Raw genomic sequence first — 43,141 nt, forward strand, 5'->3', positions numbered from 1 at the left:
GCACCACGTTCACCGGCCACGAGATCTGCTCCGGCAGTTCCTGGCTGCACAGCCTCAACCTGCTGAGCATCACCGAGTCGTACCACCCGACGGCGGCCGGCCAGTCCGGCGGCTACCTCCCGGTGTTCACCAGCGCTGCCTGACGGCTCACCCGTCAGAAGGTGACGCCGAGTCCGACGCGGAGGCCCCGCCCGACGGGGTCTCCGTCAGGCAGGTCACCGAGAACGGCACCGAGTTGGACGTCGTCCTCACCGGCGTGCGGACCTCGACACTGATCTCGTTCCTGAACGTCCCGCTGTTCGAGTACGTCGTCAGGAACACCCGGTCCTGCTTGGTCTTCCCGCCGCCAGACGGGAACGAGAGCGTCTTCCAGCCGGGGTCCGAGACCGAACCGTTCTTCAGCACCCACCGGTAGGACACCTCCGCGGGCAGCTTCCCCACCGTGAAACTCGCCGTGAAGGTCGGCGCGTTCGTGTTCGACGGCGGACAGCTCCCGGAATAGTCGGTGTTGGCGCCCGCCACGGACACCTGCACCGACTGCGGCGCCGACGATGACTTGCTCGCACTCGGGCTCGGTGTCTGACTGGCGGCCGTGGTCTCGCTGCTCGCGCTGGGCGAAGTCCCGTCCGAGGGCTGGCTCTTGGGGGTGCTGGTGCCCTTGCCCGCGTTGGTGTCGTCCCCGCTGCCCCGGTTCAGCAGCGCGTACGTCAGTCCACCGATCGCCAGGGCCAGCGCGATCACACCCGCGACGATCACGACGGCCGCCCGCCGGTTGCCGTGCGGTTCGTCCGCGGCCGTCGGCGTCGAGTAGGAGGTGGGCGGCGGCCCGAAGCCCTGCGGGGGCGTCCGTGAGTCCTGCTGCCCGTAGGCGTCCTGCGGGGAGCCCGCCATCGTCGGTGTGTACGGCCTCGTCGGCGCCGTGGCCGCGCGCGGCGCACCGCCCGCCGCGACCAGCCGCAGGTCCTGCTCCGCCTTCGCGGCGGAGATGCGCTGGGCCGGATCCTTGCGCAGCAGCCCCTCGATCACCGGGGCGAGCGGCCCGGCCAGCCGCGGTGTCGGCAACTCCTCGTCGACGATCGCGCGCAGCGTGCTCAGCGGGGTGTTCTGGCGGAACGGCGAACTGCCCTCGACCGCCGCGTACAACAGCACACCCAGCGCCCACAGATCGGACTCGGGCCCGGGTGTACGGCCCAACGCCCGCTCCGGGGCGAGGAATTCGGGCGAACCGATGACCTCGCCGGTCATGGTGAGCGCCGAACTGCCCTCGACCATCGCGATACCGAAGTCCGTCAGCACCACCCGGCCGTCGTTCGACATCAGCACATTGGCCGGCTTCACATCGCGGTGCAGCACCCCGGCGTCGTGCGCGGCCCGCAGCGCGGCGAGCACCTCGGCACCGATGTGCGCGGTCCGCTGCGGCGTCAACGGGCCCTCGGCGTCCAGGAGATCGGCCAGGGACACGCCCCGCACCAGCTCCATGACGATCCAGGGGCGGCCGTCCTCCATCGCCACGTCGTACACCGTCACCACATTGCGGTTGGCGACCCGCGCCGCCGCCCACGCCTCGCGCTCCAGCCGGGCGTACATCCGCTCCACGTCACCGGAGGCCAGCCCGGCCGGCGCGCGCACCTCCTTGACGGCTACCTCGCGTTGCAACACCTCGTCGCGGGCCCGCCACACCGTTCCCATACCGCCCTCGCCGAGGGGGGACAGGAGCCGGTAGCGGCCCGCGATCAGACGTTCAGTGCCCGGTTCTTCGGGCATGGGCGCTCCCCATTCGCATCCGGGCCAATCCTCCACAAACGTAGCTCAGCCGAGTGCGGATGCCGCCCCCTTGAGCACCAAACCCACCCCAAGAGCCACAACGACGAACGCCGAAGCCAATGGCAGGGTCCGGCGGACCAGGACCGCCATGGGGCTGGTGGTCCAGCGGGGGCGCCGGTCCAGCACTCGGTTCATCCCTGTACCCAGCTTGACGACGGCGAATCCGGCGGCCGTGAGGGTGAGGGCGAGTCCGACGCCGTAGGCGACGACCAGCAGCAGCCCGAACCAGGCCTGGCCGAGCGCGGCGGCCCCCACGAGGACGACCACGGCGGACGGGCTCGGCACCAGCCCGCCGGCGAAGCCGAGCAGGATTGTGCCGCGCACGGTGGGAGCGGTGGAGTGGGTGTGCGTGAAGCCGCCGTGCGTGTGTTCCAGGGCGTGGTCGTGGTCGTGAGTGTGGCCATGGTCGTGATCGTGGTCGTGCTCATGGGGGTGGGGGTGCTCATGGCCGTGACCGTGGGCATGGTCGTCGTCGTGGCTGTGGGGGTGCGGGTGGGCCTCGGTGAGCGTGTGCGTGGCACCGGCCTCGGTGTGCGCGGACGCGAGGACCAGCGAGCGCTGGGGGGACTTGGCGGGCGCGTGACTGTGATCGTGGGGGTGGGGACGGGGGTGCGAAGTGGCTTGTGGGCGTGGGCGGTTGCGCCATGCGCGGCGGAGGAGGTTGCCGCCCGCGAAGAGGACGAGGACGCCGCTCGCGATGCCCAGCCAGGCGATCACCGACGGCGTCGCGGCGGACCCGGCCGTCACCAGCAGGCCCAGGGCGATCACGCCGAGGGTGTGGGTGACCGTGACCGAGGCGGCGAGGGGGAGCACGTCCTTGAGGCGGGCGCGACCACCCCGGGCCGCCGCCGTGGCCGCCATCAGCGTCTTGCCGTGGCCGGGGGCGAGCGCGTGCATCGCGCCCAGGGCGATCGCGATGAGCAGGGACAGGGCCGCGAAGCCGACACTGAGGTGGTGGCGGGCGACCATGTTGGTCAAGGCCTCCGTCCAACGGTCCACGCCGCGCGGCAGGATGTTGGACGCGGTCGAGTCCGCCTGCGACTGGTCGTCGTCGGTGAGGGCCGGGCCGCCGGGACGCGCGCGCAGCGACGCCTTCGTGATGTCGGCCGGCGAGGAGAGCAAGTCCTTGGGATAGCTGGTCAGTTCGTGCGACACCGACTTCTTCGGTACGTCCGTCCCGGTGAGCGTCATCCGGTCGGCGCGCGCGGTGATCTCCCGCCAGCCGGGCCCGGTGGTCAGGCCCGCGCTGTGGAAACCGAGGGCGACCGTGCTGCCCTTGGGGAGCGGTGCCGTCGAACTGCATTCCAGCCGCAGGGTGTTGAGCCCCGCCTGTCCGGGCCGCAGCCGCGCGGTGCTGGTGCCGGGCGTGAGCGCGACCGTACGGCCGTCGACGGTGACCTTGCTGCCCTCGGCGGCCTTGTCGCACCGCTGTCGGGCCCACTCGGTCATGCCCAGCTTCTTGATGTCCGGCTTGGCCTGGGTCGCCGGGATCTCCGCGAGGTCCTCGATGTGCGTGACGCGCAGGACGCCGGGGGCGACGACGAGACCGTCGTACCGATTGACGGTGAAGTTGCCCAGCGGGTGCGCGCTCGCGGCTGCGGTGGGGACGAGCAGGAGCGCGCCGGTGGCCGTGAGGACGGCCGCGGCGGACGCCAACAGGCGTCGGACGGGCCTCACTTGGTCGCCTCCAGAGCCTTGCGGGCCTTGCTCGCGCCCAGCGGCGAGAAGCCCGGGTTCAGCTTCAGGGCCTTGGTCAGGTGGGCGCGGCCGTCCGCCTTGTGGCCGGTGGCGAGCTCGATCATGCCGAGGTGGTAGATGAACGAGGCGTTGTGGTAGCCGGTGGCCGTGGCCTGGCGCGCGTAGGGCAGGGCCTCCTGGTCGCGGCCGTTGACGTGCAGGGCCCAGGCCAGGGCGTCCGCCGTGTGCACGGTGTGCCGGCGGGCCCACTCGGCGCGGGCGGCCTTCAGGGCCGACTTGATGTCCCCGTGGTCGGCGGCGGCGAGCGCGGTGTCGAGGTCGGCGTTGACGCCGTTGGCACGGGCCAGGGCGATCCAGGCGTCGACGAGGGCGTACTGGTCGTCGGCCTTCGCCTTGTCGCCCGCTGCGCCCCGGCTTTCGTACAACTCGCCGAGTTCCACGAGGGGTTGGGGCAGCGGGTAGCGGGAGACGACCAGCTCCAGGCCCTTGATGGCGTCGGCGCGGTCGCCCAGGGCGGCCTGGGCGCGGGCGCGGCCCTCCAGGGCGGGGAGGTAGTTCTCGTCGGCGGCGAGCGCGCGGCCGTAGTAGTCCAGGGCGGTCTTGTAGTCGCCCTGGTTCCAGGCGAGTTGGCCCAGCGTGCCGGCCACGTACGAGATGTCGCCGGGGGAGGTGGCGGCGGTGAGCGCCTGCTCCAGCACGGTGCGGGCCGTCTTGACGTCGCCGCGCAGCTCGTGGACGTAGGCGTAGCGGGTGAACACCGGGACGCCGGGCTTGCGGGCGTCGGCCAGGTCGGCGGCCTTCGACGCCTCGTCGTAGCGGCCGAGTTCGACTAGCGCGTCGATACGGGAGCAGAGGGCGCGCTCGCTGTACGGGTTCTCCTTGAGGACCTTGTCCGCGTAGGTGAGGGCCTCCGCGAACTCGTGCCGGGCGGCGGCGAGCGCGGCCCGTCCCTCAAGAGCGTTCTCGTTGTCCGGCGAGATCTTCAGCGACCGGGTGAAGGCGGCCTGCGCCTGCGGGTACCGGGAGGGGTCGCCCTTGGTCCTGGCCTGCTCGACATAGGCCAGTCCGAGCGTCGCCCACCCGTCGAAGTCCTTCGGCTGGCCCCGGAGATGGGCCTGCAGCGCGGCGATGCTCGCGTCCAGGCTCCCGCTGGCCAGCAGGTCGGGCGATACGGCACTGGAGACGTTCGTGACGCCGGTGGCACCGCTGTCCTTCGCCGCGCCGATCGCGATCGCCCCGGCGGTCATCGCCACGGCCAACAGGGCGGCACAACCGGCGAGTTGGACGACCCGCCAGCGACGGCCCGCGGCGCCCAACCGGCGTACGGCGGCGATGCGTTCATCGGCGACCGCGTCTTCCGGCGTGCTGGAGTGCGGGGCGTGATCACCGTGGTCGTGGTCGTGGTCGTGGTCGTGGTCGTGCGCGTGGGGGTGGTCGTGATCGTGGGAGTGAGGGTGGGGGTGTGCGTGGGGGTGGTCGTGCCCAGGCGATGGGGCTGCGGCTTCGGTCGGTCCTGCTTCGGCTTCGGGCACGGTCTCGGCCTCGGGCTCGATCTGGGCCTCGGGCTCGATCTGGGCCTTGGGTTCGATCTCGGCCTGGGGCTCGATCTCGGGGTCGGCCTCGATCTGGGCCTCGGGTTCGATCTCGGCCTCGGGCTCGATCTCGGGGTCGGCCTCGGCTTCGGGGTCGGTCGCGGCCTCGGAGTCGGCCTCGACTTCGGAGTCGACCTCGGCCTCGGGAGTGACCTTGGCTTCGGAACTGACCGTGGCTTCCTCGGAGTCGGTCTTGGCTTCGGAACTGACCTCGGCTGCCTGGGAGTCGGCCTCCCGCTCAGGACCGGTCCCGGCCTCGGCGTCGGTCTCGTCCTGCGCCCACACGCGTTCCCACTCGCGTTCCCGCTCCGCCGCCACCGGCGTCTCGCCGGGCTCGCCCTCCGTCGGCTTGTTGTCGTGCTCGCGCGGGGCCATGCCGTTCCTCCATCGCCTGGGGTGGTTCAACTGCCGTGTTGCCGAGAGGTGTTGTCACGCAGGGGTGGCGCGGCCCGCACCGTGGGGGAAGTAGCTGTGCGGGCCGCGCCAGTCGGTGGGGTCTAGTACGGGCGGTGGCTCATCCGGCGGCGCCACCACGCGACGCCCGCGCCGATCAGCAGCACGCCGGCCACACCCGAGGCCGCCGACGCGGTGATCAGCATCATGTTGTCGCTGGAGGACGAGCCGGCCGGCTGGAGCGCGTCGCCCAGCTGGTTCTTGACGTCACTGCCGCTGCTCGTGCCCTTGGCGAGCGGACCGCGCGAACCCGAGGTCGGCTCGGCGACGTAGGGGAAGTACTTCTCGAAGCCCTTGTCGTTCTTGTCGACCGCGTCGCCCAAGTCGTTCTTGGAACCGACGAGTTCACCCTCCATGACCTGGAGCGCCTCGTCGATCACGTCGTCGGTGAGCCGACGCCCGTTCGGGAAGCCGGCGTTGTCGCCGTCCAGGACACCGAGGCGCTTGGGGTGCGCGGTCGGCGGGATGGACGTGTTGAGCCGCAGCATCTCCGACGGCTTCGTGTACGGCTGCAGGGTGTTGAGGTCCTTGACGCCCGTGAGGAACACGCTGACGAGGTCGTTGCGCGGCTCCTTCGGCGCCTTGATCTTGTAGATCGACTCGATCAGCTTCGGCAGTTCCGGGTTGGTCACGTTCTTCAGGAACTGCGCGTCGTCCTTGGGCTCGGACGCGTTGAACTTGTCCTTGTCCTTCTGCGGGTTGACGACCTCGTTGACCAGCGGGTTACCGAGACGCGAGACCTGCGTGTAGTAGCCCCTGGCGTTCTTGCGCTGGGTCGTCGAGTAGATGCCGACGGTCGGGTGGTTCTTCGACTGGCGGATCAGGTCGTTCGGCACCTGGAGGGCGATCGTGTTGACGTTGTAGCCCTTGAGCGTGTCGTTGCCGACCTCGCTGAGGTTGCCGCCGTAGAGCAGGTCGAAGACGCGCAGGTCGGCGAAGAACGGGTCGTCGGCCTGGCCCGCGAAGGTCGCGCCGCCGTTCGCCGTCTTGTAGATCGCCTGCGAACGCAGCTTGGCGTAGTCGGGCATCGACGCCTTGCCGACGTCGGAAGGCGCCGCCGGGATGTCGTCGGCGATCCTGGTCTTGTAGACCGCCCTGCCCCTCTTGAGCTTGATCAGCTCGATGTCGTACGACTGCGTGACGTTCAGGTCGGGGTCGGTGAGGCTGGTGACCGCGCCCGTGTTGTACAGGAACGTCTTCTTGTTCTTGATCTGGGTTTTGAAGGTGTAGCGGAAGATGAAGTCGTCCAGCGCGTCACCGTTGTTGTCGACGTGGATGTCGTACTGGGCGTCGTCGGCGAACTGGTAGAAGTTCGGGCCGCCGGCGGGCTCCTCGAACGGGATCCAGTTCGCCACGATGGTGGTGGTGTCCGGCTTGTCCGGGCTCACGAACGCGTAGAGGTCCGTGTTGTCGTACTGGGGGGTTCCCGAGATCAGGGGCGCCTCCCGGTGGGAGGAGGCCGAGGCCACTCCCGGTTCCAGCGCGGCCGTGCCGGCGGCTGCGAGCCCTCCGGCGGCGAGCGCGCCACATATGAGGGCCGCGAGCTTCCTGCGTCCCGCACCGCTCCTGGAGATAGGTGTCATGCCGTCCGTCCTCAGTGCCAACTTGCCTGACGCTCGGGGATTCGGAGCTGGTGCCGGGCCGGATTGGTCGAACCTGAAAAGTTTTTTTGGCGGACTCCAATCCGGCCGCCCGCGACCCGCGTTTCAACTCCGCTGATCCGTAACCCATCCTTAGAGGCATCCGCTGCGAATGCCTCGTGTGACGGGATGCGAAGTGACTGACCGCGTGCGGTCGAAGAGGAGGGGCCGCGTGCGGTCGACGAGAGGGGGACGGGTGGGGGCTGACGAACTCCTGGTGCAGGTCGCCGGAGGAGACCACCAGGCCTTCGAAGAGCTCTACGGACTGGTGTCCGGGCCCGTGTTCGGACTGGTGCGCCGCGTGGTGCGCGACCCCGCGCAGTCCGAGGAGGTGTCCCAGGAGGTGCTGCTCGAACTGTGGCGGTCCGCCGCCCGCTTCGATCCCGGCCGCGGCAGCGCCCTGTCCTGGGTCCTCACCCTCGCCCACCGCAGGGCCGTCGACCGGGTGCGCAGCGCCCGCGCCGCCGTCGACCGCGAGCAGCGCGAGGCCCGCCGCTCCCACAACCCGGCCTTCGACCAGGTGACCGAGGAGGTCGAGGCAGGCCTGGAGCGCCAGTTGGTACGCCGCTGCCTGGACCGGCTCACCACCCTGCAGCGGCAGTCCGTGACCCTCGCCTATTACGACGGCTATACGTACCGTGAAGTGGCCGAGCGGCTCTCGCTGCCGCTGGGCACGGTCAAGACCCGTATGCGTGACGGACTCACCCGGCTGCGCGACTGCCTGGGAGGTGCCGCATGAGCGTCCTCGCCCGACTCTTCCGCCGGGGCGACATCCATTCGCTCGCCGCCCCCTACGCCCTCGACGCCCTCGAACCCGGCGAGCGCGCCCAGTTCGAGAAGCACCTCAAGAAGTGCGAGCGCTGCGCCTTCGAGGTGCGCGCCCTGGCCGAGGACGCGGTCCGCCTCGCGTGGTCCGAGTCCGCCCAGCCGCCGCCCGCGATGCGCGACCGGGTGCTGTTGGCGATACGCAACACCCCGCAGGAGCCTGGGCCGCTGCGGGAGCGCGGGCGGGAGACGCGGGAGTACACGCCCCGGCTGCCGGCCCATGTGTGGGGCGCGGAGCCCCAGGCGTCACGCGCCCGCGTGCCCCAACGGCGGCCGTTCTTCGTGCCGTTCGCCACCGCGACGGCCGCCGCGGCCCTCGTCGTGGCCTCGCTCTTCGCCGTGCAGGCGAACAAGACACAGGACAAGCTGGACGCCGCACAGGCGCAGTCGCGTGAGATCGCACACGTTCTCGCGGCTCCCGACGCCCGTGCGACCACCGGCGCGGACTCCTCGGGCCGGAGCATCGGCGTGATCGCCTCCGCGTCGGAGGGGCGCGCGGTCGTCACCCTGAGCGGATACGGCGCACCGCCGAGCGGGCGCGTGCGTCAACTGTGGCTGATGCGCCCCAATGTGCAACCGCGCTCCCTCGGGCTCTTCAAGGACGACACGCCCTTGGTCACCACCGGACTCGACAAATCAGCAACATCACTCGCAGTGACCGTCGAGCCCGACGGGGGCTCACCACAGCCCACAACGCAGCCAGTTGTCCAACTCGCCCTGAAATCGGTTGGATTCGGAGAGTAATCAAGGAGGGGTCGTCAACACCCTTACGGGGAAGGTGAATCCTGAGACCTCGATACACGAGTGCCCGGTTGGGGCGATAGGGTTACCCTGCCCGGGCCGGGTGGACTCGTACGGGTGGGGAGTGACATGGAACAGATAGTGCGCAGCAGGGCAAGGGTCCCTGCGATCACGTGCGGGAGCAGTGCGACGAGTTCGCGCCTCGACCGCCATCTCTCGGTGCTGGGCGGCCCTGTCGTCCCGCAGCGCGAGACGGCAGAGGCGACCTCGCTGATGCGTGAGCTCACCTCGCGCGACACCACGCAGGAACGCAGCGCCAGGGGCGCGCGAGTGAGCAGGGTCTCGCTCTTCGCACCGCTGCGCAGGCTGCGCCGTTCGCTGTTCGGCGGGCGCTGAGCAAGCCCTCGGCGTCCCCGGGGAGTTCCCGGGGGCCCGCGCTCAGGACGCCACACCGTCCCGGCGCAGTGCTGCGATCTCTACGTCCGCCATCCCCACGGCACGCAGCAGCGCCTCGGTGTGCTCCCCGAGCGCGGGCACGTCACCCATCCGCGCCTCGCTTCCGCCCGGCAAGGTGATCGGCGGCAGCAGCGCCCGCAACGGCCCGACCGGCGAACCCACTTCCCGCCACCGCTCCCGGGCCGCCAACTGCGGGTGCTCCGCCACCTCTTGTACGTTCCTGAGGCGCGCGCACGCCACGCCCGCGCGCTCCAGCCGTGCCACGGCCTCGTCGGTGGCCAGCCCACCCAGCACCGCACCGACGAGGGCGTCCGTGCGCTCCCGGTTCACCACCCGCTCCGCGTTGGTCGCGAAGTCCGGGTCGGTCCCCAACTCCGGCCGCTCCAGCACCTGTTCGGCCAGCCGCCGCCACTCCCGGTCGTTCTGCACCGACAGCAGCACCCACCCGCCGTCCGACGTCGGATAGGCGTCGTACGGCGCGATGACGGCGTGCGCAAGTCCCGTGCGCGCCGGGGGAGTTCCGCCGTGCATCGTGTGATGCAGCGGATGCCCCATCCACTCCGCGACCGCGTCCAGCATCGAGACCTCGACGGGCCCGCCCCGCCCGGTGGTGCCGCGCCGCACGAGCGCCGCGAGCACACCTGAGAACGCGTACATCCCGGCCGCGATGTCGGCCACCGGGATCCCCGCCTTCACCGGCCGCTCCGGCGTCCCGGTCACCGACACCAGCCCCGCCTCGCACTGCACGAGCATGTCGTAGGCCCGCTTGTCGGCGTACGGGCCGGTCGGGCCGTACCCGGAGATGTCCACGGCGACCAGCCGCGGGTGGGCGGCGCACAGCGTCGCCGCGTCGAGCCCGAGCCGGGCGGCGGCCCCGTGCGCGAGGTTCTGCACGAACACGTCCGCGTCCGCGACCAGCCGCCTTACGACGTCCAGCCCGCGCGGATCCTTCAGGTTGAGCGCGATCGACTCCTTGCCCCGGTTGCACCACACGAAGTGCGACGCCAGACCGCCGGCCGCGGTGTCGTAGCCGCGCGCGAAGTCACCGCCGTCGATCCGCTCGACCTTGATCACCCGGGCGCCCAGATCGGCGAGTTGCCGGGTGGCGAAGGGGGCGGCGACGGCCTGTTCGACGGCGACGACGGTGACGCCCTCAAGGGGCAGCGGCATGGGCTCCATGCGGGGGATCATGTCCCGCAACCGACGCCTTTGTCATGCGGGGAGCTCAGCGCTCGCCGCGTGCGTACCGACGTACGGCGAGCGGCGCGCACACGGTGATCAGCGCCGCGCACCACGCCAGCGACCCGGCGATCGGATGGGCCACCGGCCAGGCCGCTCCCTCGGGCACGGGCGAGTTGCCGAACAGATATCGCAGGGCCGTGGTGACCGCGCTGATCGGGTTCCACTCGGCCAGGGTGCGCAGCCAGCCCGGCAGCCGGTCGGTCGGGATGTACGCGTTGGACAGCAGCGGCAGCATGAAGGTCGCGCTGCCGAGCTGACCGGCCGCCTCCTCGCTGCGCGAGGCCAGCCCGAGCAGGATGCCGACCCAGGCGCAGGCGAACCGGAACAGCAGCAACAGGCCCACAGCGGCGGCGGCTCGGGCCACCGAACCCTCGACCCGCCACCCCACCGCGAGACCGACCAGCAGGAACGGCACGGTCCCGGCCGCCGTGACGACCAGATCGGCGGTCGCCTGTCCGAGCGGTACGGCGGCCCTGCTCATCGGCAGGGTACGGAAGCGGTCCGTCACACCCCGGTGCGAGTCCTGTGCGGCCTGGAACATGCCGGTCATGATGCCGTTGGCGGCGGTCGCGACCAGCAACCCCGGTACCAGGTAGGCGCGGTAGGCGTCACCCGGCATCGCCAGCGCGCTGCCGAAGACGTACCCGAAGAACAGCAGCATGGTGATCGGCATGGTCTGGGTGAGGATCGCCAGCGCCGGACTGTTCCGCACCCGTCGCAGCTGCCGGCCGAGCATCGCGGTGCCGTCGTACGCCAACGCGCTCATGCCGCTTCCTCCTTACGGTCCGTCAGCCGGAGGAACACGTCGTCGAGCGTCGGTGGCCGCATGCTCGCGTCGAGCAACGGCACGCCCGCCGCGTCGAGTTCGCGGACCAGGCGGGGGAGAGTGAGGGTGGGGTCGCCGGCGACCGCGCCCACGGCGTTCCGTGCGTGGTCGAACGACGGCTCGGCGCCCGTGAGTTGGTCGAGGACACCGGCCGCCTTGGCCAGCGCGTCCGGGTGCGCGACGACCACCTCGGCGTACGTGCCGATCAGCGCCTTGAGTTGGGACGGCGATCCGCTGTGCGCGACCCGCCCCCGGTCCACCAGGGCGATGTCGTCGGCCAGTTGGTCGGCCTCCTCCAGGTACTGCGTGGTCAGCAGCACGGTCGTACCCTCCCTCTTCAACTCCCGTACGGCGTCCCAGATTTGGTTCCGGCTGGCCGGGTCGAGGCCGGTCGTCGGTTCGTCCAGGAACAGCACGTCGGGGCGGCGTACGAGACTCGCCGCCAGGTCGAGGCGGCGGCGCATCCCGCCGGAGTAGGTGGACGCGGGCCGGTCGGCGGCCTCGGTCAGACCGAAGCGGTCCAGCAGCTCACCGGCCCGCTCGGCCGGCCCACGCACCCGGTGCAGTCGCGCGAACAGCCGCAGGTTCTGCCGGCCGGTGAGGTCGCCGTCGACCGACGCGTACTGCCCGGTGACGCCGATCCGGCGCCGTACGGCCGCGGCCTCCCGGACCAGGTCGTGCCCGGCGATCCGTGCGGAGCCCGCGTCGGGGCGCAGCAGGGTGGTGAGCAGCCGGACGGCCGTGGTCTTGCCCGCCCCGTTGGGCCCGAGGACCCCGCAGACCGTGCCCCGTGCCACCGCCAGGTCCAGCCCGCGCACGGCGTGCACGGCGCCGAAGCGCTTCTCCAGACCTTCACTAAGTACAGCGTACGTAGTAGCCATGGGTCGACCATAGCGCACTACGTACGCTGTACGTAACTAGGATGGTGGCCGAGGTGATGATCAATGGCGGACCGAGCGGCCGTACCCGAAGTGATCTGGGCGCGCGCCGAGAGGGCGGGGCGCGGGCCCAAGCCCGCGTACAGCCGCGCGGACATCGCGGCGGCGGCCGTGCGGATCGCCGACGGCGGGGGCCTGGACGCCGTGTCCATGCGGCATGTCGCGGCCGAGCTGGGGTGCGGCACCATGTCGCTGTACAACTACGTCCCCCGCAAGGAGGACCTGTACGAGCTGATGGTCGACGCGGTCGGCGGGGAGCACGAGGAGTGGGAGCCGTCGGGGGACTGGCGGGCCGACATGATCCGGGTCGCCCATCAGACGCGGACGCTGATGCATCGGCATCCCTGGCTGCCGCGACTGATGTCACCGGTCTACGGGTTCAGTCCGAACGCCCTGAAGTATCTGGAGCACTGCCTTGCCTGTCTCGATCCGGTCGAGGCGACGTACGGCACGAAGATGCAACTCGTGGGGCTGCTCAACGGGGTGGTGACCATGTACGTGAGCAATGAGTTGGCGACTGCTGAGCGGTCGCGGTCGTTGCCGTGGTCCGAGGAGCAGGAACACGCTGTACGGATCGCGTACTTGGGGAGTCAGATCGCGGGTGGGGCGTATCCGCGGATGGCTGCGGCGTTCATGGAGGATCCGGGGCCCATTGATCTGGACGCGATCTTTGATGTGGCGGTGGGGAAGGTCCTGGATGCGTTTGCGCCGTAGGGGGACGTTTCGTGGGCGGATGCGGGTTCGCCGTGGCTGGTCGCGCGGTTCCCCGCGCCCCTGGGGAGTTGCAGGTGGCCTAGATCAGAGCGAACTGTCCCTCTGGGCCTTCCTCGTGGTGGTCCAGGACCGAGGCCGGGTGGCGCGACCACTCCGGCGCCGGGAGCACGCCCGCCTTGCGCAGCTCCGCCGCCGTGATCCGGTCCCGTACCTCCAACTCCTCCTGCCGCGGCCTCAGTTCCGCGAGGAGTGCCAACACCGTGATCAGCTCCAGCAGTTCCGACGTCCACGTCTGTTGCCATGCCGGCGGGCGGATCGCGGCCAGGGTGCCCGGTTCGGCGGACTCCGTCGTCCGGGACGTGAACCACTCCTCCAGGACGCGTGCGCCGCTCACCTCGAAGTCCCAGGACTCGGGCGGGACCGGGGAGATGCGGCCCTCGTCGAGGTGGAGGGTCTCCTCGTCGCGGTCGTAGTGGAGGGTGAGGGGGAGGGACGGCAGCGGGGCGCGGACGTAGGGGCGTCGGCCGCCGGGGAGTTTGGGGCGGTCGCCGTTGCGGCGCGTCAGCCAGAGGATGCGGCGGCCCAACTCGACACCGTGGGACCAGAGTTCGGCATCCGCCGTCAGGGGGACGGTCGGTCCGGGGCGGGCCGTGGCCACCGTCCAGGCGAGGACGTCCGCGGGGGCAGGGGAGTGGCCGAGGCGGTCGGTGAGGTGTTCCAGCAGGCCCGGTGCCAGGTTCGGTTCCCCGCCGCCCGGGCGGCGGTACAGGGGGCGGACGCGGCCGGGGCGTAGGACCGGCAGGAGTGATGACGTGACGACGGGTGGCCCGGCGGTGTTCGGGGACGTCTCCACCACGAAGACCTGGTGTTCGTCCGCCACCCGCCACAACTCCGGGCGGGCCACGTCGATCAGGCGGTGGTCGGGGATCAGCCACTGCTCGTCGAAAGGGGCGTGCAGGACGCGGACCGGATCGGGGCAGGGGCCGGTGGCGCGGACCAGTTTCTCCGTGCCGCTGGACTGGCCGGGGAGTTGGGTCACCGCGGAGTGGAGGGTACGGGAGCGGGTCGGCTCGAACAGGGTTTCCCGGTCCGGGACTTCGGCCTTCATCAGGGCGTCCCAGCGGGCCTTCAGGGTTGCCGCGTCAGGAGCCGTCGGCCACCCCCGGCCGAGCCGGATCGGTGCGACGGACCACGGCATGAGGTCCGCGAGCAACGGAGCGTCGTCGTGCGTCACGCTGGGCATCGTACGACGACGTCAGTTCGCGACGTCGAGCGTGACCGAGAAGGAGAAACGGTCCCCCCGGTAGTGGATGACGGCCACGTCCAGGACCCTGCCCCGGGTGTCGTAGGCGATGCCCGTGTAGTGCAGGATCGGGCTGAGGAGCGGGACCTGGAGGAGACGGGCGGTCTCCGGGTCGGCGAGGCGGGCCTCCACGGTGTCCGTGATGCGGCTGATGTCAGCGCCGACGACGTCCCGCAGCACCTTGGTCATCGGCCAGCGGATCAGGTCGTCGGGGTCGAGACGGGCGGCCAGTTCGGGGCGGATGTGGTTGCGGGCGTGGTTCGTGGGTTCGCCGGTCTTCTCGTCGCCGCGGAGGCGGTGATACGCCGCCACCTCCGTCAAGTCCGGGAAGTGCTCGGCCAGTTCGGGTGGTACGGGCACTTTGCCGTGGGCCAGGAGCTCGGTCGTCATGCCGGACTGCTGGGCCACGATCGCGTCGACCGAGCCCAGCAGCCGTACCGGAGTGGCCCGTCGGACGTCCGGCTCGATGAACGTGCCCCGGCGGCGGTGGCGCGTGATCAGGCCCTCGTCCTCCAGCTCCTTCAGCGCCTGCCGCATGGTGAGCACGCTGACGCCGTAGTGCCCCGCGAGCTGTTCCTCCGTGGGCAGCCGCAGCGGGTCCTGGGGTGAGCGGCCGAGTATCGAGGCGCGCAGGGACTGCGACACCTGGTACCAGAGCGGCAGCTTGCGGTTCAGGACGATCGAATCCGGGGCGAAGGAGGTCACGGGGCCATCCGTACCGGTAGAGAGGGATCAGTGCAAGGGCCGTAGGACGATGGGGAGTTGTCAGTGCGTGGGGCGGAAGTGGCGCTGGAGGCCCCGCCAGACGTCGTCGTAGCCCTGCTGGAGGTGGTCGGCGTGTGCCGCCTGGGCCGTCGCCGTCACCGGCCAGCGGGTCTCGAACATGAACGCCAGGCCGTCGTCGATCTTCTGCGGGCGCAGCTCGGCGGCGCTCGCGCGGTCGAAGGTCTCCCGGTCCGGGCCGTGCGCCGACATCATGTTGTGCAGCGAGCCGCCCCCGGGCACGAAACCCTCGGCCTTCGCGTCGTAGGCGCCCTCGATCAGGCCCATGTACTCGCTCATCACGTTCCGGTGGAAGTACGGCGGCCGGAAGGTGTCCTCGCCCACCAGCCAGCGCGGGGCGAAGACCACGAAGTCCACGCCGGCCAGGCCCGGGGTGTCCGACGGCGACGTCAGCACCGTGAAGATCGACGGGTCGGGATGGTCGTAGGAGATGGAGCCGAGCACATTGAAGCGGCGCAGGTCGTAGGCGTACGGCACATGGTTGCCGTGCCAGGCGACGACATCGAGCGGGGAGTGGTCGTAGGTCGCGGTCCAGAGGTTGCCGCAGAACTTGTTCACCACCTCGACCGGGCCCTCGACGTCCTCGTACGCGGCGACCGGCGCCCTGAAGTCCCGGGCGTTGGCGAGCCCGTTGGCGCCGATCGGGCCGAGGTCGGGGAGCTGGAAGGGCGCCCCATAGTTCTCGCACACATATCCGCGGGCTGAGGCATCCAGCAGCTCCACACGGAAGCGCACCCCACGGGGGATCAACGCCACATGTCCCGGCTCCACATGGAGGAGCCCGAACTCCGTGCGCAGCAACAGCCCGCCGCGCTCCGGGACGATCAGCAGTTCGCCGTCCGCGTCGCTGAAGACCCGGTCCATGGAGGAGTCGGCGTGGTACAGGTGCACGGCCATGCCGGTGCGCTGGGTCGCGTCGCCGTTGCCGCCCAGGGTCCACAGGCCGGCCAGGAAGTCGGTGCCGGGCGCGGGCGCGGGCAGCGGGTTCCAGCGCAGCCGGTTCGGGTCGGGCACCGACTCCGTGAAAGGTGCCGTTCGGATCGCGCCGTTGTCGGCCCGGGTGAAGGGCGGGTGCGCGGCCGAGGGGCGGACGCGGTAGAGCCACGAGCGGCGGTTGTGCGCCCTCGGCTCGGTGAAGGCCGTACCGCTGAGCTGCTCGGCGTAGAGGCCGAGCGGTGCGCGCTGCGGGGCGTTGCGGCCCTCGGGCAGGGCGCCCGGCACCGCCTCCGAGCTGTGTTCGTTTCCGAAACCGGTGAGGTGGGCCAGCCCCTCGGCGGTCTTGCGCCCGTCCCCGCTCATCTCTGCTCCTCGCCCTCTGCGCCGGCTGATTCCTATGCATCACCGTAGGATTGCGATTTCACGGGCGCAAGGGGACGACGGGAGGCGGCCGAAAATCCGACCTCCGGAGGCGAAGAACCAGCCTCAAGGGGGATCCGGCTGTCAGACCGGTGTTCTAGTCTCCCCGGCATGTCGTGGTCGCGCGCACTTCTCACCGCGCTCGCGGTCTGTGCCCTGCTGCTGGCCGGATCGGCGGGCTGCGGGTCCGGCCATGCCCGGGCGCAGAAAGGCGACAAGGTGTCGCCGTCCCCGGTGGGCAAGGTGCTCGACGACACGGACGAACAGGGCCGGCACTACCGCGAGGTGAGCAAGAAGGGCGCGCCGGAGGTCGGTATCGAGGTGGAGCCCGACGCCTCCGACGACAGCTGGGACGTCCGGCTGACCGTCCACGACTTCCGCTTCTCGCCCGCCGGAGTGAAGCCGGTCGCGGTCGCGGGCCGCGGCACCGTCCGCCTCATGGTGGACGGCCGCACCGTCGCCCGCCTCCGCGTCCCCGAGTACCGGCTCGCGGCCGATCTCGTCCCGCACGGCACCCATCACGTCACCGCGCGCCTGTACGCCGACGACGGCACCGTGTGGGCCGTGCACGGCAAACCGGTGGAGAGTACGGCGGACATCACGGAGTCGGCGGCGCAGGCCTCGCCCGACGGCAGCAAGACCCCCGGTTCCGCATCCACGCGGGGGCCGGAATGAGTGCTATGGGCACCCAGTTCCGTACTGAGGTGCGAGCTTCTCCTGACCGCGGCGGAAAGGCATCATGAAGCCCGTGCCCCACACGACATCGCTCCGTCGTGCGCCCGTGCAGCGGCGCAGCGCCGAACGGCTGACCAGGATTCTCGACGCCTGCGCCGACCTCCTCGACGAGGTCGGCTACGACGCGCTGAGCACCCGGGCCGTGGCCGTGCGCGCAGGCGTCCCCATCGGCTCGGTCTACCGCTTCTTCGGGAACAAGCGCGCGATGGCCGACGCCCTCGCCCAGCGGAACCTGGAGCGCTACACGGAGCGCGTCACCGAGCGCCTGAAGGAGGCCGGCGGCACGGAAGGCTGGCGGGCGGCGATGGACGCCGTCCTGGACGAGTACATCGCCATGAAGCGCACCGCGCCCGGCTTCTCCCTCGTCGACTTCGGCAACCAGATCCCGGTCGGCTCGGGCCACGCGGAACCCAACCACCGCGTCGCCGACCGCCTCACCGACCTGCTCTCCGGCTATATCGCGCGCGAACCCGACGAGGACCTCCGCCGCACGTTCCTGATCGCGGTGGAGACCGCGGACTCCCTCGTCCATCTAGCCTTCCGGGTCGCTCCGGAGGGCGACGAGAAGGTCATCGAGGAGACACGGGCGCTGCTGCGGGCGTATCTGGCGCGGGTGCTGGACTGACCCACCCGCCGAACGGCCACGCGCGGCGGGTTTCCGACCTCGCCCCGGTACCCCTCGCCACCGTCCGTACCGGTCGGTATGCTCACCGCCAAGAGGCAACGTCGCCCTTGGGAGGCCCCGTGTCCCGCACCGCCCTGCGTATCTGCCCCCTGTGCGAAGCCACCTGCGGGCTGACCCTCACCATCGAGGGCACCCGGGTGACCGGCGCCCGAGGCGACCGCGAGGACGTGTTCAGCCGGGGGTTCATCTGCCCCAAGGGCGCCTCCTTCGGCGCCGTCGACGGCGACCCCGACCGGCTGCGCACCCCCCTCGTCCGCCGCGACGGCGAACTGCGCGAGGCCACCTGGCAGGAGGCGTTCGACGCGATCGCGGCGGGCCTGCGCCCGGTCGTCGAGCGCCACGGCCCGCACGCCGTCGGTGTCGTCCTCGGCAACCCCAACGTGCACACCATGGCCGGCGCCCTCTACCCGCAGGTCCTGCTCGGCGCCCTCGGCACCCGCAGCGTCTTCACCGCCTCCACGGTCGACCAGATGCCCAAACACGTCTCCTGCGGCCTGCTCTACGGCGACGCCAACGCGATCCCGGTGCCCGACCTCGACCGCACCGACCATCTGCTCCTCATTGGCGCCAACCCCCTTGAGTCCAACGGGAGTCTGTGCACCGCCGCCGACTTCCCCGGCAAGCTCAAGGCGCTCAGGGCGCGCGGCGGCACCCTCACCGTCATCGACCCGCGCCGCACCCGCACCGCCAAGCTCGCCGACCGGCACATCGCGGTCCGCCCCGGCACCGACGCCCTGCTGCTCGCGGCGATGACGTACGCGCTCTTCGACGAACACCTCGTGGACCTGGGGGAGTTGGCCCCGCATGTGCAGGGCGTCGATGAAGTCCGCTCCGCCGTACGGGACTTCACCCCCGAAGCGGTCGCCGGCGCCTGCGACGTGACCGCCGACGAGATCCGCGCCCTCGCCCGCGAACTGGCGGCTGCCCCAACTGCCGCCGTCTACGGCCGTATCGGCAGCTGCACCGTCCCGCACGGCACCCTCGCAAGCTGGCTCGTCGACGTCCTCAACATCCTTACCGGCAACCTCGACCGGCCCGGCGGCGCCCTCTTCCCGCAGGCCGCCACCGACCGGACACCCCGGCCCGCCGGACCGGGACGCGGCTTCGCGCTCGGGCGCTGGCACTCCAGGGTGAGCCAATACCCGGAAGCCAAGGGCGAGTTGCCGCTGTCCGCGCTCGCCGAGGAGATCGACACCGCGACCGTCGAGGGCGAACCTATCCGCGCGCTCATCGCCGTAGCCGCCAACCCCGTGCTCTCCGCACCGGACGGCGCCCGCCTCGACAAGGCCCTCGACTCGCTCGACTTCATGGTGAGCGTCGACCCGTACCTCAACGAGACCGCACGCCACGCCGACGTCGTCCTTCCGCCGCCCCCGCCCTCCCAGAGCCCGCACCACGACTTCGCGTTCAACACCCTCGCCGTCCGCAACCAGGTCCGCTACTCCCGCCCCGCGATCCCGCTGGAGCCCGGCCGGATGGCCGAGACCGAGATCCTGGCCCGGCTGATCCTCGCCGCGACCGGCATGCACGGCGCCGACCCCGCCGCCGTCGACACGATGGTCGTCGAGCAGACCCTCGCCAAGGCCGTCAAGGACCCCAACTCGCCCGTCCACGGCCGTGATCCGCGCGAGATCGCCGACCGGCTCACCGGTGACACCGGACCCGAGCGCCGGCTCGACATGATGCTGCGCCTGGGCCCCTACGGTGACGGCTTCGGCGTACGGCCGGACGGGCTGTCGTTGGAGAAACTCCTCGCGCACCCGCACGGCATCGACCTGGGGCCGCTCGCGTCCCGCCTGCCGCAGCCGTTGAAGACCCGGAGCGGCAAGGTCGAACTGCTGCCGCAGCCGATCGCCGACGACCTGCCCCGGCTCCGGCAGGCCATGAGCGAGCGCGCCGACGGTCTCGTCCTCGTCGGCCGCCGTCACCTCCGCTCCAACAACAGCTGGATGCACAACGTGCCCGCCCTCACCGGCGGCACCAACCGCTGCACCCTGCACATCCACCCCGAGGACGCGGAACGCCTCGGCGTGACCGACGGCGCCCAGGTCCGGGTGAAGGGCGCCGGGGGAGAGGTGACCGCCCCCGCCGAGATCACGGACGGTCTGAAGCGCGGTGTGGTGAGCCTCCCGCACGGCTGGGGACACGACCGTCCCGGCACCCGGCTCAGCCATGCGTCCGCCGACCCGGGCGTCAACGTGAACCAGCTGCTCGACGGCAGTCTCCTCGACCCGCTGTCGGGCAACGCGGTGCTCAACGGAGTGCCCGTCGAGGTCGCCGCACTCAGCGCACCGCTGTGACCTGGAGTTTTGCGCTTATTGCTCGCACGTCAACATCTTGTTAACGCAGCTTTGCGCGACCTAACGTCATCGCACTGCCGCTCCTGGTGGGAGTTCAAAGGCGAACGTTAGGTGTTCCACTCATGCTGACCATCCTCGGCTTCACCATGATCGCGACCTTCCTGGTCCTGATCATGCTGAAGAAGATGTCGCCGATCGCGGCGCTCGTCCTGATACCCGCGCTGTTCTGCGTCTTCGTCGGAAAGGGCGGCAAGCTCGGCGACTACGTGATCGACGGCGTCACCAGCCTCGCGCCCACCGCGGCGATGCTCATGTTCGCGATCGTCTACTTCGGTGTGATGATCGACGTGGGTCTCTTCGACCCGATCGTGCGAGGCATCCTCAAGTTCTGCAAGGCCGACCCCCTGCGCATCGTGGTCGGCACCGCGGTCCTCGCCGCGATCGTCTCCCTGGACGGCGACGGCTCGACCACCTTCATGATCACCGTCTCGGCGATGTACCCGCTGTACAAGCGCCTGAAGATGAGCCTGGTCGTGATGACCGGTGTCGCCGCCATGGCCAACGGCGTGATGAACACGCTCCCTTGGGGCGGCCCGACCGCCCGTGCCGCGACGGCCCTGAAGCTCAACGCCGGCGACATCTTCGTCCCGATGATCCCGGCCCTCGCCGTGGGCCTGCTGGGCGTGTTCGTCCTCGCGTACGTCCTCGGCCGCCGCGAACGCAAGCGGCTCGGCGTGCTGACGCTGGACGAGGTGCTCGTCGAGGAGCCCGCCGAGTCGGAGACGGTGCTCGTGGGAGCCGGCGGCGGGGAGGGCAGCAAGCGGGCGCGGACCGGTGGTTCGGGCTCCGGCACGGACGCCGACGCCGAACTGCCCGACGAGGACGACGGTTTCCGCGGCCTCGACCCCAACCGCCCGACCCTGCGCCCCAAGCTCTACTGGTTCAACGCGCTGCTCACGGTCACCCTGCTCACCGCCATGATCATGGAGTGGCTGCCGATCCCGGTGCTGTTCCTGCTCGGCGCCGCGCTCGCCCTGACCGTCAACTTCCCCCACATGCCCGACCAGAAGGCCCGCCTCGGCGCCCACGCGGAGAACGTCCTCAACGTCTCCGGCATGGTCTTCGCCGCCGCCGTCTTCACCGGCGTCCTCCAGGGCACCGGCATGGTCGACCACATGGCGACCTGGCTGGTCGACAACATCCCCGACGGCATGGGCCCGCACATGGCCTTCGTCACCGGCGTGCTCAGCATCCCGCTCACGTACTTCATGTCGAACGACGGCTTCTACTTCGGCATCCTCCCCGTGCTCGCCGAGGCGGGCCAGGCGCACGGCGTCTCCTCCCTGGAGATCGCCCGCGCCTCCCTCGTCGGCCAGCCCCTGCACATGTCGAGCCCGCTGGTGCCCGCCGTGTACGTCCTGGTCGGCATGGCCAAGGTGGAGTTCGGCGACCACACACGGTTCGTGGTCAAGTGGGCGGCCCTGACATCGCTCGTCGTCCTCGGGGCAGGCATCCTGTTCGGCATCATCTGACCGACACGACAAAGGACTTGACCATGGCGCCCGGCAGGAACCGCGGTTGGCTGCTCCGCCTCGTCATCGCCTTCAGCTTCACGCAGGGGGCGGTGTCGATGGCCCGTCCCGCCGTCTCCTACCGGGCCCTCGCCCTCGGCGCGGACGAGCGGGCGGTCGGCGTCGTCGCCGGCGTGTACGCGCTGCTCCCGCTGTTCGCCGCCGTACCGCTCGGCCGCCGTACCGACTACGGCCGCTGCGCACCCCTGCTGCCCGTCGGCGTGGTCCTGATCTCCGGCGGCTGCGCACTGAGCGGACTGGCCAACTCCCTCTGGGCGATGGCGATGTGGAGCGGGGTGATGGGCCTGGGCCACCTCTGCTTCGTGATCGGCGCCCAGTCGCTCGTCGCCCGCCAGTCCGCCCCGCACGAACAGGACCGCAACTTCGGCCACTTCACCATCGGTGTCTCCCTCGGCCAGCTCGTCGGCCCCATCGCCGCGGGTGCCCTGATCGGCGGCTCCGACATGGCCGGCACCAGCGCCCTCGCCCTGCTCGTCGCGGGCGCGGGCGCCGCCGTGTCGTTCACGTCCCTGTGGCGCATCGAGGACCGTACGGCCGTCAAGTCCCGTACCCGGCAAGGCGATCGCGTGCCCATGCGGAGCATCCTCGGCGCGAGGGGTGTGCCCGCGGGCATTTTCGTCAGCCTCTCCGTGCTGTCCGCGACCGACATCCTCACCGCCTACCTCCCGGTGGTCGGCGAACACCGGGGCATCGCGCCCTCGGTGATCGGCGTCCTGCTCAGCATCCGCGCGGCGGCCACCATCGCATGCCGCCTGGTCCTCACCCCGCTCCTCCAACTGCTCGGCAGGGCTGCCCTGTTGACCGCGACCTGCCTCCTCGCGGGCGTCCTGTGCGCGGGCATCGCGCTGCCGGTACCGGTGTGGGCGATCGGTCTGATGCTCGCCGTGCTCGGCTTCTGCCTCGGCGTCGGCCAGCCGCTCTCCATGACGACGGTCGTGCAGGCCGCTCCCGACGGCGCCCGTTCCACCGCGCTCGCGCTGCGTCTCACCGGCAACCGGCTCGGCCAGGTCGCCGCGCCCGCCGGCGCGGGTCTCGTCGCCGGGGTCGCGGGAGTGGCGGCGCCGTTCGTGATGCTCGGCGCGCTGCTGGTGCTCTCGGCGGGGGCCGCGCTGCGCTCGCCGGGCGGTGCCGCCAGGGAGCGGACGGCTCCCGGCGGTGCCCGGCGCGGGCGGCCGTCCTTGAGCCGGAAGGGCGATATCTAGCGCTGTCTGACGGCGCGTACGGCGCTGCGCACACATTCGGCGGGCCGGATGTGAAAGGGAATCAGGTTAAAGAGCGATTCGTACGATAATCACCTGATTCGGAGGGCTGTTCATGCCGACCTCATTCCTGCCCCGTCGAGCCGCCGCCTGGACGGTTCTCGCCGCCGCGGCAACCGTCGTCGCCGGCGCGCCCGGCGCGGTCGCCGCCCCCGGTGACAACGGAGACGTCAAGATTCACGAGGTGGGCACGCCCTTCACCGACCAGCGCAACGAGCCGAAGGTCTGCGACTTCTACCTCGACGCGTTCAACTTCGACACGATCCAGCAGGTCACCTGGTCCATCGAGACCCAGCCGCCGGTCCTGGGCGGCGCGACCCGTACCGGCTCCATCACGCTCACCAGTGGCACCGGCCACACCATGCCCATCGCGACGCTCCCGAACGGCATGTACAAGCTGACCTGGAACTTCGTCGGCGAGCACGGCGCGGGCAAGCACAAGGTCTTCAAGGTCGACTGCCCGACGCCGCCGCCCGGCGGCGGTCCCGGCGGTGGCACCGGCGGTCCCGGCGGCGGATCGGGCGGTCCCAACGGCGGTCCGCCCGCCGGTGGCGGCGGGCTGGCCCGGGAAGCGGCCCTGACCCCGCTCGCCGGTGCCGCCGCGGTGGGCCTGACCGCGGTCGGCGGGGTGGTCTGGTTCCGGCTGCGCCGCCGTCCCCACGGTGCGTCCTGAGCGGATGCGATGAACTCCAGCGCCGCCCCGCGCCCCACCCGGGCGCGGGGCGCTGACACCGTCCGCCTGCGCCCGGGCTCGCGCCCGGCCGACCATGCGACATCGAGCCGCACCGCCCCGCGCGGGACTTCGGGCCGCACTAATACCAGCGGGTCATCGGGCGGCAGCGCCTCGCGGGGGTCATCGGGCCGCACTAATACCAGCGGGTCATCGGGCGGCACCGCCTCCCGTGGGTCACCCAGCCGCACCGCCCCGCGCGGGACATCGGGCCGCACCGCCAACTGCGGGACACCGGGCCGTTCCGCAACCCGTGTGGTGCGGCGTCGCCGGCCCTGGTACCGGAGGCGGGCCTACCGGCTCGCCCGGACCGTCGTGCTGGCCGTCGTCCTGATGGTGGGCGGCGCCCGGTGTGCCGGGGGCGCGGGCCCCATCGGCCCGGCGGCCCGGGCGACTCAGTCGGCCACGGACGCCTCCGGCCCGCCAGGGGCGGCTCCGCCGGCCACAGGCACCTCCGGCCCGAACGGAGCGACTCCGCCTGCCGCGGACGCCCGCACGGACGCGCGCGGCGGCCAACACCAGCCCCCGGCGCACCCCGTGACCCGTTCCGGCCGCCCGGCACCCCCGCCGCTCCCGCTCCCGCGCTCCCGCGCGACCGGTCTCGTCATCCCCTATCTCAGCGTCGACGCCCCGGTCGTCCCGCTCCGGCTCGGCCGGGGACGGCAGATGTCCGCGCCACCGGACGACGACCCCAAACGGGTGGGCTGGTACGCGGACGGGCCCACCCCGGGCGAGCAGGGCACCGCCGTCGCCGTCGGCCACCTCGACACCATGACCGGCCCCGCCGTCTTCGCGGGCCTCGGCGCACTCAAGCCCGGCCGCCTGATCGAGGCCCGCCGCGCCGACGGCCGGACCGCCGTCTACACGGTCGACGCGGTGAGGACGTACGAGAAGGCGCACTTCCCCGACCGGGAGGTCTACGGCGCCCGCGGCCGGCCCGAACTCCGCCTGATCACCTGCGGTGGCAGCTTCGACCACCGGACCGGCTACTCGGGCAACACCGTCGTGTTCGCCCACCTCACCGCGACCCGCGAACGCGGCCGCACGCGCTGAACGCGATCGTCCGTTTTCTCACCAACCGGACCGACCCGCCCGATCCCGTCCGGTCTCTTCCCCCGGGCGCGCACATTCCGTTAACTTCCGTGACTCACAAGCCTCGTACGACCCGTACGGGGCGATCCGATCGCGGAGCCCCCGGGGGCACTCGTCATGACACGCGCCATCTCCCTGCACGACGTGAGCAAGGCCTACGCGCGCGGCGCCCGCGTGGTGGACAGGCTGTCGCTGGACATCGCGCCGGGGGAGTTCCTCGTCCTGCTCGGGCCGTCCGGGTGCGGCAAGTCGACCGTGCTGCGCATGATCGCGGGCCTGGAGGAGATAACGGAGGGCGAGTTAAGACTCGACGGCGAGTACGCCAACGAACTCGCGCCCTCCGAACGGGACATGGCGATGGTCTTCCAGAACTTCGCCCTCTACCCGAGCATGACCAGTCGCGACAACATCGGCTTCCCGCTGCGCATCGAGGCCCCCGGCGCCGACCCCCGCCCGCGCGTGGACGCCACCGCCCGCATGCTCGGCATCGAGGATCTCCTCGACCGCTACCCCAGCCAGCTCTCCGGCGGCGAACGCCAGCGCGTCGCCATGGGCCGGGCCATCGCCCGCCATCCCTCCGCGTTCCTGATGGACGAACCGCTCTCCAACCTCGACGCCAAACTCCGCAACCACCTGCGCGCCGAAATCTCCTCCCTCACCCGCGAGTTGGGCGTTACCACGGTCTACGTCACCCACGACCAGGCGGAGGCCATGTCGCTGGGCGACCGGGTCGCCGTCCTGCGCGGCGGAGTCCTCCAGCAACTCGGCACTCCCCGTTCGGTTTACGCGCTGCCCCGCAACGTCTTTGTCGCCGCTTTCATCGGCACCCCGCGCATCAACCTCCTGCGCGGCCTGGTCCGGGCCCCGTTGGACGGCGCGATGACCATCAGCCTCGGCAAGCAGTACCTCAGACTGCCCGAACCCCTGTGCCTGGACCACCAGTTGCTCCGCGTCCAGCAGGGCCGCGAGGTCATCGTCGGGCTGCGCTCCGAGGCCATCCGCATCGCCAAGCCCGCCGCCGCCCGCCCCGGCGAGGTGGCGATCAGCGGCCTGGTCGAGCACGTGGAGTTCCAGGGCCACGAGGTCCTCGTCCACTTCAACACCGGCTCCCGGCCCGCCGTGGTACCGGAGTTGGAGGCCCCGCGCCCCACCCGCCCGGTCAGGCGCCGCCGACGCGAGGGCGGTGTCCTGGGCCGGCTGCGGGAGCGTACGGGCGTGCTGCGCGCCGGCCCGGTCGTCGTACTCGACCACCCGGCCGACCCGGAACCCGACCTCGTACCGCCCGAGGGCCGCCTCCCCGGCGACCTCGTCGTCCGCACCACCCCTGACATCCAGCTCCGCCACGGCATGCAGGTCCCGCTCCTCGTGGACATCGCCCACCTGTTCGTCTTCGACCAGCACGGAGAACGGATCTCGCCCGCCCCGGCCCGGCTGCCCGACCTGGACGAGTGAGGACCGGTACGGATAGGCGCATGAACGTGCGCCTCACCCGAAACCGGGCAGCCCTCGCGACCGCCGGCCTCCTCCTGGCCGCGGCGGCCCCGACCGCCTACGCGAGCCTCGACACGGAGACCGCGCCCGCGCCGACGCGCGGAACGCCGTACGTCGAGACGCAGTTGTTCTTCGGCACCGAGCGGCCGGACGGCGGACCGGCGGTCACCGACCGGCAGTTCATGGCCTTCGTCGACAAGGAGGTCACGCCGGACTTCCCGGACGGGCTCACCGTGCAGAGCGGGCGCGGGCAGTGGCGGGACGCGAACGGGAGGATCGAGAAGGAGCGGTCGTACGAGCTGATCCTGCTGTATCCGGTGACGGCGGCGGGTGCGGGCGACCGGAAGATCGAGGAGATCCGGCGGGCGTACGAGAAGGCCTTCGCGCAGGAGTCGGTGGGGAGGGTGGACGACCGGACCCGGGCCGATTTCTGACCCGGCCGCGCACCGGTGACCGGGGGTCTCTGGCGCCGGAAAACTAACATCGCTAGTTTGTGAGGCGGACGACGTAGTCACGCCCGGGAGGCAGCACGATGAAGGCACACGACGGCATGTACATCGACGGCACCTGGTGCCCCGCCGCGAGCGGGGAGACCATCGACGTGGTGAATCCGGCCGACGAGCAGGTGATCGACCGCGTACCGGCCGGCACGGCCGCCGACATCGACACCGCCGTACGTGCCGCCCGTGCCGCCCTCCCGGGCTGGGCCGCCACCCCGCCCGCCGAACGGGCCGCGCGTCTGCGGGAGTTGCGGGACGTGCTGATCGCCCGCAAGGACGAGATCGCCGAGACGGTCACCGCCGAACTCGGCTCCCCGCTCGCCTTCTCGCAGGCCGTCCACGCGAGCGTGCCGATCGCGGTCGCGGGCTCCTACGCCGAACTCGCCGCGACCCACGCCTTCGAGGAGAAGGTCGGCAACTCGACCGTCCACCAGGAGCCGATCGGCGTGGTCGGCGCGATCACCCCATGGAACTACCCTCTCCACCAGATCGTCGCCAAGGTCGCCCCGGCGCTCGCGGCAGGCTGCACCGTCGTACTCAAGCCCGCCGAAGACACCCCGCTCACCGCGCAGTTGTTCGCCGAAGCGGTCGACGAGGCGGGCATCCCGGCCGGTGTCTTCAACCTCGTCACCGGCCTCGGCCCGGTCGCGGGCCAGGCCCTCGCCGAGCACCCGGGCGTCGACCTGGTCTCCTTCACCGGCTCCACGGCGGTCGGCCGGCAGATCGGCGCGACGGCGGGCGCCGCGATCAAGAAGGTCGCCCTCGAACTCGGCGGCAAGTCCGCCAACGTCATCCTCCCGAGCGCCGACCTCGCCAAGGCCGTCAACGTCGGCGTCGCCAACGTGATGTCCAACTCCGGCCAGACATGCAGCGCCTGGACCCGCATGCTGGTCCACCGGGACCAGTACGACGAGGCGGTGCAACTGGCCGCGACCGCCGCCGTCAAGTACGGCGACCGCATCGGCCCGGTCGTGAGCGCCAAACAGCGGGCTCGGGTGCGGAGTTACATCGAGAAGGGCGTGGCAGAGGGCGCGCGCCTGGTGGCGGGCGGCCTCGAATCCCCTTCCCCGCAGGGCTACTTCGTCGCCCCGACCGTCTTCGCCGACGTGACCCCCGACATGACGATCGCCCAGGAGGAGATCTTCGGCCCGGTCCTCTCCATCCTCCGCTACGACGACGAGGACGACGCCGCGCGCATCGCCAACGGCACGGTCTACGGCCTGGCGGGCGCGGTGTGGGCCGGTGAGGAGGCGGAAGCGGTCGCGTTCGCGCGGAGGCTGGAGACCGGGCAGGTCGACATCAACGGCGGACGCTTCAACCCCCGTGCCCCGTTCGGGGGTTACAAGCAGTCGGGGGTGGGCCGGGAGCTGGGTGCGCACGGTCTCTCCGAGTACCTCCAGACCAAGTCCCTTCAGTTCTAGATCCTTCAGGAGTCCTCGCATGGTCCGCGCAGCCGTACTGCCCGCCGTGGGCGCTCCGTTGGAGATCGCCGAGATCGACCTCCCGGACCCCGGCCCCGGCCAGGTCCGTGTCCGCCTCGCCGCCGCCGGGGTCTGCCACTCCGACCTGTCCCTGACCAACGGCACCATGCGCGTGCCGGTCCCGGCGGTCCTGGGCCACGAGGGCGCGGGCACGGTGGTGGCGGTGGGGGAGGGCGTCACCCATGTCTCGCCCGGCGACCCCGTCGTCCTCAACTGGGCCCCGTCCTGCGGCACTTGCCACGCCTGCACCCTCGGCGAGGTCTGGCTCTGCGCCAACGCGCTCAACGGCGCCGCCGACGTCTACGCCCACCGCGCCTCCGACGGCAGCGATCTCCATCCCGGCCTGAACGTGGCGGCGTTCGCCGAGGAGACGGTCGTGTCCGCGGCCTGTGCGCTGCCACTGCCGGACGGAATCCCGTTGACGGACGCGGCACTTCTGGGCTGCGCGGTCCTCACCGGCTACGGCGCCGTGCACCACTCGGCGCAGGTGCGGGAGGGCGAGACGGTCGCGGTCTTCGGCGTCGGCGGAGTGGGTCTGTCGGCGCTCCAGGCGGCCCGGATCGCGGGCGCCACGAAGATCGTCGCCGTCGATGTCTCCCCGGAGAAGGAGGAGTTGGCGCGCGCGGCCGGAGCGACGGACTACGTGGTCGCCTCCGAGAACACGGCCCGCGAGATCCGCGCCCTCACCGGAAAACAGGGCGTCGACGTCGCCGTGGAGTGCGTCGGCCGGGCGGTCACCATCCGCACCGCCTGGGAGTCCACCCGCCGGGGCGGCCGCACCACGGTCGTCGGCATCGGCGGCAAGGACCAGCAGATCACCTTCAACGCCCTCGAACTCTTCCACTGGGGACGGACGTTGAGCGGCTGCGTCTACGGCAACTCCGACCCCGCGAAGGACCTGCCGGTACTCGCAGAACACGTACGGGCCGGCCGCCTGGACCTGGGCGCACTGGTGACGGAACGGATCGAACTGGCCGGGATTCCGGCGGCGTTCGAGAACATGGTGGCGGGAAAGGGCGGCCGGGCACTGGTGGTGTTCTGACCGAACTGCCTTGCCTACGGCACCTGTTCGGGCTGCGGCTCCGTGGTCGCCGCAGCCTCCTCCGCCCTCGCTCGCGGCCGGGACCGCGACACCGCCACACCCGCGAGACACAGCACCCCGCCCGCCAGCGTGAGCAGCCCCGGCACCTCGCCGAGCGCCAGCCACGACATCAGGACGACCAGCGCGGGCACGGCGTACGTCGTCGCGCCCATGCGGCTGGCGGTCGTACGGGCGAGGGCGTAGGCCCAGGTGGTGAAGGCCAGGGCGGTCGGGAAGACGCCCAGGTAGACCATGTTGAGCGTGGCGGAGACGGGCGCGTCGGCCGCGTCCTGGACCAGCTGCCCCGCGAACGGCAGGCACAGCACGGCCCCGATGAGACACCCGAACGTCGTCACCTGGAGCGCGCCGGCACTGCTCAGGGCCGGCTTCTGGGCGACGACACCACCGGCGTACGCGACCGCAGCGAGCAGACACAGCACCACCCCGAGCACGGACGAACCGCCCTCGCCCGACATCGACAGCCCCACGGTCACCGCACCGGCGAAGGACACCGCCATGCCCGCGAGCAGCCGCGGCGGCATCGCGTCACCGAGCAGCCGTGAGCCGAGCAGGGCGATGAGGATCGGCCCGATGTTCACGACGAGGGCGGCCGTGCCGGCGTCGACCTGCTGCTCGCCCCAGTTCAGGACGACCATGTAGAAGCCGAACCACAGCGCGCCCGAAACCGCGATCCCCCGCCACGCGGACCGGGGCGGCACCCCTTCCCGCCGTACGAGACAGAGCACGCCCAGCGCCAGTGCCCCGCTCGCCAGCCGGCCGAGCGCCAGCGCGCCCGGTGAGTAGGCGGCGCCCGCACTCCGGATGGACACGAACGCGGAGGCCCACAGCAGGACGGTGACGACGGCGGCTGCGGCGGGTCGGAGGGAGTTCTTCATGGCCCGAGGTTAGGCGGGGACGGGGCGGTGCGGCTGGCGGAAATCGGACGTCAGGGCTCGTGTTCTGTGCCAGGTGCCGGCCACAACGGAACCCCCACCCGACAAACGACGGAACCTACCTGCCCCGCCGCAACTCCGAGAACTGCCCCGCCAACCCGTCCAGCAACGCAGCAAGCCCCACCTCAAAAGCCCGCTCGTCAATCTTCTCCTGCTGCTCAGCCAGGAGATGCGCCTGCCCAAGGTGCGGATAGTCGGCGGGGTCGTACGCACTCGCGTCGTCCACGAACCCCCCGGCGAACGACCCCAGCGCCGACCCCATGATGAAGTACCGCATCAACGCCCCGATCGACGTGGCCTGCGCGGGCGGCCACCCCGCATCGACCATCGCCCCGTAGACCGCGTCCGCGAGCCGCAACCCCGCCGGCCGCCGCCCGGGCCCGGTGGCCAGCACCGGCACGATGTTGGGGTGGTCCCGCAGCGCGGACCGATAGGAAACGGCCCAGTCGCGCAGCGCGGTCCGCCAGTCGCGGCCGTCCTCGAACATCGACAGGTCGACCTGCGCGCTCACCGAGTCCGCGACCGCCTCCAGGATCTGGTCCTTGGTGCGGAAGTGGTTGTACAGGGACGGCCCGCTCACCCCCAGTTCGGCGGCGAGCCGGCGCGTGGAGACGGCCGCCAGCCCCTCCGAGTCCACCAGCATGCGAGCCGTCTCGACGATCCGGTCGGTGCTGAGGAGGGGCTTGCGCGGTCGGGCCATGGCGCACATAGTAGGGCTGCGAGACCGAAACTAGCAGTGCTAATTTAAATGTGCAGTAGTCAATGTGCAGCAGTCGGTGTACGGCCTTTCACTTGGGGTGACGCGCAATGAACCTGGAGCTGAGCGAGGAGCAGGAGGCCGTACGGCGGCTCGCCAAGGACTTCGTGGAGCGCGAGATCGCCCCGCACGTCATCGCCTGGGACCGCGCCGAGGATGTCGACCGGTCCATCGTGAAGAAGCTCGGCGGGGTCGGTTTCCTGGGTCTGACCATCGACGAGGAGTACGGCGGCTCGGGCGGCGACCATCTCGCGTACTGCCTGGTCACCGAGGAACTCGGCCGCGGCGACTCCTCCGTGCGCGGCATCGTCTCCGTGTCGCTCGGCCTGGTCGCCAAGTCGATCGCGGCCTGGGGGACCGAGGAGCAGAAGCGGCGCTGGCTGCCGGGGCTCACCTCCGGCGAGTACGTCGGCTGCTTCGGCCTCACCGAGCCCGGTACGGGATCGGACGCCGGGAATCTCACCACCCGCGCGGTCCGCGACGGCGACGACTACGTCATCAACGGCACCAAGATGTTCATCACGAACGGCAGTTGGGCCGATGTCGTCCTGCTCTTCGCCCGCTCCACCGACGCGCCCGGCCACAAGGGCGTCTCCGCCTTCCTCGTGCCCACCGAAAGCCCCGGCCTGACCCGCCGCACCATCCACGGCAAGCTCGGCCTGCGCGGCCAGGCGACCGCCGAACTCGTCCTCGCAGACGTCCGCGTCCCCGCCTCCGCCATGCTCGCCCCCGAGGGCAAGGGCTTCTCCGTCGCCATGTCTGCGCTGGCCAAGGGGCGGATGTCGGTCGCGGCGGGCTGCGTCGGCATCGCCCAGGCCGCGCTGGACGTGGCCGTCCGCTACGCCGGTGAGCGCGAGCAGTTCGGCAAGCCCATCGCCCACCACCAGCTCGTCCAGGAACTCATCAGCGACATCGCCGTCGACGTGGACGCGGCCCGGCTGCTGACCTGGCGGGTCGCCGACCTCGTCGACCGGGGCCTGCCCTTCGCGACCGAGTCCTCCAAGGCCAAGCTCTTCGCCTCGGAGGCCGCCGTGCGTGCCGCCAACAACGCGCTCCAGGTCTTCGGCGGCTACGGCTACATCGATGAGTACCCGGCCGGGAAGCTGCTGCGCGACGCCCGCGTGATGACCCTCTACGAGGGCACCAGCCAGATCCAGAAACTGCTCATCGGGCGTGCGCTGACGGGGATTTCGGCGTTCTGAGGCCTGACTTTTCTGAGTACGTCAGCTGAGTACGCCGACGGATGTGGTGGCGGCCGTAGGAGCGGACGCTTGTCCCCATGAGTGAAGCATCGGGCAAACCGCAGAACACGGCCGCCTTCTACGGCCAGGCCGTCGCGTCCTTCTCCGTCGCCATCGCGGCGACCGCCATCGGCATCTTCAAGCTGCAGGCCGACGCCTGGGTGCGGGCCTTCCTCGCGATCGCCGTCCTGTATCTGGTCACCTCCTCCTTCACCCTCGCCAAGGTGATCCGGGACCGGCAGGAGGGGGCGCGCGGCACCTACAACCCGTTCGAAAAGCTCTGAGCGGGGAGACTAAGCGCTCGCTCAGGTTCGGCGGTATGGTGGAGCCCTTGTCATCGAGAGGTATCGAGAGGGGTTCACGAGCGATGAGTACGGCGGAGGAGACGACCGCGGGCGACCCGCAGGCCTGGGCAGAGGTCACGCCCGACGCGGCCCGGCGGCTGCTGATCGCCGCCGTGGAGGCCTTCGCCGAGCGCGGCTACCACGCGACGACCACCCGGGACATCGCCGGCCGCGCCGGGATGAGTCCGGCCGCGCTCTACATCCACTACAAGACCAAGGAAGAGCTGCTCCACCGGATCAGCAGGATCGGCCACGAGAAGGCCCTCGACATCCTGCGGACGGCGGCGGCGCGCGAGGGCAGCGCCGCCGAGCGGCTCGCCGACGCCGTCAGCTCCTTCGTGCGCTGGCACGCGGGCGGCCGTACCACCGCGCGGGTCGTGCAGTACGAACTCGACTCGCTCGGCCCGGACGCCCGCGCCGAGATCCTCGCGCTGCGCCGGCAGGTCGACGCCGAGGTGCGCGGGATCGTCGAGGACGGGGTCGCGGACGGCTCCTTCGACGTGCCGGACGTGAAGGGCACGACCCTCGCGATCCTGTCGCTGTGCATCGACGTGGCGCGCTGGTTCAGCCTCGACGGCCCCCGGACGCCCGAGGAGGTCGGCGCGCTCTACGCCGACCTCGTACTGCGGATGGTGGGGGCCAACTAGCCGCCGTCGTGCGGGGTTTGGCCGCCTAGAGGTAGTAGCGCGACACCGACTCGGCCACGCACACCGGCTTGTCGCCGCCCTCGCGCTCCACGGTGAACGTGACCGTCACCTGGACGCCGCCCGGTACGTCGTCGACGCCGGTGATCGTCGCGGTGGCGCGCAGCCGGGAGTCGACCGGGACGGGGGCGGGGAAACGGACCTTGTTCGTCCCGTAGTTGACGCCCATCTTCACGCCCTCGACTTTGATGAGCTGCGGTCCGAAGAGCGGGAGCAGCGACAGGGTGAGGTAGCCGTGCGCGATGGTCGTCTTGAAGGGGCCCGCCGCGGCCTTCTCAGGGTCCACGTGGATCCACTGGTGGTCGCCCGTCGCGTCCGCGAACAGGTCGATCCGCTTCTGGTCCACCTCCACCCAGTCGCTGTACCCCAGCTGCTCGCCGACCGCCGCCCGCAGGTCGTCGACGGAGGTGAAGATCCTCGGCTCTGCCATGTCCCGGCCTCTCACGTCATCCAGCATCGTCTGTTCCTACATGCCTAAGCAACTGCTTAGCATGGTCGTATGCCGGGCCGCTGTCAACGGAACACCTGTGCCGGTGGATGGGTAGGGTTCGAGGGGTGCCCCAGATTCCCGAGAAGATCCACGAGCTGACCGTCGGCCAACTCGCCGCGCGCAGCGGTGCCGCCGTCTCCGCCCTGCACTTCTACGAGGCCAAGGGTCTGATCAGCAGCCGCCGCACCACGGGCAACCAGCGCCGGTACACCCGTGACACCCTGCGCCGGGTCGCCTTCGTGCGGGCCGCCCAGCGCGTCGGCATCCCGCTGGCCACCATCCGCGAGGCGCTCGCCGAACTCCCCGAGGAGCGCACCCCGACCCGCGAGGACTGGGCCCACCTCTCCGAGGCCTGGCGCTCCGAACTCGACGAACGCATCAAGCAGCTCAACCGCCTCCGCGACCACCTCACCGACTGCATCGGCTGCGGCTGCCTCTCCCTGGCGACCTGCGTCCTCTCCAACCCGGACGACGTGATCGGCGAACGGGGCGCGGGTTCCCGCCTGATGACAGAACCGAGCGCACACAGGCCTCGGGGCTGGGGGACGAATCCCGGCCCCGAGGAACGCGATTGAGCGCTGGGAACGCCGGCTGTCACACGTACCGCGGTGAGTGGTTCGCGCGCCGGCCGTCAGCCGCGCCGCGGCGAGGACAGCGCAGGGGGCGTCGCTCGCGCCGCGACGACGGCTTCGCCCGTCGCCCTTCGCCCGTCGCCCTTCGCCCGTCGCACGACTGCGGCGACGGCTGTGTGCGCTGCGCCATCACCCGCATCGCGGTGGGGGTTTCGCGCGCCGGGGCGTCACGCGCACCGCGATCGGGGGTGCGCGCGTCGGCCGTCACGCGCACCGTGGCGAGGACCGCGCGCGGGTGGTCGCTCGTACCGCGTCGGCCGTCACGTGTACCGCGACGACCAACGCGCGCCGTGGCGTCCCCCGTGCCCCGACGGCCTGAGCTTCGCGCGCCCGGACTCACTCGTACTCCGTGCCGCCCTTCCGCGTCAGATACGCGGCGCTCACCGCCTTGGCGATCGCCCGGCCGCCGGTCACGGGGCTGTAGCGTTCCACGGCGGGGCGGATCACGACGCCCTCCCGCAGGTGCAGTTCCCGCCCGGACACGGTCTCGCGACCGCTCGCGACCTCCAGCACCCGCTCGATGTCGTACGGCCCCTCGTACAGCCGGGGCACCAACGGCAGCTCCCCGTCGAGGAGTTCGGTCGCGTCCAGCCAGCGCACCGCTCCGTCGATCTCGGCGGAGACGTCGAACACGGCGTAGCCGAGGGTGCTGCGGCGGCCGTCGGCGCCGTAGGTGAGGTCCTGTACGCCCGCGCCGAACACCTCGCCGAAGATGCCGACGCGGCGCGCGCCGAGTCGTTCGGCGAGGCGGGCGGCGGTCTCGGGGACGCCGTGGGCGAGGACCGCCCGCCAGTAGAGATTGCGCGGATCCTCTTTCAGGGCAAGGGACTTGGCGCCGAAGCCCTTCGAGGAGACCTGGACGCGGCCGTCCTCGGAGAAGTAGGTGAGCAGGCAGGCGGAGCCGTGCAGTTTCTCGGTCAGGACCACAGCCTCGCCCGGTTCGAATATCCCGGGAAACCGCTGGATGTTCTCGATGTCCACCCAGGGCAGCAGATCGGGCGCGGTCTCGACGTCACCGTCCATGGTGGGCGGGATCGGCGGCACCCACTTGACGATGCCGAGCAGTTCCGCGAAGTCGGTGCCGTCCAGGGCGGCCCGGGCCAGATCCACGTCCGCGAGCGCCTTGGGCCGGCAGACGATGCCCTGCGACAGCTCACCGCGCAGGCGCACCGCCTTGACCCGGTCGGCGTTGCTCCCCGCGAGGCGTCCGGTCAGGCCCAGCTCCTCGATCAGCGCGGCCGGGAGCACGGACTGCTCGGGGATGTAGACGGCGGTGTCACCGGTGCGGTACTCGCCCTTGGCGACGACGGCCCGGTACAGGCCGACCTGGGCCAGTTCGAGGGCGTCGGCGTTCGGGTGTTCATGGACGGTCAGCACTTCGGCGGTGACGCGCAGCGTCGACATCGGGACTCCTCGGGTTCCTCAGCTGGGTTTCATCGCCTCCAACTGTCCTGATCCGAAACCGGGTTGAGCGAGTGGAATATCGGCTGCTAGGGCCGGCCCGCGGCCGGCGTCGAAACCGGTTGGTCGTGACTCCGTGGCTTGTGTTTCCATTCCGGAGTGGACATCCGGGAGAGGACCGACGGCGACGTCGAGGAGTGCGTGCGGGTCCTCGCGGAGGTCCACGCGCACGACGGCTATCCGGTCAACTGGCCCGACCGGCCCGGTGAGTGGCTGACCCACGGCCCCTCGCTGGGTTCCTGGGTCGCCGAACGCGAAGGCCGCCTCGTCGGGCATGTCGGTCTGGCGCCCGCCGGCGAAGGCGATCTGGCGCCGGTGCTGTGGGGCGAGCGGACGGGGGTGCCGCCGGGTACGGCCGCCGTCGTCGGCAGACTGTTCGTCTCCCCGCAGGCGAGGGGGCATCGGATCGGCGCACTGCTGATCGGCCGGGCGGTGCGGGAGGCGCGGCGGCACGGCCTGCACCCGGTGCTCGACGTCGTCACCACCGATACCGCGGCCGCCGCCCTGTACGAGCGGTTGGGCTGGGAGAAGATGGCCACGGTCGAGCAGCGATGGAGCCCGCAGCAGACGGTGGCCGTCAGTTGTTACGCGGCGCCTTCCTGACCTCCGTACTGGACCAGCGCCTCGGTGACCAACTGCGCGTTGGACAGGGCCCGTCGGCCGTCCGGCAGGTACAGCGTGTCCTCCAGGCCCATTCGGGTCGCGAGCCCCAGCCGCCCCGCGAGCCGGAGCACCGGCCAGGCGCCGCCGTCCTCACCGTGCAGCAGAACAGGGCGGCCGTGGTCGGTGTCCAGCTCGGCGAGGAGGGCACGCGCGGACGCTTCCGCCGTGTCCGCGTCGGGGTCGGTCACCTCCGCGAGGACCCGCAGCACCTTCGAGCGGAGCGGTGAGACGGCGAACCGGGCGGCCCCGTCCGTGCCGGACCAGATACCGGCCTCCACACCGACACCCCGGTCCAGCAGCACCGCCGCGACCTCCTCGGCGCCCGGCTCGTGCCAGTTGACCGAGGCGTGGTCGGGCAGCACGGTCCAGCCGCGCACCCGCTCGAGACGGGCGGCGGGCTCCGGCTCGGCCCAGGCACCGGTGGTCACACCGACCGGCACCGTCACCCGCGCCCGTATCACGTCGAGCGTCACCGCGAGGACGCGCGGCGACAACGTGTCGTCCCCACAAGGGGACTTGGGATGGACATGTATCTCCGTGGCCCCCACCGCGACGGCCTCGGCCGCGGCGTCCGCCATCGCCCCCGGCGAGACCGGCACCATCACCCCGTCGACGGCCCCACGGACCCCGTTGAGACAGACCTGCACCATGCCCCGATGGTGCCACCCGCCACTGACGACGCCCGCCCGTCCACTGACGACGCCCGCCCGTCGGCCGGCCCCTCAGTCCCACACCCACCGGATCCCCACCCGGCAGAGCCCCACCCCCAGCGCCACCGCGTGCACCGACCCCGACGCGTCCACCCGCAGCCGTTGCTCCCTGGGCCGCGCGGCACCGGCGCGGGAGTCGAGGCCGTTCGTGCGGAACGAGTAACACGCGCGAGGCAGCGCCCCCTTCGCGAACCGGACTTCCAGCAGGTGTTCGCGCATCGGCACATGAATCGTCGTCTCGGCGCGCAGGGAGTACGGGCGCGGGTCCCGGTGCTCGACCGTGTAGTCGACGATGACGGTCTCGCCGCGGGCCAGCGGGCGGTCGAAGAGCAGCTCGGCCGCGACCAGCCCCTCGGCGGGCAGTTCGACGACGGTGCCCAGCCGGGCCGGGGCCGCCGGGCGGAACCGCGGCAGCGGGCCGGGGGCGTCGAGGCGGTACAGGGCGATCCAGCGGTCCGCGCCGTCCGCCTCGGCGCGCAGCAGCCGGCGGCTGGTCATGGAGCGGACGCTGCGGTCGGCGTCCACGTCGACCCGGTTGTGGCAGCTGAGCCGGGTCAGGCTGTCGTCCCAGCGGGTGTCGAGCGCGGCGAGGACGGCGGTGAGGTCGCCATGGTCCGACCAGACCCGGGCCAGATCCGGGTGGTCGCCGACCGGTGGCAGCCAGCGGCCTCGTGGCCGGGGCGGTCCGAGCAGTCCGGAGAGCGCGCCGGGCGGCAGCCGCAGGACGTCCTCCAGTACGGTCAGTGCCGCCAACGACCGTTGCCGTTCGGGCTGGTAGCGCCCGGACTGCCAGGAGCTGAGCGTCGCCGACGCCACCGGCGTACCGCGCCGCAGCAGCCGGTCCTGGATCCGGTCCAGGCTCAGCCCGCTGGCCGCGATGGCCGCGCGCAGCGCCTCGTGGAACGGCATCGCCCCGGTTCCGGGCGTCGCGTACTCCGGTCTGGAAGTCACGCACTCCAGCTGAGGTCAGGGCGGCCGTGGGGCGGAAGACCGTTGCCCTGAAGTTTGGTCAGTCTTGCCCGGTGATTGATCAAATTTGAGTGAACCTGTCAGATTTCTCAGTTGTTGCGCCGCCAATTCCCTCAAGACTGAAGGGCCTTGACCGTCTTGCCATGCCCATGAAGGCTCGCGGAAGCTGCTGTCCACTGCCGTCACGGCAGTCCCCCCACCCCCTCGAATGACGGAGAGTCATGTCCCCGAGATCTTCCGCCGGGTTCGTTCTCGTCACCGCCGCAGCCCTCACCGCCGCCCTGGCCACGCCCTCGTCGGCCGCCTCGAACACCCCTGCCCAACTCACCCAGTCCATAGCGAGCCACGAGAGCCACACCCTGCGCGGGCTCGCGCAGCCGGGCAAGGTCAACGCCACCGTCTCGTCCACCAACTGGTCCGGCTACGCGGCCACCGGCTCGACCGGCGCCTACACGTCGGTGACCTCGTCCTGGACCCAGCCGACCGTCACCTGCTCCTCGGCCACCACGTACTCGTCGTTCTGGGTCGGTCTCGACGGCTACAGCAACTCCGCGCTGGAGCAGACCGGTACGGAGGCCGACTGCATCGGCGGCAAGGCCACCTACGGCGCCTGGTGGGAGGTGCTGCCCGCCTCCGAGAGCGCGTACTCCGGTGTCACCGTCAAGGGCGGCGACAAGTTCACCGCGACCGTGACCTACACCGGCTCCACCTTCACCATGACCCTCGCCGACTCCACCGAGGGCTGGACCAAGACGACCACGCACGCGGGCTCGTCCGGCTTCAAGAACGCCTCCGCCGAGGTCGTCGCCGAGGCCCCCGAGGTCGGCGGCTCGGTCGCGAGCCTCGCCAACTTCGGCACCGTGACCTTCACCGGCGCCAAGGCCAACGGCAGCAACCTGGACACCTTCTCGCCGAACGAGATCGTGATGACGAAGAGCAGCAGCTCCGCCGTACGGGCCCAGCCGGGCTCGATCTCCGCCGGCAGCTTCGCCGACGTCTGGAAGGCCAGCTGACGCCTGCGGCGCACCACTCGGGGGCTGTCGACGGATCGCCGTCGGCAGCCTCGGCCGTTGCGGGAGCAAGGGCAAACCGGCTTGCTCAGAAGGGGGTGCGGCATCCCCGGCGCACCCCTGGCGCCCTTCTTCGTTTGCCCCGGTTCAGGCCGACATCAGCAGCCGTCCGCGCCTGGCGTAGGCCAGGGCCTCGGGCGTGAGCACCGGACGCGGGACGACGATGCCGCAGTCGGTGCAGACCGGGCCCGAGGACGGTTCGTGGGCCAGGTCGTACTTCCACAGGAGGCGCTCCCCGGCGCACACCGGGCACACGGAACCCGGTTCGCGCTCCAGGGCGGCGATCAGCCGTCGCAGCACCTCGGCCAGTGGTTCATGGGGGTGGAGACGGGGGTCGTCGCACCAGGCGACTCCGAAGCCGCCCCAGGTCAGCCGGTGCCAGTCGTCCACGCTGCCCGGGCGGCGCAGCCCGTCGTGCTTCTCCTTCTTGCGGCGCTCGGCGAACCCCGCCTCATAGGCGAGCCAGACCTTGCGCGCCTCCTCCAACTCGTCCAGTGCGGCCACGAGCCGCGCCGGGTCGGGGGAGCGGTCCTCGGGTCCGAACCCGGCCCGGGAGCTCAAGTGGTCCCAGGTCGCCCTGTGCCCATAAGGGGCGAACCGCTCAAGGCACTTGCGCAGCGAGTAGCGCCGCAGCGCCAGATCGCACCGAGGGTCTCGCACCTGTCTCGCCAGACTCCGGAAACCGGCCATCGCCCTGCACCTCCGTCACACCTGCACCTGTACTTCGGTCACCTCGGCGTCGTCGTACGGACGTCGCCGAATAGACGTATCGACAAGCGATTTGGCTCCATCCGATTTCCGATGGCCCCCATAAGCCGCTCCTGCTCATCCAAAACTTGACGCATGTTCATCTTCAATCCCGGGGATACCGGCGGTAACGTCCGGCCACACCCCCGTCGGTAGGAGCCGTCATGCCTCGGCGCACCCCACGTAACTTGCTCGACAGACTGAGAACTCCCGGAAGATTCCCCGGGTTCCTGAAGGCCGCATCCGTATGCGCCCTCATTGCTGCCCTTTTGTCCCCTCTTGCCCAGGGGACCGCTACGGCTGCGACCGCCTCGAACGACTACTGCGGCGGCCAGTGCTCGGACATCCTCCCGGCCGGCGAGAACGGCAACGCCACCCTCGCCCAGATCCTGCTGAACCAGGCCTTCGGTTCCCAGCCCGCGCACGCCGAAGACCAGCTCGGCCCCTACGCCAACCTGGCCACGGGCGCCTCCACGCTGACCGACGCGAAGATCAACACCTTCTTCAACGACGCCTCGTTCGGGGTCCCCGCCGCCAACGTCGCCTCGACCGAGAACCCCAGCGGCCGTACCGATGTGACCATCGTCCGCGACAAGGCGACCGGTGTGCCGCACATCACAGGTACGACGCGCTACGGCACCGAGTACGGCGCCGGCTACGCGGCGGCCGAGGACCGGCTGTGGCTGATGGACGTCTTCCGGCACGTCGGACGAGGCCAGTTGACCACCTTCGCCGGCGGCGCGACCTCCAACCAGGGCCTTGAGCAGGAGTTCTACCGCAACGCCCCGTACTCCGAGGCCGAGCTCCAGTCCCAGATCGACAACGCCGTCGCCAACAACGGCGCCCGCGGCCAGCAGGCCCTCGCCGACGCCAACGCCTACCTGGCCGGCATCAACGCCTACATCGACGCCTCGGACAGCGGCCGTTACTTCCCCGGCGAGTACGTCCTCACCGGCCACAAGGACTCGATCACCAACGCCGGCACGATCGACCACTTCAAGATCACCGACCTGGTCGCGCTGGCCTCCGTCATCGGCTCGCTCTTCGGCTCCGGCGGTGGCGGCGAGGTCAACAACGCCATCTCGCTGCTCGCCGCCCAGGAGAAGTACGGCGTGACCGAGGGCACCAAGGTCTGGGAGTCCTTCCGCGAACGCAACGACCCCGAGGCCGTCCTCACCGTCCACAACGGCGAGAGCTTCCCCTACGGCACCAAGCCCACCACCGCCCAGGGCGAGGCCCTGCCGGACTCCGGTTCGGTGACGACCGAGCCGCTCGTCTACGACGCCACCGGCACCGGCGCCGACCAGAGCGCCTCCGCGGCCTCCGCCGCGGCGACCGCCACCGCCCTCAGCTCCGCGAAGCGCGGGATGTCCAACGCCCTTGTGGTGAGCGGCAAGTACACCGCGAGCGGCCACCCGATCGCCGTCTTCGGACCGCAGACCGGCTACTTCGCCCCCCAGCTGCTCATGCTCCAGGAGATCCAGGGCCCGGGCATCAGCGCCCGCGGCGCCTCCTTCGCGGGCCTGAGCATGTACGTCGAACTCGGCCGCGGCCAGGACTACTCGTGGTCCGCCACCACCTCCGGCCAGGACATCATCGACACCTACGCCGTCGAACTCTGCACGGACGACTACCACTACCTCTTCCACGGCACCTGCACGGCCATGGACGAGATCGAGCAGAAGAACTCCTGGAAGCCCACCACGGCCGACGGCACCGCGGCCGGGTCGTACACGATGAGAGTGTGGAAGACCAAGTACGGACCCGTCGAATACAGAGCGACCGTCGGCGGGAAAAAGGTCGCCTACACCACCCTGCGCTCCTCCTACATGCATGAGGCCGACTCGATCATCGGCTTCCAGATGCTCAACGACCCGGACTACGTGAAGAGTCCGCAGACCTTCCAGACCGCCGCGCAGCACATCAACTTCACGTTCAACTGGTTCTACGCCGACTCCCAGCACACCGCGTACTACAACAGCGGCAACAACCCGGTGCGGCCCAGCGGCGTCGACCCCGAGTTCCCGGTCTGGGGCCAGGCCGCCTACGAGTGGCAGAACTGGGACCCCACCACCAACACCTCCGACTACACCCCCGCCTCCGCGCACCCCAACTCCATCGACCAGGACTACTACATCTCCTGGAACAACAAACAGGCCCTCAACTACACGACGGCCAGCTGGGGTGACGGCTCCGTCCACCGGGGCAACCTCCTCGACGACCGGGTGAAGAAACTCGTCGCGGCCGGCGGGGTCACCAGAACCTCGCTGGTGAAGGCCATGTCGGACGCCTCCCTCACCGACCTGCGCGCCGAGGACGTACTGCCCGACCTCCTGAAGGTCGTCAACAGCAGTACGGTCACCGACACCACCGCGGCGGCGGCCGTCACCAAGCTGCAGACCTGGCTGACCGCGGGCGGCAAGCGCACGGAGACCTCGGCCGGGTCCAAGACCTACGCCAACTCCGACGCCATCCGGATCCTCGACGCCTGGTGGCCGCTGCTGGTGAAGGCCGAGTTCCAACCGGGCCTCGGTGACAGCCTGTACACCGCGTTCACCAACAACCTGTACATCGACGAGACCCCGTCCGCCGCCCACGGCCCGACCGGGTCGCACGCCGGCAGCTCCTTCCAGTACGGCTGGTGGAGCTACGTCGACAAGGACATCCGGTCCGTGCTCGGACAGACCGTCTCCGGACCGCTCGCCGAGCAGTACTGCGGCGGCGGCAGCCTCAGCGCCTGCCGGGACATCCTCATCAGCACCCTGAAGACGGCGGCCGGCACCACCGCGGCCACGGTCTACCCCGGGGACTCGCTGTGCTCGGCGGGCGACCAGTGGTGCGCCGACTCGATCGTCCAGCGCACCCTGGGCGGCATCAAGCACTACAACATCAGTTGGCAGAACCGGCCCACCTTCCAGCAAGTGGTGGAGTACACGTCACACCGGTGACGCCTGAGCGGGGGGGGGGGGGGCGGGCGCGCGCGCCCCCCCCCCCCCCCCCCCCCCCCCCCCGCGGGCGGGGGGGGGGGGGGGGGGGGCGGGCGCGGGGGGCGGGGGGCGGCGC

The 43,141-nt window shown here is 71.1% G+C and carries 40 protein-coding genes (1 of these 40 running past the window's edge); 23 read left to right on the forward strand and 17 right to left on the reverse strand.

All coding sequences use genetic code 11. From position 1 onward, the window contains the following. Nucleotides 1–143, forward strand: the end of a protein-coding gene (locus ACFXC1_RS24120; RefSeq protein WP_381245694.1) for an SGNH/GDSL hydrolase family protein. 664 nt of this gene lie to the left of the window's left edge; the window shows 143 of its 807 coding nt (coding positions 665–807); its start codon lies beyond the left edge, outside the window; the stop codon is at nt 141–143. A 4-nt stretch (nt 144–147) separates the two neighbouring features. On the opposite strand, the gene ACFXC1_RS24125 is transcribed toward ACFXC1_RS24120, so the two are convergent. The 4 genes from ACFXC1_RS24125 to ACFXC1_RS24140 all read right to left on the reverse strand — a co-directional run bounded on the left by ACFXC1_RS24125 (nt 148) and on the right by ACFXC1_RS24140 (nt 7,150). After that, nucleotides 148–1,764: a serine/threonine-protein kinase gene (locus tag ACFXC1_RS24125; RefSeq protein ID WP_381245696.1), complete on the reverse strand. Its 1,617-nt coding sequence runs from the start codon at nt 1,762–1,764 to the stop codon at nt 148–150. Between the two features lie 45 nt (nt 1,765–1,809). Continuing rightward, nucleotides 1,810–3,501: an urease accessory protein UreH domain-containing protein gene (locus tag ACFXC1_RS24130; RefSeq protein ID WP_381245698.1), complete on the reverse strand. Its 1,692-nt coding sequence runs from the start codon at nt 3,499–3,501 to the stop codon at nt 1,810–1,812. Then, on the reverse strand, nt 3,498–5,489 hold the full coding sequence (locus ACFXC1_RS24135; protein ID WP_381245700.1) for a tetratricopeptide repeat protein: 1,992 nt from the start codon (nt 5,487–5,489) through the stop codon (nt 3,498–3,500). The genes ACFXC1_RS24130 and ACFXC1_RS24135 overlap by 4 nt, the downstream gene beginning before the upstream one ends. Nucleotides 5,490–5,611: 122 nt before the next feature. Continuing rightward, the gene (locus ACFXC1_RS24140; RefSeq protein WP_381245702.1) at nt 5,612–7,150 is read right to left on the reverse strand and encodes a DUF4331 domain-containing protein; all 1,539 of its coding nucleotides are present in this window, start codon (nt 7,148–7,150) and stop codon (nt 5,612–5,614) included. A gap of 253 nt (nt 7,151–7,403) precedes the next feature. Here ACFXC1_RS24140 and ACFXC1_RS24145 point away from each other — a divergent pair, with 253 nt between their 5' ends. From ACFXC1_RS24145 to ACFXC1_RS24155, 3 genes are all read left to right on the forward strand, one after another. Next, the gene (locus ACFXC1_RS24145; RefSeq protein WP_381246118.1) at nt 7,404–7,946 is read left to right on the forward strand and encodes a sigma-70 family RNA polymerase sigma factor; all 543 of its coding nucleotides are present in this window, start codon (nt 7,404–7,406) and stop codon (nt 7,944–7,946) included. Continuing rightward, nucleotides 7,943–8,776, forward strand: a complete 834-nt coding sequence (locus tag ACFXC1_RS24150; RefSeq protein WP_381245704.1) for an anti-sigma factor — start codon at nt 7,943–7,945, stop codon at nt 8,774–8,776. Before ACFXC1_RS24145 ends, ACFXC1_RS24150 begins: the two co-directional genes overlap by 4 nt. Nucleotides 8,777–8,902: 126 nt before the next feature. Further along, complete coding sequence (locus ACFXC1_RS24155) at nt 8,903–9,169, forward strand: hypothetical protein (protein WP_019066227.1); 267 nt, start codon at nt 8,903–8,905, stop codon at nt 9,167–9,169. Nucleotides 9,170–9,211: 42 nt separating this feature from the next. On the opposite strand, the gene ACFXC1_RS24160 is transcribed toward ACFXC1_RS24155, so the two are convergent. From ACFXC1_RS24160 to ACFXC1_RS24170, 3 genes are read right to left on the reverse strand one after another with little or no spacing between them, the layout of a single operon-like run. Further along, on the reverse strand, nt 9,212–10,408 hold the full coding sequence (locus ACFXC1_RS24160) for a CaiB/BaiF CoA transferase family protein (RefSeq protein WP_381245707.1): 1,197 nt from the start codon (nt 10,406–10,408) through the stop codon (nt 9,212–9,214). A gap of 46 nt (nt 10,409–10,454) precedes the next feature. After that, on the reverse strand, nt 10,455–11,237 hold the full coding sequence (locus tag ACFXC1_RS24165) for an ABC transporter permease (RefSeq protein ID WP_381245709.1): 783 nt from the start codon (nt 11,235–11,237) through the stop codon (nt 10,455–10,457). Beyond that, nucleotides 11,234–12,178, reverse strand: coding sequence for an ATP-binding cassette domain-containing protein (locus ACFXC1_RS24170; RefSeq protein WP_381245711.1), 945 nt, complete (start codon nt 12,176–12,178; stop codon nt 11,234–11,236). Before ACFXC1_RS24170 ends, ACFXC1_RS24165 begins: the two co-directional genes overlap by 4 nt. A gap of 63 nt (nt 12,179–12,241) precedes the next feature. On the opposite strand from ACFXC1_RS24170, the gene ACFXC1_RS24175 reads away from it, so the two are divergent. After that, nucleotides 12,242–12,949: a TetR/AcrR family transcriptional regulator gene (locus tag ACFXC1_RS24175; RefSeq protein ID WP_381245713.1), complete on the forward strand. Its 708-nt coding sequence runs from the start codon at nt 12,242–12,244 to the stop codon at nt 12,947–12,949. Between the two features lie 79 nt (nt 12,950–13,028). Here the strand turns inward: ACFXC1_RS24175 and ACFXC1_RS24180 are convergent, their stop codons facing one another. Genes ACFXC1_RS24180 through hmgA form a run of 3 tightly spaced genes read right to left on the reverse strand, consistent with a single transcriptional unit; the run spans nt 13,029 to nt 16,334 of the window. Further along, nucleotides 13,029–14,192, reverse strand: coding sequence for a type ISP restriction/modification enzyme (locus ACFXC1_RS24180; RefSeq protein WP_381245715.1), 1,164 nt, complete (start codon nt 14,190–14,192; stop codon nt 13,029–13,031). A 12-nt stretch (nt 14,193–14,204) separates the two neighbouring features. Then, complete coding sequence (locus ACFXC1_RS24185; protein ID WP_381245718.1) at nt 14,205–14,957, reverse strand: GntR family transcriptional regulator; 753 nt, start codon at nt 14,955–14,957, stop codon at nt 14,205–14,207. Between the two features lie 60 nt (nt 14,958–15,017). Continuing rightward, nucleotides 15,018–16,334, reverse strand: coding sequence for a homogentisate 1,2-dioxygenase (hmgA, locus tag ACFXC1_RS24190; RefSeq protein WP_381245720.1), 1,317 nt, complete (start codon nt 16,332–16,334; stop codon nt 15,018–15,020). Between the two features lie 168 nt (nt 16,335–16,502). Here hmgA and ACFXC1_RS24195 point away from each other — a divergent pair, with 168 nt between their 5' ends. From ACFXC1_RS24195 to ACFXC1_RS24245, 11 genes are all read left to right on the forward strand, one after another. Then, nucleotides 16,503–17,066 (forward strand): hypothetical protein, encoded by a 564-nt coding sequence (locus tag ACFXC1_RS24195; protein ID WP_381245722.1) that lies wholly within the window; start codon nt 16,503–16,505, stop codon nt 17,064–17,066. Nucleotides 17,067–17,130: 64 nt separating this feature from the next. Further along, a complete protein-coding gene (locus tag ACFXC1_RS24200) occupies nt 17,131–17,751 on the forward strand; it encodes a TetR/AcrR family transcriptional regulator (protein ID WP_381245724.1) in 621 nt (206 codons plus the stop codon). 119 nt (nt 17,752–17,870) lie between these two features. Beyond that, nucleotides 17,871–20,111, forward strand: a complete 2,241-nt coding sequence (locus ACFXC1_RS24205; protein ID WP_381245726.1) for a molybdopterin oxidoreductase family protein — start codon at nt 17,871–17,873, stop codon at nt 20,109–20,111. A gap of 86 nt (nt 20,112–20,197) precedes the next feature. Continuing rightward, on the forward strand, nt 20,198–21,643 hold the full coding sequence (locus ACFXC1_RS24210; RefSeq protein WP_381245728.1) for a CitMHS family transporter: 1,446 nt from the start codon (nt 20,198–20,200) through the stop codon (nt 21,641–21,643). Nucleotides 21,644–21,666: 23 nt separating this feature from the next. Next, the gene (locus tag ACFXC1_RS24215; protein WP_381245730.1) at nt 21,667–22,905 is read left to right on the forward strand and encodes an MFS transporter; all 1,239 of its coding nucleotides are present in this window, start codon (nt 21,667–21,669) and stop codon (nt 22,903–22,905) included. Between the two features lie 112 nt (nt 22,906–23,017). Then, complete coding sequence (locus ACFXC1_RS24220) at nt 23,018–23,635, forward strand: hypothetical protein (protein ID WP_381245732.1); 618 nt, start codon at nt 23,018–23,020, stop codon at nt 23,633–23,635. A gap of 372 nt (nt 23,636–24,007) precedes the next feature. Then, nucleotides 24,008–24,745, forward strand: coding sequence for a class F sortase (locus ACFXC1_RS24225; protein ID WP_381246120.1), 738 nt, complete (start codon nt 24,008–24,010; stop codon nt 24,743–24,745). A 156-nt stretch (nt 24,746–24,901) separates the two neighbouring features. Further along, nucleotides 24,902–26,236: an ABC transporter ATP-binding protein gene (locus ACFXC1_RS24230; RefSeq protein ID WP_381245734.1), complete on the forward strand. Its 1,335-nt coding sequence runs from the start codon at nt 24,902–24,904 to the stop codon at nt 26,234–26,236. Between the two features lie 20 nt (nt 26,237–26,256). Beyond that, nucleotides 26,257–26,709: a DUF3574 domain-containing protein gene (locus ACFXC1_RS24235; RefSeq protein WP_381245736.1), complete on the forward strand. Its 453-nt coding sequence runs from the start codon at nt 26,257–26,259 to the stop codon at nt 26,707–26,709. A gap of 98 nt (nt 26,710–26,807) precedes the next feature. Then, nucleotides 26,808–28,196 (forward strand): aldehyde dehydrogenase family protein, encoded by a 1,389-nt coding sequence (locus tag ACFXC1_RS24240; protein ID WP_381245738.1) that lies wholly within the window; start codon nt 26,808–26,810, stop codon nt 28,194–28,196. A 19-nt stretch (nt 28,197–28,215) separates the two neighbouring features. After that, nucleotides 28,216–29,298 carry a Zn-dependent alcohol dehydrogenase gene (locus ACFXC1_RS24245; RefSeq protein WP_381245740.1) on the forward strand — a complete coding sequence of 361 codons (1,083 nt, stop codon included), beginning with the start codon at nt 28,216–28,218 and terminating at the stop codon, nt 29,296–29,298. A gap of 14 nt (nt 29,299–29,312) precedes the next feature. Here ACFXC1_RS24245 and ACFXC1_RS24250 read toward each other — a convergent pair whose 3' ends face one another. Together ACFXC1_RS24250 and ACFXC1_RS24255 are read right to left on the reverse strand one after the other, a co-directional pair. Further along, nucleotides 29,313–30,233 (reverse strand): DMT family transporter, encoded by a 921-nt coding sequence (locus ACFXC1_RS24250; protein WP_381245741.1) that lies wholly within the window; start codon nt 30,231–30,233, stop codon nt 29,313–29,315. Nucleotides 30,234–30,348: 115 nt separating this feature from the next. Continuing rightward, nucleotides 30,349–30,990 (reverse strand): TetR/AcrR family transcriptional regulator, encoded by a 642-nt coding sequence (locus ACFXC1_RS24255; protein WP_381245743.1) that lies wholly within the window; start codon nt 30,988–30,990, stop codon nt 30,349–30,351. A gap of 107 nt (nt 30,991–31,097) precedes the next feature. Here ACFXC1_RS24255 and ACFXC1_RS24260 point away from each other — a divergent pair, with 107 nt between their 5' ends. From ACFXC1_RS24260 to ACFXC1_RS24270, 3 genes are all read left to right on the forward strand, one after another. After that, on the forward strand, nt 31,098–32,249 hold the full coding sequence (locus ACFXC1_RS24260) for an acyl-CoA dehydrogenase family protein (protein ID WP_381245744.1): 1,152 nt from the start codon (nt 31,098–31,100) through the stop codon (nt 32,247–32,249). A gap of 77 nt (nt 32,250–32,326) precedes the next feature. After that, on the forward strand, nt 32,327–32,572 hold the full coding sequence (locus tag ACFXC1_RS24265) for a YiaA/YiaB family inner membrane protein (protein WP_019066249.1): 246 nt from the start codon (nt 32,327–32,329) through the stop codon (nt 32,570–32,572). 83 nt (nt 32,573–32,655) lie between these two features. Further along, nucleotides 32,656–33,279 (forward strand): TetR/AcrR family transcriptional regulator, encoded by a 624-nt coding sequence (locus ACFXC1_RS24270; protein WP_381245746.1) that lies wholly within the window; start codon nt 32,656–32,658, stop codon nt 33,277–33,279. 25 nt (nt 33,280–33,304) lie between these two features. Here ACFXC1_RS24270 and ACFXC1_RS24275 read toward each other — a convergent pair whose 3' ends face one another. Further along, nucleotides 33,305–33,766 carry a MaoC family dehydratase gene (locus ACFXC1_RS24275; protein WP_381246122.1) on the reverse strand — a complete coding sequence of 154 codons (462 nt, stop codon included), beginning with the start codon at nt 33,764–33,766 and terminating at the stop codon, nt 33,305–33,307. 125 nt (nt 33,767–33,891) lie between these two features. Between ACFXC1_RS24275 and soxR the strand changes: the two genes are divergently transcribed. After that, the gene (gene soxR, locus ACFXC1_RS24280) at nt 33,892–34,401 is read left to right on the forward strand and encodes a redox-sensitive transcriptional activator SoxR (protein WP_381245748.1); all 510 of its coding nucleotides are present in this window, start codon (nt 33,892–33,894) and stop codon (nt 34,399–34,401) included. Nucleotides 34,402–34,794: 393 nt separating this feature from the next. Here soxR and ACFXC1_RS24285 read toward each other — a convergent pair whose 3' ends face one another. Continuing rightward, on the reverse strand, nt 34,795–35,862 hold the full coding sequence (locus ACFXC1_RS24285; RefSeq protein ID WP_381245750.1) for an RNA ligase (ATP): 1,068 nt from the start codon (nt 35,860–35,862) through the stop codon (nt 34,795–34,797). Nucleotides 35,863–36,060: 198 nt separating this feature from the next. Between ACFXC1_RS24285 and ACFXC1_RS24290 the strand changes: the two genes are divergently transcribed. After that, nucleotides 36,061–36,522, forward strand: coding sequence for a GNAT family N-acetyltransferase (locus ACFXC1_RS24290; RefSeq protein ID WP_381246124.1), 462 nt, complete (start codon nt 36,061–36,063; stop codon nt 36,520–36,522). Here the strand turns inward: ACFXC1_RS24290 and ACFXC1_RS24295 are convergent. Further along, nucleotides 36,504–37,232 (reverse strand): 3-keto-5-aminohexanoate cleavage protein, encoded by a 729-nt coding sequence (locus ACFXC1_RS24295; RefSeq protein ID WP_381245751.1) that lies wholly within the window; start codon nt 37,230–37,232, stop codon nt 36,504–36,506. The two genes, ACFXC1_RS24290 and ACFXC1_RS24295, sit on opposite strands and share 19 nt — an antisense overlap. Before the next feature lie 72 nt (nt 37,233–37,304). After that, nucleotides 37,305–38,243: a hypothetical protein gene (locus ACFXC1_RS24300; RefSeq protein WP_381245752.1), complete on the reverse strand. Its 939-nt coding sequence runs from the start codon at nt 38,241–38,243 to the stop codon at nt 37,305–37,307. 239 nt (nt 38,244–38,482) lie between these two features. On the opposite strand from ACFXC1_RS24300, the gene ACFXC1_RS24305 reads away from it, so the two are divergent. Then, complete coding sequence (locus tag ACFXC1_RS24305; RefSeq protein ID WP_381245754.1) at nt 38,483–39,274, forward strand: G1 family glutamic endopeptidase; 792 nt, start codon at nt 38,483–38,485, stop codon at nt 39,272–39,274. A gap of 144 nt (nt 39,275–39,418) precedes the next feature. Here the strand turns inward: ACFXC1_RS24305 and ACFXC1_RS24310 are convergent, their stop codons facing one another. Next, on the reverse strand, nt 39,419–40,021 hold the full coding sequence (locus tag ACFXC1_RS24310) for a hypothetical protein (RefSeq protein WP_381245756.1): 603 nt from the start codon (nt 40,019–40,021) through the stop codon (nt 39,419–39,421). Nucleotides 40,022–40,242: 221 nt separating this feature from the next. On the opposite strand from ACFXC1_RS24310, the gene ACFXC1_RS24315 reads away from it, so the two are divergent. Further along, nucleotides 40,243–43,026, forward strand: coding sequence for a penicillin acylase family protein (locus ACFXC1_RS24315; protein WP_381245758.1), 2,784 nt, complete (start codon nt 40,243–40,245; stop codon nt 43,024–43,026). Nucleotides 43,027–43,141: the final 115 nt, after the last annotated feature.

Source organism: Streptomyces hokutonensis, assembly GCF_042751305.1.
Taxonomy (GTDB): domain Bacteria; phylum Actinomycetota; class Actinomycetes; order Streptomycetales; family Streptomycetaceae; genus Streptomyces; species Streptomyces hokutonensis_A.

Coding starts and splice junctions, on each gene's coding strand:
- ACFXC1_RS24195 (WP_381245722.1), top strand. CDS start 16,503: ATGTCGTGGTCGCGCGCACTTCTCACCGCGCTCGCGGTCTGTGCCCTG.
- ACFXC1_RS24135 (WP_381245700.1), bottom strand. CDS start 5,489: ATGGCCCCGCGCGAGCACGACAACAAGCCGACGGAGGGCGAGCCCGGC.
- ACFXC1_RS24270 (WP_381245746.1), top strand. CDS start 32,656: ATGAGTACGGCGGAGGAGACGACCGCGGGCGACCCGCAGGCCTGGGCA.
- ACFXC1_RS24170 (WP_381245711.1), bottom strand. CDS start 12,178: ATGGCTACTACGTACGCTGTACTTAGTGAAGGTCTGGAGAAGCGCTTC.
- ACFXC1_RS24305 (WP_381245754.1), top strand. CDS start 38,483: ATGTCCCCGAGATCTTCCGCCGGGTTCGTTCTCGTCACCGCCGCAGCC.
- ACFXC1_RS24275 (WP_381246122.1), bottom strand. CDS start 33,766: ATGGCAGAGCCGAGGATCTTCACCTCCGTCGACGACCTGCGGGCGGCG.
- ACFXC1_RS24160 (WP_381245707.1), bottom strand. CDS start 10,408: ATGGAGCCCATGCCGCTGCCCCTTGAGGGCGTCACCGTCGTCGCCGTC.
- ACFXC1_RS24310 (WP_381245756.1), bottom strand. CDS start 40,021: ATGGCCGGTTTCCGGAGTCTGGCGAGACAGGTGCGAGACCCTCGGTGC.
- ACFXC1_RS24255 (WP_381245743.1), bottom strand. CDS start 30,990: ATGGCCCGACCGCGCAAGCCCCTCCTCAGCACCGACCGGATCGTCGAG.
- ACFXC1_RS24125 (WP_381245696.1), bottom strand. CDS start 1,764: ATGCCCGAAGAACCGGGCACTGAACGTCTGATCGCGGGCCGCTACCGG.
- ACFXC1_RS24265 (WP_019066249.1), top strand. CDS start 32,327: ATGAGTGAAGCATCGGGCAAACCGCAGAACACGGCCGCCTTCTACGGC.
- ACFXC1_RS24285 (WP_381245750.1), bottom strand. CDS start 35,862: ATGTCGACGCTGCGCGTCACCGCCGAAGTGCTGACCGTCCATGAACAC.
- ACFXC1_RS24230 (WP_381245734.1), top strand. CDS start 24,902: ATGACACGCGCCATCTCCCTGCACGACGTGAGCAAGGCCTACGCGCGC.
- ACFXC1_RS24200 (WP_381245724.1), top strand. CDS start 17,131: ATGAAGCCCGTGCCCCACACGACATCGCTCCGTCGTGCGCCCGTGCAG.
- ACFXC1_RS24240 (WP_381245738.1), top strand. CDS start 26,808: ATGAAGGCACACGACGGCATGTACATCGACGGCACCTGGTGCCCCGCC.
- ACFXC1_RS24315 (WP_381245758.1), top strand. CDS start 40,243: ATGCCTCGGCGCACCCCACGTAACTTGCTCGACAGACTGAGAACTCCC.
- ACFXC1_RS24295 (WP_381245751.1), bottom strand. CDS start 37,232: ATGGTGCAGGTCTGTCTCAACGGGGTCCGTGGGGCCGTCGACGGGGTG.
- ACFXC1_RS24260 (WP_381245744.1), top strand. CDS start 31,098: ATGAACCTGGAGCTGAGCGAGGAGCAGGAGGCCGTACGGCGGCTCGCC.
- hmgA (WP_381245720.1), bottom strand. CDS start 16,334: ATGAGCGGGGACGGGCGCAAGACCGCCGAGGGGCTGGCCCACCTCACC.
- ACFXC1_RS24245 (WP_381245740.1), top strand. CDS start 28,216: ATGGTCCGCGCAGCCGTACTGCCCGCCGTGGGCGCTCCGTTGGAGATC.
- ACFXC1_RS24250 (WP_381245741.1), bottom strand. CDS start 30,233: ATGAAGAACTCCCTCCGACCCGCCGCAGCCGCCGTCGTCACCGTCCTG.
- ACFXC1_RS24180 (WP_381245715.1), bottom strand. CDS start 14,192: ATGCCCAGCGTGACGCACGACGACGCTCCGTTGCTCGCGGACCTCATG.
- ACFXC1_RS24175 (WP_381245713.1), top strand. CDS start 12,242: ATGGCGGACCGAGCGGCCGTACCCGAAGTGATCTGGGCGCGCGCCGAG.
- ACFXC1_RS24155 (WP_019066227.1), top strand. CDS start 8,903: ATGGAACAGATAGTGCGCAGCAGGGCAAGGGTCCCTGCGATCACGTGC.
- ACFXC1_RS24140 (WP_381245702.1), bottom strand. CDS start 7,150: ATGACACCTATCTCCAGGAGCGGTGCGGGACGCAGGAAGCTCGCGGCC.
- ACFXC1_RS24235 (WP_381245736.1), top strand. CDS start 26,257: ATGAACGTGCGCCTCACCCGAAACCGGGCAGCCCTCGCGACCGCCGGC.
- ACFXC1_RS24220 (WP_381245732.1), top strand. CDS start 23,018: ATGCCGACCTCATTCCTGCCCCGTCGAGCCGCCGCCTGGACGGTTCTC.
- ACFXC1_RS24165 (WP_381245709.1), bottom strand. CDS start 11,237: ATGAGCGCGTTGGCGTACGACGGCACCGCGATGCTCGGCCGGCAGCTG.
- ACFXC1_RS24215 (WP_381245730.1), top strand. CDS start 21,667: ATGGCGCCCGGCAGGAACCGCGGTTGGCTGCTCCGCCTCGTCATCGCC.
- ACFXC1_RS24150 (WP_381245704.1), top strand. CDS start 7,943: ATGAGCGTCCTCGCCCGACTCTTCCGCCGGGGCGACATCCATTCGCTC.